The sequence below is a fragment of the Mesorhizobium sp. 1B3 genome, from assembly GCF_050958605.1.
Classification (GTDB): domain Bacteria; phylum Pseudomonadota; class Alphaproteobacteria; order Rhizobiales; family Rhizobiaceae.
Genome location: NZ_JBJHDO010000016.1, coordinates 1 through 56028 on the forward strand (window position 1 = coordinate 1; position 56028 = coordinate 56028).

General features: G+C 63.2%; 53 protein-coding genes, 1 tRNA gene, 5 pseudogenes and 1 riboswitch (1 of these 60 only partly in view). Of the genes and pseudogenes, 32 read left to right on the forward strand and 27 right to left on the reverse strand.

Going from position 1 to position 56028, the window contains the following annotated elements:
• Positions 1-47: 47 nt before the first annotated feature.
• Positions 48-896: an amidohydrolase family protein gene (locus tag ACCO56_RS29295; RefSeq protein WP_433644478.1), complete on the reverse strand. Its 849-nt coding sequence runs from the start codon at positions 894-896 to the stop codon at positions 48-50.
• A gap of 25 nt (positions 897-921) precedes the next feature.
• Positions 922-1284, reverse strand: a pseudogene (locus ACCO56_RS29300) (IclR family transcriptional regulator); the annotation flags it as partial.
• Positions 1285-1480: 196 nt separating this feature from the next.
• Here ACCO56_RS29300 and ACCO56_RS29305 point away from each other — a divergent pair.
• The 9 genes and pseudogenes from ACCO56_RS29305 to ACCO56_RS29345 form a co-directional block, all read left to right on the forward strand.
• A pseudogene (locus ACCO56_RS29305) lies at positions 1481-1978 on the forward strand (enolase C-terminal domain-like protein); the annotation flags it as partial.
• Positions 1979-2145: 167 nt separating this feature from the next.
• Positions 2146-2649: pseudogene (locus ACCO56_RS29310) on the forward strand (Gfo/Idh/MocA family protein); the annotation flags it as partial.
• Positions 2650-2682: 33 nt separating this feature from the next.
• Positions 2683-3132: a MaoC/PaaZ C-terminal domain-containing protein gene (locus tag ACCO56_RS29315; RefSeq protein WP_433644479.1), complete on the forward strand. Its 450-nt coding sequence runs from the start codon at positions 2683-2685 to the stop codon at positions 3130-3132.
• An 18-nt stretch (positions 3133-3150) separates the two neighbouring features.
• Entirely contained in the window at positions 3151-3882 is a 732-nt protein-coding gene (locus ACCO56_RS29320; protein WP_433644480.1) for an SDR family oxidoreductase, read from the forward strand.
• A 121-nt stretch (positions 3883-4003) separates the two neighbouring features.
• Positions 4004-4849 (forward strand): fumarylacetoacetate hydrolase family protein, encoded by an 846-nt coding sequence (locus ACCO56_RS29325; protein WP_433644481.1) that lies wholly within the window; start codon positions 4004-4006, stop codon positions 4847-4849.
• 229 nt (positions 4850-5078) lie between these two features.
• Positions 5079-5249 (forward strand): annotated as a pseudogene (locus ACCO56_RS29330) (fuconate dehydratase); the annotation flags it as partial.
• Positions 5250-5456: pseudogene (locus ACCO56_RS29335) on the forward strand (fuconate dehydratase); the annotation flags it as partial.
• A gap of 534 nt (positions 5457-5990) precedes the next feature.
• On the forward strand, positions 5991-7208 hold the full coding sequence (locus tag ACCO56_RS29340; protein ID WP_433644482.1) for a porin: 1218 nt from the start codon (positions 5991-5993) through the stop codon (positions 7206-7208).
• Positions 7209-7666: 458 nt separating this feature from the next.
• Positions 7667-8431 carry a GntR family transcriptional regulator gene (locus tag ACCO56_RS29345; protein WP_433644483.1) on the forward strand — a complete coding sequence of 255 codons (765 nt, stop codon included), beginning with the start codon at positions 7667-7669 and terminating at the stop codon, positions 8429-8431.
• Positions 8432-8464: 33 nt separating this feature from the next.
• Here the strand turns inward: ACCO56_RS29345 and ACCO56_RS29350 are convergent, their stop codons facing one another.
• The 8 genes from ACCO56_RS29350 to ACCO56_RS29385 all read right to left on the reverse strand — a co-directional run bounded on the left by ACCO56_RS29350 (position 8465) and on the right by ACCO56_RS29385 (position 20727).
• The gene (locus ACCO56_RS29350; RefSeq protein ID WP_433644484.1) at positions 8465-14158 is read right to left on the reverse strand and encodes a DUF4082 domain-containing protein; all 5694 of its coding nucleotides are present in this window, start codon (positions 14156-14158) and stop codon (positions 8465-8467) included.
• Positions 14159-14483: 325 nt separating this feature from the next.
• Positions 14484-15734, reverse strand: coding sequence for an arsenite efflux MFS transporter ArsK (gene arsK / locus ACCO56_RS29355; RefSeq protein ID WP_433644485.1), 1251 nt, complete (start codon positions 15732-15734; stop codon positions 14484-14486).
• A gap of 38 nt (positions 15735-15772) precedes the next feature.
• Positions 15773-16198 carry an arsenate reductase (glutaredoxin) gene (gene arsC / locus ACCO56_RS29360; protein ID WP_433644486.1) on the reverse strand — a complete coding sequence of 142 codons (426 nt, stop codon included), beginning with the start codon at positions 16196-16198 and terminating at the stop codon, positions 15773-15775.
• Positions 16195-17253, reverse strand: coding sequence for an ACR3 family arsenite efflux transporter (gene arsB, locus ACCO56_RS29365; protein WP_433644487.1), 1059 nt, complete (start codon positions 17251-17253; stop codon positions 16195-16197). The genes arsC and arsB overlap by 4 nt, the downstream gene beginning before the upstream one ends.
• 86 nt (positions 17254-17339) lie before the next feature.
• Positions 17340-17687 carry an ArsR/SmtB family transcription factor gene (locus ACCO56_RS29370; protein WP_433644488.1) on the reverse strand — a complete coding sequence of 116 codons (348 nt, stop codon included), beginning with the start codon at positions 17685-17687 and terminating at the stop codon, positions 17340-17342.
• A 130-nt stretch (positions 17688-17817) separates the two neighbouring features.
• On the reverse strand, positions 17818-19197 hold the full coding sequence (locus ACCO56_RS29375) for a GGDEF domain-containing protein (RefSeq protein ID WP_433644489.1): 1380 nt from the start codon (positions 19195-19197) through the stop codon (positions 17818-17820).
• Positions 19198-19369: 172 nt separating this feature from the next.
• Positions 19370-19446 (reverse strand) — tRNA-Arg (locus tag ACCO56_RS29380).
• A gap of 117 nt (positions 19447-19563) precedes the next feature.
• Positions 19564-20727 carry a M20 aminoacylase family protein gene (locus tag ACCO56_RS29385; protein ID WP_433644490.1) on the reverse strand — a complete coding sequence of 388 codons (1164 nt, stop codon included), beginning with the start codon at positions 20725-20727 and terminating at the stop codon, positions 19564-19566.
• Positions 20728-20936: 209 nt separating this feature from the next.
• On the opposite strand from ACCO56_RS29385, the gene ACCO56_RS29390 reads away from it, so the two are divergent.
• Together ACCO56_RS29390 and ACCO56_RS29395 are read left to right on the forward strand one after the other, a co-directional pair.
• Positions 20937-22073 carry a D-alanyl-D-alanine carboxypeptidase family protein gene (locus ACCO56_RS29390; RefSeq protein ID WP_433644491.1) on the forward strand — a complete coding sequence of 379 codons (1137 nt, stop codon included), beginning with the start codon at positions 20937-20939 and terminating at the stop codon, positions 22071-22073.
• Between the two features lie 20 nt (positions 22074-22093).
• A complete protein-coding gene (locus tag ACCO56_RS29395) occupies positions 22094-23182 on the forward strand; it encodes a CobW family GTP-binding protein (RefSeq protein WP_433644492.1) in 1089 nt (362 codons plus the stop codon).
• Positions 23183-23416: 234 nt separating this feature from the next.
• Here ACCO56_RS29395 and ACCO56_RS29400 read toward each other — a convergent pair whose 3' ends face one another.
• The 5 genes from ACCO56_RS29400 to ACCO56_RS29420 form a co-directional block, all read right to left on the reverse strand.
• A complete protein-coding gene (locus tag ACCO56_RS29400; protein WP_433644591.1) occupies positions 23417-23620 on the reverse strand; it encodes a sulfurtransferase TusA family protein in 204 nt (67 codons plus the stop codon).
• Between the two features lie 40 nt (positions 23621-23660).
• Complete coding sequence (locus ACCO56_RS29405) at positions 23661-24953, reverse strand: L,D-transpeptidase family protein (protein WP_433644493.1); 1293 nt, start codon at positions 24951-24953, stop codon at positions 23661-23663.
• A gap of 242 nt (positions 24954-25195) precedes the next feature.
• Positions 25196-26146 carry an acetyl-CoA carboxylase carboxyltransferase subunit alpha gene (locus ACCO56_RS29410; RefSeq protein ID WP_433644494.1) on the reverse strand — a complete coding sequence of 317 codons (951 nt, stop codon included), beginning with the start codon at positions 26144-26146 and terminating at the stop codon, positions 25196-25198.
• A 108-nt stretch (positions 26147-26254) separates the two neighbouring features.
• Complete coding sequence (locus ACCO56_RS29415; protein ID WP_433644495.1) at positions 26255-27178, reverse strand: site-specific tyrosine recombinase XerD; 924 nt, start codon at positions 27176-27178, stop codon at positions 26255-26257.
• Positions 27175-27327 carry a histidine kinase gene (locus ACCO56_RS29420; RefSeq protein WP_433644496.1) on the reverse strand — a complete coding sequence of 51 codons (153 nt, stop codon included), beginning with the start codon at positions 27325-27327 and terminating at the stop codon, positions 27175-27177. Before ACCO56_RS29420 ends, ACCO56_RS29415 begins: the two co-directional genes overlap by 4 nt.
• A gap of 139 nt (positions 27328-27466) precedes the next feature.
• Here ACCO56_RS29420 and ACCO56_RS29425 point away from each other — a divergent pair, with 139 nt between their 5' ends.
• From ACCO56_RS29425 to ACCO56_RS29445, 5 genes are all read left to right on the forward strand, one after another.
• Positions 27467-28075, forward strand: a complete 609-nt coding sequence (locus ACCO56_RS29425) for a shikimate kinase (protein ID WP_433644497.1) — start codon at positions 27467-27469, stop codon at positions 28073-28075.
• Positions 28072-29181: a 3-dehydroquinate synthase gene (gene aroB / locus ACCO56_RS29430; protein WP_433644498.1), complete on the forward strand. Its 1110-nt coding sequence runs from the start codon at positions 28072-28074 to the stop codon at positions 29179-29181. The genes ACCO56_RS29425 and aroB overlap by 4 nt, the downstream gene beginning before the upstream one ends.
• Positions 29178-30035: a transporter associated domain-containing protein gene (locus tag ACCO56_RS29435; protein WP_433644499.1), complete on the forward strand. Its 858-nt coding sequence runs from the start codon at positions 29178-29180 to the stop codon at positions 30033-30035. Before aroB ends, ACCO56_RS29435 begins: the two co-directional genes overlap by 4 nt.
• Before the next feature lie 97 nt (positions 30036-30132).
• On the forward strand, positions 30133-30366 hold the full coding sequence (locus ACCO56_RS29440) for a type II toxin-antitoxin system Phd/YefM family antitoxin (RefSeq protein WP_433644500.1): 234 nt from the start codon (positions 30133-30135) through the stop codon (positions 30364-30366).
• Positions 30363-30761, forward strand: a complete 399-nt coding sequence (locus tag ACCO56_RS29445; protein WP_433644501.1) for a type II toxin-antitoxin system VapC family toxin — start codon at positions 30363-30365, stop codon at positions 30759-30761. Before ACCO56_RS29440 ends, ACCO56_RS29445 begins: the two co-directional genes overlap by 4 nt.
• A 13-nt stretch (positions 30762-30774) precedes the next feature.
• Here the strand turns inward: ACCO56_RS29445 and ACCO56_RS29450 are convergent, their stop codons facing one another.
• Positions 30775-31077 (reverse strand): BolA family protein, encoded by a 303-nt coding sequence (locus tag ACCO56_RS29450; RefSeq protein ID WP_433644503.1) that lies wholly within the window; start codon positions 31075-31077, stop codon positions 30775-30777.
• Between the two features lie 136 nt (positions 31078-31213).
• Here ACCO56_RS29450 and ACCO56_RS29455 point away from each other — a divergent pair, with 136 nt between their 5' ends.
• The 4 genes from ACCO56_RS29455 (at position 31214) to ACCO56_RS29470 (ending at position 35905) form a co-directional block, all read left to right on the forward strand.
• Positions 31214-31837, forward strand: coding sequence for a J domain-containing protein (locus tag ACCO56_RS29455; protein WP_433644504.1), 624 nt, complete (start codon positions 31214-31216; stop codon positions 31835-31837).
• Between the two features lie 81 nt (positions 31838-31918).
• Positions 31919-32905 carry a cobaltochelatase subunit CobS gene (gene cobS, locus ACCO56_RS29460; RefSeq protein ID WP_433644505.1) on the forward strand — a complete coding sequence of 329 codons (987 nt, stop codon included), beginning with the start codon at positions 31919-31921 and terminating at the stop codon, positions 32903-32905.
• A gap of 67 nt (positions 32906-32972) precedes the next feature.
• Positions 32973-34871, forward strand: coding sequence for a cobaltochelatase subunit CobT (cobT, locus tag ACCO56_RS29465; protein ID WP_433644506.1), 1899 nt, complete (start codon positions 32973-32975; stop codon positions 34869-34871).
• Complete coding sequence (locus ACCO56_RS29470; RefSeq protein ID WP_433644507.1) at positions 34868-35905, forward strand: esterase-like activity of phytase family protein; 1038 nt, start codon at positions 34868-34870, stop codon at positions 35903-35905. The genes cobT and ACCO56_RS29470 overlap by 4 nt, the downstream gene beginning before the upstream one ends.
• 128 nt (positions 35906-36033) lie before the next feature.
• On the opposite strand, the gene ACCO56_RS29475 is transcribed toward ACCO56_RS29470, so the two are convergent.
• A complete protein-coding gene (locus ACCO56_RS29475) occupies positions 36034-37149 on the reverse strand; it encodes a saccharopine dehydrogenase C-terminal domain-containing protein (protein WP_433644508.1) in 1116 nt (371 codons plus the stop codon).
• 125 nt (positions 37150-37274) lie between these two features.
• Between ACCO56_RS29475 and ACCO56_RS29480 the strand changes: the two genes are divergently transcribed.
• Positions 37275-37703 carry an Lrp/AsnC family transcriptional regulator gene (locus ACCO56_RS29480; RefSeq protein ID WP_433644509.1) on the forward strand — a complete coding sequence of 143 codons (429 nt, stop codon included), beginning with the start codon at positions 37275-37277 and terminating at the stop codon, positions 37701-37703.
• 6 nt (positions 37704-37709) lie between these two features.
• On the opposite strand, the gene ACCO56_RS29485 is transcribed toward ACCO56_RS29480, so the two are convergent.
• Positions 37710-38393, reverse strand: a complete 684-nt coding sequence (locus ACCO56_RS29485; RefSeq protein WP_433644510.1) for a queuosine precursor transporter — start codon at positions 38391-38393, stop codon at positions 37710-37712.
• Positions 38394-38478: 85 nt separating this feature from the next.
• Positions 38479-38775: a 50S ribosomal protein L28 gene (rpmB, locus tag ACCO56_RS29490; protein ID WP_433644511.1), complete on the reverse strand. Its 297-nt coding sequence runs from the start codon at positions 38773-38775 to the stop codon at positions 38479-38481.
• A 329-nt stretch (positions 38776-39104) separates the two neighbouring features.
• On the opposite strand from rpmB, the gene ACCO56_RS29495 reads away from it, so the two are divergent.
• The 3 genes from ACCO56_RS29495 to ACCO56_RS29505 are packed head-to-tail and all read left to right on the forward strand — an operon-like array spanning position 39105 to position 41513.
• Complete coding sequence (locus ACCO56_RS29495) at positions 39105-39920, forward strand: DUF3108 domain-containing protein (RefSeq protein WP_433644512.1); 816 nt, start codon at positions 39105-39107, stop codon at positions 39918-39920.
• Between the two features lie 49 nt (positions 39921-39969).
• The gene (yddG, locus tag ACCO56_RS29500) at positions 39970-40851 is read left to right on the forward strand and encodes an aromatic amino acid exporter YddG (protein ID WP_433644513.1); all 882 of its coding nucleotides are present in this window, start codon (positions 39970-39972) and stop codon (positions 40849-40851) included.
• A complete protein-coding gene (locus tag ACCO56_RS29505) occupies positions 40848-41513 on the forward strand; it encodes a lysoplasmalogenase (RefSeq protein ID WP_433644514.1) in 666 nt (221 codons plus the stop codon). The genes yddG and ACCO56_RS29505 overlap by 4 nt, the downstream gene beginning before the upstream one ends.
• A gap of 64 nt (positions 41514-41577) precedes the next feature.
• Here the strand turns inward: ACCO56_RS29505 and gloB are convergent, their stop codons facing one another.
• Positions 41578-42345: a hydroxyacylglutathione hydrolase gene (gene gloB / locus ACCO56_RS29510; protein ID WP_433644516.1), complete on the reverse strand. Its 768-nt coding sequence runs from the start codon at positions 42343-42345 to the stop codon at positions 41578-41580.
• A gap of 114 nt (positions 42346-42459) precedes the next feature.
• Here gloB and ACCO56_RS29515 point away from each other — a divergent pair, with 114 nt between their 5' ends.
• A complete protein-coding gene (locus ACCO56_RS29515; protein WP_433644517.1) occupies positions 42460-43221 on the forward strand; it encodes a class I SAM-dependent methyltransferase in 762 nt (253 codons plus the stop codon).
• 14 nt (positions 43222-43235) lie between these two features.
• Positions 43236-45044, forward strand: a complete 1809-nt coding sequence (locus ACCO56_RS29520) for an ABC transporter ATP-binding protein/permease (protein WP_433644518.1) — start codon at positions 43236-43238, stop codon at positions 45042-45044.
• Between the two features lie 4 nt (positions 45045-45048).
• Here the strand turns inward: ACCO56_RS29520 and metW are convergent, their stop codons facing one another.
• Both metW and metX read right to left on the reverse strand, forming a co-directional pair.
• Positions 45049-45663 (reverse strand): methionine biosynthesis protein MetW, encoded by a 615-nt coding sequence (gene metW, locus ACCO56_RS29525; protein WP_433644519.1) that lies wholly within the window; start codon positions 45661-45663, stop codon positions 45049-45051.
• The gene (gene metX / locus ACCO56_RS29530) at positions 45660-46832 is read right to left on the reverse strand and encodes a homoserine O-acetyltransferase MetX (protein WP_433644520.1); all 1173 of its coding nucleotides are present in this window, start codon (positions 46830-46832) and stop codon (positions 45660-45662) included. Before metX ends, metW begins: the two co-directional genes overlap by 4 nt.
• Before the next feature lie 140 nt (positions 46833-46972).
• A riboswitch (SAM riboswitch) is annotated at positions 46973-47050 on the reverse strand.
• Between the two features lie 133 nt (positions 47051-47183).
• Between metX and hisC the strand changes: the two genes are divergently transcribed.
• Positions 47184-48287: a histidinol-phosphate transaminase gene (hisC, locus tag ACCO56_RS29535; protein WP_433644521.1), complete on the forward strand. Its 1104-nt coding sequence runs from the start codon at positions 47184-47186 to the stop codon at positions 48285-48287.
• A 7-nt stretch (positions 48288-48294) separates the two neighbouring features.
• Positions 48295-49233, forward strand: coding sequence for a prephenate/arogenate dehydrogenase family protein (locus ACCO56_RS29540; protein ID WP_433644522.1), 939 nt, complete (start codon positions 48295-48297; stop codon positions 49231-49233).
• Positions 49234-49422: 189 nt separating this feature from the next.
• Here the strand turns inward: ACCO56_RS29540 and ACCO56_RS29545 are convergent, their stop codons facing one another.
• Positions 49423-50418, reverse strand: a complete 996-nt coding sequence (locus tag ACCO56_RS29545) for a DUF2125 domain-containing protein (RefSeq protein WP_433644523.1) — start codon at positions 50416-50418, stop codon at positions 49423-49425.
• Positions 50419-50495: 77 nt separating this feature from the next.
• Between ACCO56_RS29545 and ACCO56_RS29550 the strand changes: the two genes are divergently transcribed.
• Positions 50496-51056 (forward strand): gamma-glutamylcyclotransferase, encoded by a 561-nt coding sequence (locus tag ACCO56_RS29550; protein WP_433644592.1) that lies wholly within the window; start codon positions 50496-50498, stop codon positions 51054-51056.
• Here the strand turns inward: ACCO56_RS29550 and ACCO56_RS29555 are convergent.
• The 4 genes from ACCO56_RS29555 to ftsE all read right to left on the reverse strand — a co-directional run bounded on the left by ACCO56_RS29555 (position 51022) and on the right by ftsE (position 54333).
• Entirely contained in the window at positions 51022-51810 is a 789-nt protein-coding gene (locus ACCO56_RS29555; RefSeq protein WP_433644524.1) for a lysophospholipid acyltransferase family protein, read from the reverse strand. The two genes, ACCO56_RS29550 and ACCO56_RS29555, sit on opposite strands and share 35 nt — an antisense overlap.
• Positions 51811-51859: 49 nt before the next feature.
• Positions 51860-52543 carry a YdcF family protein gene (locus tag ACCO56_RS29560; RefSeq protein ID WP_433644525.1) on the reverse strand — a complete coding sequence of 228 codons (684 nt, stop codon included), beginning with the start codon at positions 52541-52543 and terminating at the stop codon, positions 51860-51862.
• A gap of 142 nt (positions 52544-52685) precedes the next feature.
• Complete coding sequence (locus tag ACCO56_RS29565) at positions 52686-53681, reverse strand: cell division protein FtsX (protein ID WP_433644526.1); 996 nt, start codon at positions 53679-53681, stop codon at positions 52686-52688.
• Positions 53674-54333, reverse strand: coding sequence for a cell division ATP-binding protein FtsE (gene ftsE, locus ACCO56_RS29570; protein ID WP_433644527.1), 660 nt, complete (start codon positions 54331-54333; stop codon positions 53674-53676). Before ftsE ends, ACCO56_RS29565 begins: the two co-directional genes overlap by 8 nt.
• Positions 54334-54770: 437 nt before the next feature.
• Between ftsE and hpt the strand changes: the two genes are divergently transcribed.
• The 3 genes from hpt to ACCO56_RS29585 form a co-directional block, all read left to right on the forward strand.
• Positions 54771-55316: a hypoxanthine phosphoribosyltransferase gene (gene hpt, locus ACCO56_RS29575; RefSeq protein WP_433644528.1), complete on the forward strand. Its 546-nt coding sequence runs from the start codon at positions 54771-54773 to the stop codon at positions 55314-55316.
• Positions 55317-55373: 57 nt separating this feature from the next.
• The gene (locus ACCO56_RS29580) at positions 55374-55736 is read left to right on the forward strand and encodes a response regulator (RefSeq protein ID WP_433644529.1); all 363 of its coding nucleotides are present in this window, start codon (positions 55374-55376) and stop codon (positions 55734-55736) included.
• 190 nt (positions 55737-55926) lie between these two features.
• Positions 55927-56028, forward strand: the beginning of a protein-coding gene (locus tag ACCO56_RS29585) for a methyl-accepting chemotaxis protein (RefSeq protein WP_433644530.1). The gene runs 1830 nt beyond the window's last position; the window shows 102 of its 1932 coding nt (coding positions 1-102); its start codon is at positions 55927-55929; its stop codon lies beyond the right edge, outside the window.

The window sequence follows — 56028 nt, forward strand, 5'->3', positions numbered from 1 at the left end:
AAGCAGGGAGAAGGTGCCGGCAGGCGGATGAGGGGCAGGTCCAAAGGTCAATCCTTATTGCCCAGTCTCCAGATGCGCCGCGCATTGCCCGACAAGAGCTTCGTCCGCTCCTCCGCGCTTGCGCCGGAAAGCAATGCGTGCGTGGCGGCGACCCAGGTCGACAGCCCGCCGCCCAGCGTGCAGACGGGCCAGTCGCTGCCCCAGATCACGCGGTCCCAGCCGAAACTTTCGATCGTGTGCTCGACATAGGGCCCGAGCGTCTCGGCGGTCCAGCTCTCCGGATCGGCATAGGCGACCACGCCGGAGATCTTCACCACGACATTGTCGCGCCTGGCAACCTCGGCGATTCCGGCATGCCAGGGCTCGAAGCCGTCGCCCTTGATATCCGGCACGCCGCAATGGTCGAGCACGAACTGGACGTCAGACGCGAGATCGGCGAGTGCGGCGGCTCTCTGAAGCTGGCGAGGCAGCACGCAGAGGTCGAAGGTCAGGCCGGTGCCGCCGAGGCGCTTGAGATTCTCGCGGAACAGCGCGCCTTCCGACAGCTCGTCGGGCACGACATGCAGCACCCGGCGAAAACCCTTCACGAAGGGATTGGCCTTCTGGCGATCGAGATAGGCGGCAAAGCCCGGATCCTCGGGCCGGCAGGCGGCGATGGCGCCGCGGATCATGTTGTCCGCCCCAGTCCCCAGTCTTTGAACATGGGCGGTCTCGGCCTCGATGTCGGCCGGATCGACATCGACCTCCATGTGAAGGACGTGGCCGATCCCCGCCCGTCTGGCCTCCCGCGCGTATTCCTCGTAGCTGAAGTCCCGGTTGAGCGCGGGCACGCCGGCCAGCCATGGATAGCGTAGCGCCGATTGGTCGATCAGATGCAGATGCGTGTCGATGATCACAGCGGTTTCCTCCTCCCACTGAACGTCAGCTATTTTTTCCCTGTTCGACATCCGATCCCGCGAGCCGCGACAGCTTCTCGCGAGCCGCCAGCAGGAGCTCGATGGTACGGGCGATGTCGGGCGCGCCCGACACGTTTACCAGGGTGATATAGGGTACGGTTAGCGCGGCCAGAGCCTTGCCATCCGGCCCGAGCACGGGCGCGGACAAGTTGAAGACGCCGGCCGTCTGCATGCTCGCCATCATCTCGTAGCCGCGCTCGCACAACTGGTCGAGCCTGGCGAAGAATTCGCCGGGCGGTTCGACCTGATCGTTGTCGCGGCCATATTCGGCGATCATCATCTGCCGCTCCTCGGGTGAACGGAAGGCAAGCAGCACGTGGCCGGAACCGGGCTTATTCATATACGCATCGTTTGCCCCTACGGAAGCAGTGATCGCTTGACCTGTCTATAAAGATGTCCTTCGTATATGAATTATGCGCTGGTGAGAGTGTTCTGTAGCCGGCCGGGAGGGCCACGGCATTCATTCGGGAGAAGCGTCCGCCGTCCACACCCTGGAGTTGCCGGTTTCGATCACCGAGCCGCACGAGGCGATCCGCCGCGCCGAAAGGCTGCGCGAGCTCGACCTCGCCTGGATCGAGGAGCCGCTTCCGGCCGACGACATCGACGGACATGTCCGTCTGTCGGCTTCGACCGCAACGCCGGTGGCGATCGGCGAGTCGCTCTATTCAATCCGCCATTTCCGCGAATACATGCAGAAGGGCGCCTGCTCGATCGTCCAGGTCGACGTCGGGCGCATCGGCGGCATCACGCCCTGGCTGAGGGTCGCCCATGCGACCGAGGCCTTCGACATCCCCGTCTGCCCGCATTTCCTGATGGAGCTGCGTGTCAGCCTCGTCTGCGCGGTTCAAAACGGAAAATATGTCGAATACATTCCCCAGCTCGATGAGTTGACAGGTTCCAGGATGCGCATCGAGGACGGCATGGCGCTGGCGCCAAGCGAGCCGGGCATCGGCATCGACTGGGACTGGGATGCGGTTGCGGGAAAAAGCATCGCGGAATTCAACCGCGAGATTGCGGGATGATGAGCGCTCAAGGCCCCCTCATCCGAGGTCGGTTGAGGGGTGGCCGCGCGACCAGCACGCCGTCCATCCAACAGGGAGGTAACTAGTGCAACGCATGGGCATCGGCCTGGCACCCGACAAGGTCGCCGAATACAAGCGGCTCGCCATGATGGAGGAGGTTTTCCACCATGACTGAGCGCTTCGACCCGGCTTCCCTCGCCCAGTTCTGGCCGCTGCCCACGAAACCCCGGCCGATCGTGACTTTCGGCGCCGGCTCGATCGTCGGTGACGCGCATTTGCCCGCCTATCGCAAGGGCGGCTTTCCCATGGTGGGCGTCTACGATCCCGATCGCGCCAAGGCCGAGAAGCTGGCCGCCGTCTGGAACGCGACGGCTTTCCGCAGCGTCGAAGAAGCGGCGGCGGTGCCCGACGCGGTGTTCGATCTGGCCACGCCGCCGGCCCGTCACGCCGAGGTGCTGGAGGCCCTGCCGAACGGCGCGACCGTGCTCATTCAGAAGCCGATGGGCAGCGATTTCGACGGCGCGACCGAGATCCTGCGCATCTGCCGGCGCAAGAAACTGGTGGCGGCAGTGAACCTTCAGCTTCGTTTCGCCCCCATGATGCTTGCCCTCAAGGACGCTATCCGGCAGGGCTGGCTGGGCAAAGTGGTGGATTTCGACGCCTGGCTGGCGCCACTCGCCGAGAAACCAGGAGCGTGATCCGACATGGAACAGACGACCTATTTCGAAGACTGTGAAATCGGCTTTTCGCGCGTGACGACGGGCCGCACCATCACCGAGACCGATTTTGTGGTCCATGCCGGGCATACAGGCGACTTCTTCCCTTACAACATGAACGCCGAGTTCATGAAGAAGACGCCCTTCGGCCAGCGTATCGCCCATGGCATCATGGTCTTTTCGATCGGTGTCGGGCTGACCGCGAGCATCATCAACCCTGTCGCGTTTTCCTATGGCTATGATTGGCTGCGTTTCATAAGACCTGTGTTCATCGACGACACGACCCGTACGCGCGCGACCATCGTCGCGAAGGAAGACGATCCGAAACGGCACGACCCAGGGCGCGTCATCGAACGCTGCGAAGTGATCAACCGGCGAGACGAGGTCGTTCTCGCAACAGACCGTATCTATATCGTCGAGCGCCGCAAAACGGCGTGACGAAACCGGAGGAATTTCATGAGTTCATTGGAAGGCAAGACCGTCGTCGTGACGGCCGCCGCGCAAGGCATCGGCCGCGCCTCGGCGCTGGCTTTCGCCAAGGCCGGCGCAAAAGTGATCGCAACCGACATCAATCTCGTCCTGCTGCGCGAGCTGGAAGGCGAGTCCGGCATGACCACGACCAAGCTCGACGTGCTGAATGACTCCGAGGTGAAGGAATTCTTCGACACCGCCGGGCCGGTCGACGTGCTCTTCAACTGCGCGGGCTATGTCCATGCCGGCACCATCCTGGAGATGAAGGACAGCGATCTCGATTTCGCCTTCGACCTCAATGTGCGCTCGATGGTGCGCACCATCCGCGCTGTGTTGCCCGGCATGCTGGAGCGCGGCGGCGGTTCGATCATCAACATGTCGTCGCTGGCGAGCTCCATCAAGGGTGTGCCCAATCGCTTCGCCTATGGCGTGACCAAGGCCGCCGTGATCGGCCTCACCAAGTCGATCGCCGCCGATTATGTGGCCAAGGGCATTCGCTGCAACGCGATCTGCCCGGGAACGGTGGAGAGCCCCTCGCTGCAAGACCGCATGCGTGCCCAGGGCGATTACGACAAGGCCCGCGCCGCCTTCATCGCGCGTCAGCCGATGGGCAGGCTCGGCACCCCGGAGGAAATCGCCGAGCTCGCCGTCTATCTTGCGGGAGCCACCTACACGACGGGCCAGACCTACAATATCGATGGAGGCTGGTCGATCTGATCTACAACGCGCCGCGTGCAAAAGATCCACGCGACGCGCTGCAGGTTCTTGATGTGGTGCATGTCTTTGCCGAAACCGCTGCACTTCGGGAGACATGCTTTAGCTTAGGAAAGGGTATTTCATGAAACTGCTGCGCTATGGCAATCCGGGCAGCGAGCGTCCGGGCCTCATCGACGCCGACGGCGTGATTCGCGACCTGTCCGCCCATGTGCCCGACATCGCCGGCGCCGTGATCGATCCGGCCGCGCTGGCTAAGCTGGCGGCGATCGATCCGAGGTCGCTGCCGGTGGTCGATGGCAAGCCGCGCCTTGGCCCCTGCGTCGCCGGGACCGGCAAGATGATCTGCATCGGCCTCAACTATTCCGACCACGCAGCCGAGACCGGCGCGACCGTCCCGCCCGAGCCGATCATCTTCATGAAGGCGACCTCCGCGATCGTCGGACCCGACGACGATCTCGTCATCCCACGCGGCTCCGAGAAGACCGATTGGGAAGTCGAACTCGGCGTCGTCATCGGTAAGACGGCCAAATATGTGACCGAGGCCCAAGCCTTGGATCATGTCGCCGGCTATTGCGTACTGAACGACGTTTCCGAGCGTGCTTTCCAGGCGGAGCGTTCCGGCCAATGGACCAAGGGCAAGTCCTGCGACACGTTCGGCCCGACCGGACCGTGGCTGGTGACCAAGGACGAGGTCGCCGACCCGCAGGATCTGAAGATGTGGCTCAAGGTCAATGGGGAGACCATGCAGGACGGGTCGACCAAGACCATGGTCTATGGCGTCGCCTTCCTGGTCTCGTACCTGTCGCAGTTCATGAGCCTGCAACCCGGCGACATCATCTCTACCGGCACGCCACCCGGCGTCGGCCTGGGCATGAAGCCGCCGCGCTACCTCAAATCCGGCGACGTGGTCGAATTGGGCATCGAGGGCCTCGGCACCCAGAAGCAGAAGGTGCGGGCCGACGCCTGATATCACCGGCCAACGATTCAGGTTGCGCTGCCCCTCATCTGCCTGCCGGCATCTTCTCCCCGCACGCGCCGCACGCGGGGAGAAGACCGATATCACCTTGGCTTCCGCCAGTCGCCGGCATTTGCGATTGGCGAAAGCTAAGCGGCCGGCGTTTCTCGCTCCGCTTGCGGGGAGAGATGTCCGGCAGGACAGTGAGGGGCCCGCGCCTCGCACAAGAGAGGACACGCTCATGACCCGCATTACCGGCCTTCGCGTCTTCGACCTGCGTTTTCCGACCTCGCTGAGTCTCGACGGCTCCGACGCGATGAATCCCGATCCCGACTATTCCGCCGCCTACGTCGTCCTCGACACGGATCGCGAGGAGCTTACGGGTCACGGGCTGACCTTCACCATCGGCCGTGTCCAGCACCTGTCGATGATCGACTATGTCGCGGTTTCCGGCACCAAGGAGGGTCGCGTCATCGAATATGTCGACCATCTCCATGAGCATTTCGTCGACCCCTGCGTGATCGAGAGCGCCGCTTACATGCCGCCGAGCCGGCCTGGCTTTTCCATCGAGATGAAACCGCGGTCGATCGCTGACCACGTATTCAGGCAGAAGTCGTGATGCTTCGGCGAGTGACCGTCTACCCGAAAACCGCTGGAGTTACGTGCCCGCGGGCGTAGAGCATTTTGCAGCCAGGTAGAATGAAGCCGGGGAAATCACTCGGCGCCGCACAAACGCGTCTGAAACAAAGTGGTAGAGCGCCAACGTGTCCGAAAGGACGCAGTGCACTCATATCCGCGCCATCTCCTCGGTGAAATCGGAACAGATCTGGCAGTGCAAGCGGGGTGGCCATCTGCAGCCGGTCACCCCGCCCGTGCAGTTGGTCGACTGGAGGTCAACCTGAGGTTTTTGTATCATGAAGCCGGACGAATTCAATTCATATTCTATCTCTTCTGCATGAAATTTTGCTCCCCCGACGATCAAACGGTGTGCCAGTTATGCAACACAGGTGATGGATTCTGCCTCCTCGGCAGTCGAATCGGTTGAAACAAGATTGATGAAAACAACGACATGAGGAATGTCTGCTTCACGGCAGAATCAAAAATCAATGATCGAATCTGTCCGTTCAACGTATTGCATCTGGAGGGTTACTGAATGCAAATCAGAAGCTTGCTTCTCGCTTCGGCGGCGGGCCTTGTCGCCGTCAGCGGCGCACGCGCGGCTGACGCCGTCGTCATCGCCGAACCTGAGCCGGTCGAGTATGTGCGCGTTTGCGACACCTACGGTAGTGGCTGGTTCTATATCCCGGGCACCGAGACCTGCCTGTCGATCAGCGGTTACGTCTGGTACCAGGTCGGCGCCAACGGCTACGAAAACGATTTCCAGCAGGTCGGCACCAACCCCGTTACGGGCGACCCGATCATCAGGGACCTCAGCAACGACACGCCTGGCTACGTCGGCAAGCGTACCGGCGACGGCTGGATCAAGTCGACCCGTGCCCGTGTCAACATCGAGTCCCGTTCGGAAACCGAATGGGGTACGTTGCGCGGCATGGTCCGTTTCCAGGCCGACTGGGGTGGCGTGACCCGCTCGAACAGCACTGCGCTGGCCGGCAGCCCATTCTCTGACGGTCCCGTTTCGATCGACCAGGGCTGGCTCGCTCTCGGCGGCTTCTTCGCCGGTTACTCCGAATCGGCCTGGGCAGCTTCGTTCCGTGGCGGCGCGACCAACTTCGGTTCGCACTCCTGGGGCGGCATGTACTATGGCTACGCTCAGCGTCACCAGATGTCCTACACCTTCTTCGGCGGCAACGGCTTCTTCGCCACGCTGTCTCTCGAAGACGATGCGCTGGCCGGTGACGGCTACGTGCCGGACGTCGTGGCCAAGGTTGGTGTGAACCAGGGCTGGGGTTCGGTCTGGGCTCGCTTCGGTTACGAAAACGACATCACCGGCCTGCCGGATAGCGCTCCTGGCATCGACCACCAGAGCGGTTGGGGTGCATCGCTTGCGGCGCAGTTCAACGTGCCGAACTCGCCTGGTTCCTCGCTCCGTATCCTCGGCTACTACGCTGACAGCGACACCCGCTTCAGCTCCGGGTCTGCACTGGATGTCGCGCCCGAATGGTCGATCCTGGCGTCGTACAACCATCAGTTCAGCGAGACCCTCGGCGTTTCGGTTGCTGGTCAGTACTTCAACAATCTCTACCTGCCGGGCACCGACATCAGCACGGACGTGAATGCCTGGGGCGCCGAAATCTCGGCCGTATGGATGCCGGTCACGAACTTCGAAGTTCGTCCGGAAATCCACTACGACAAGGTGGACGATCTCGACGGAACGGTGTCGGGCTTCCTGCGCTTCACCCGCTACTTCTAATCGGCCTCAAAACCGATCTACTGAAACCCGGCGGGCAACCGCCGGGTTTTTTGCGATCATGCTTCATGCATCAGATCGTACCGGCTTTGCATTGCCAGAACCGCGATCCATATGGTTCAGGTCTTAACTGCTCATCTTATTCTGTACGTGCTGACAACGAGGAACGGTGCAGCCGACCTGCTACCACTAGTTGATTGATATTCCCGATATACATTCACCACCGCGAAACATTCTAATACTAAGAGTTTATAAGTAATTTGACATCCGCAATTGCATCGGAATGGCCCGCGGTGTTTTAATTCAGTATCTGCGTTACCTGATGGACGGGAACGGCAATTTCGATGCACGCAAACTCCGATTGCGATGGGCGGCGGCTCTTCGGTCTCGAATCGGCGGCGGCAGAGCGCTCATCTCAGAAGCAACTTCGTCATCCAGTCGGCAACTTATCGAGATAGCTCATGCAGGAACGCTACCTGTCTCCGGCATTGCATGACCAGGACGCGACATCCCGACTGATAGCGCCGCTCGCTGGTATCGAAGCCGAAATCTACAACGACCTCTGGAATGCGGTCATCGAGCGCAAGCTCAAACCCGGGGCCAAGATCGAAGAACTCGTCCTCAGCGAGATCTATGGCGTCAGCCGAACGGTGGTGCGCAAAGTACTCGTTATCATGGAGCAGGAAGGCGTCGTATCGCTGCCGCTCAATCGCGGCGCCTATGTCGCTTCGCCGAGTTTCCGCGATGCCCAGGAACTCCTGGAAGCAACGGCCGCGCTGCTTGCCGGCATCGTCAGCGAACTGGCGACGCATCCCGACCGGATCACGGCCGAGCACCGCCAGATGCTTTCCGACCACGCCAGGGCGCAGCGGAAGGCCGAGTCGGAGCAGGATGCATATTCAAGCCTGCGACTGCAGATGGAATATCTGATCCTGCTGGCGGTGATTCATGACAACCGCCTGATGGCCGGCAGCGTCGAACGAACAGGCAATCGTTTGGCTGTCGCGCTGTCGCTGTTCCAGGATACCCCGGCTCCCGGCGGCCGCGCCGAATTCGCTGAAACGCTGACGCGGCACATACTCGAAGGGACGCATGCCAAGGCATTGGCCCACCTGCAGACCTTTATCGAAGCCGTGCGCCGCACATTACGCCCTCAGGCGGTCGACACCGCAGTCGACCTCCGGGCAATTCTCGGCCGCCGCAAGGGCGAGGCGCCCGGCCATTGAAGCATGTCTCCGGTTCCGGGAAAACGACATGCTTCAGGCTGCCAGCTGCGGCTGGAACACGACATCGGCATAGTAGTTCGACGCGTTCCAGGTGCTGTTCGGGAAAATTCCCGTGCTGGCGTTGCCGCCGTAACGATAGACGCCGTTGCCGCCGCTCGATGAGCTCGAAGGCGCCGTCAGAACGCCCGACGTGACAGCGTTGGCAAAGAAGTTGTTCGTCGCCACATAAGCACCTGTCGTGTGATACGAAGTGACATAGGTGGTATTGGCGGTAATATTCACCGGCGTTGCCAATGGCACCGTCTGCCAGCCGCTCGCCGTCGTGTTGGTGAAGGTCGCGCTGGCGAGCCTGGTGCCGGTCGAGGTCCAAAGCCCCAGAATGTTCTGGCCCGTGTCGTTGGGACTGCGATAGAACTTCAGCGCGGTCACCTGGCCGGCCACCGACGATGTGAACTTCATGCCGACCTCAAGCTGCTGACCGTCGTTGAGATTGGTTTGCGCAGGGGTGGCCGACGCGCTGAACACGCTCACAGTAGTGGGAGTGGCGGGGGTAGTCGACACCGCGATATTGAACGCCTCGCTCGCTGCGAGGCTGCCGAGATCGGTGGCCGTAACCCTGACAGCGACCGTGCCGACGTTCCCGGCCGCAGGCGTGCCGCTGAAGGTGCGGGTCGTTCCGTTGAAGGTCAGCCAGGCGGGAAGCGCCGAGCCGTTCGATTGAGCCGCCGTGTAGGTCAGCGTGTCGCCAGTATCGACATCGGTGAATGTGCCGGCCGGCAGCGTGAGCGAAAACGGCGAGCCGACAACGGCGTTCTGGTTCGCCGTCTGGGCGGCGAGCACGGGCGCGTCGTTGGCGCCATGGATGGTGATCGTGAGGTTCGCCGTCGAGGTCGCGCCAGCCGCATCGCGCATCGTATAGCTGTAGACCTCGCTCAGCGTATTGGTCGACAGCCGCAGCGCCTGCACGGCGGAACTCGTTTCGTTGATCGTGTAGGTGTAGGTGCCGTTTGCGTTCAATACGAGACTGCCATAGGCACCGGCCAGCCCGGCCCCTAGCGTTCCGTTGGTGGTGCCGAACCGGATCGCGGTGACGCTCTTAGAGTCGCCGGCGTCGGGGTCGGTATCGTTGGTCAGCACGTTGCCGGTCGCGGAAGATCCGCCCGAGCCGTTTGCGGCTCCGCCCCTCTCGGTGGCGTCGCCCGTGTCGGCAACAGCTGTAGGCGGGGCGTTGCCGGAGCCTGCCGTCGCAACGAAGGCTACGTCGGCAAAATAGTTTGAAGCGTTCCAGGAGCTGTTCGGGAAGATGCCCGTGCTGGCGGTCCCGCCATAACGATAGACGCCGTTGCCGCCGCTCGAGGAACTCGATGGCGCCGTCAACACGCCGGAGGTGACGGCGCCGGTGAAGAAATTGCCGGTGGCCACATAGGCACCGGTCGTGTGGTAGGACGCCACATAGGTCGTATTGGGCGTGATGGTGACGGGGGCGGAGAACGTGACCGTCTGCCAGCCGCTCGCGGCCGTGTTGGTGAAGGTCGCCGTACCGAGGTTCGTCCCGGTCGAAGTCCAGAGATTGACGATATTCTGTCCGGTATCGCCGGCACTGCGGTAGAATTTGATTCCCGTGATCTGGCCGGCAACGCTGGATTGGAACTTGACGCCCAGTTCGATCTGGCTACCGTCGTTGAGATTGGTCTGCGCCGGCGTGCTGGAAGCACTGAACAGGCTGACCGCGGCCGGAGGCGGAGTTGCCGATACCACGATGTTGAAGGTCTCGCTGGCGGCAAGACCGCCTGCATCGGTCGCTGTTACCCTGACGGCGAGCGTGCCGCTATTGGCCGAGGTCGGCGTGCCGCTGAAGGTGCGTGTCGCGCTGTTGAAAGTCAGCCAGGAAGGAAGTGCCGTACCGGTTGCGGTCGTAGCCGCGTAGGTCAACGAGTCGCCCGTATCGACATCCGTGAACGTGCCCGCCGGCAGCGTGAGCGAGAAGGCCGAGCCTATGATTGCGTTCTGGCCGGGAGTCTGTTGCGCGAGCACAGGCGCGTCGTTGGCGCCATGGATCCTAATCGTAAGCGTTGCCGTCGACGTCGCGCCGGCCGAGTCCCGCATCGTGTAGCTGTAGACTTCCGACAGCGTGTTAGTCGCCAGTCGCAGAGCCTGAACCGCCGCGTTGTTCTCGTTTATCGTGTAGGTGAAACTGCCGTTGGCATTGAGCACGAGGCCGCCATAGGTGCCGGCAAGCGCCGTTCCGAGCGTCCCGTTCGTAGTGCCGAAGCGGATGGCGGTGACGGTCTTGGTGTCGCCGGGATCGGGATCCGTATCGTTCGTCAGCACATTGCCGGTGGCGAGCGAGCCGCCGGAGCCGTTGGCGATACCGCCTTTCTCCGTGGCGTCTCCGGTATCGGCGACGGCCGTCGGCCCGGTGCCCGAAGCAGCAGCGGGGGCGAACAGAACGTCGACCCAGAAATTCGTCGATTGGAACGTGCTGGTCGGGAATTGGCTGGTGCTGCCATAGGTAAAAACGCCGTTGCCGGCGGCAGGCGCCGTCAGTGGCCCGCTTGTGACATCGGAGGTGAAATAGTTGGCGGTGTTGGAATAGTGGCCGACATTGGTGTGGTAGGAAGCGGTATAGGTGACGCCCGGCGAGATCGCGACCGGCGAGGAGAAAGTCGCCATTTGCCAGCCGCTCGTCGTCTCGTTGGTGAAGGTGAGGCTCGCCAGTCTTGTGCCGGTGCTGGACCACAGCGAACCGGTATGGGTTCCGGTGTCCTGGCTGCCCTTGTAGTAGCGGATACCGTGGACGTTGCCCGCTACGGAGGATTGGAACCGGACGCCCAGTTCCACCGCGCTCGCATCCGTCGTATTCACGACGGCCGGTGTGGCCGTCGGTGCAAACAGCGTCGTATAGGTCGGACCTGCGACGGTCACCGTGCGTCCCAACGAGGGCGTCTCGAGATTGACGCTGTCGTCCGCGGCACGGGAACGGATCGTGTAGCTGCCGGCGACCTGTGGTCTCCAGCTATAGGTCCAGGTCTCGTCGCCGGTCGCGGGATGCCAGCTCGCGCCATTGTCGGTCGAGACTTCAACACCCGCGATAACGCCGCCGCCGGCATCGGTCGCCGTCCCGGAAATGGTGACGGTGCTTCCCAACGCAATGGTCCCCAGAGCGTTGATGGTAGAGGTCGGCCTCGTATTGTCCGTCGAAGCCACCCCGGCGATGAGCCCGGATTGGAGCGTCGCCGGCTGGATACCCATGTCCGCGAACAGGTTGATCATCGCCTGCTGCACGCGCGCATCGGTGGGCGTGACCTGCAGGTCATGATTATCGCTCAGGCCCCATGCCCAGTAGACGGTACCGGCGCCAAAGACGAGCGCGCCGCTCGGCGCACGGTAGAGCGTCAAATTGTGCGTCGACGTGCCCGGACCCGTAGTGTTGCCGTAGTCGAGAAGATACGTGCTGACCGGCAGCGTGGTGGATGAAAGGCGAATAAGGCCTGCGGGATCGAAGCCATTGTCGGAGGCCTCGTCCCATTCGTAGCCCAGATAGTTCTTGGTAAGGGTGGCCGTCTGGCCGGGTTGCAGATTGGCGACGCTGGTGTTGCGCCAGAAACGCAGATTGGCGTCATCAAACGGGATCGTGATGGCCTGCAAATTGTTGCCGACATCGTCGACCTGAAAGATTGTTCCGGTCAGCGCGTTTTCCGGGCTGCCGCCGCCGACTGCCGGCGGGCTGAAGCGCGGATCCCTGAAAGTTCCGGTCCATTCGTTGGAGGGGTCGATCGAGGACCCGGCCCATGTCTCCTTGTAGCAGATGAGTGTGCGGTAGGGGGTGCCGTCGGCGGAGAAGGCGGTGCCCCAGCGGGTGCGCCAATAGACCTCGTTGCCGCTCCAGAACGCGAGATTCACCCCCGCATCGCGCGCGGCTTCGACATTGGTGCGCTGCTGCCCCGACCAATATTCGTCATGCCCGACGCTGAGATAGAGATTGTGATTGAGAAGCAGGCTGCCACGGCGGTCGACGTCGACGCCGGCCATGTAGGAGACGTCGTAACCGTTCTCCTCGAGCCACGAGATCGCGGCGTATTCGGCGCCGAAAAGATAATCCTGCGGGCCGGCAAACGTACCGACCCCACCGCGCGTGGCGATCGGCCGGTTGTAGCTCACCGCGAAGGCGCGTCCGGCGCCCTGGCCGGTGGCCGGGCCGTTGCCTCCATATAAATTCGCGCCCCCCCAGCCATTATAGGCCTGCCAGGTCGTGTCCGCGGTCTGGAAGACGATGTCGCTCTGGCTGGAATCGTCGCGCACGATGAAGGGGATATGGTTCTGACCCGGCGTACCGTCCTGGCGGACGAGCTTGGCGATGTAGACGCCCGACACGGCGTCGGTGGGTACTGCCCAGGACGCGGAAACCGCCCAGTTGCCGGCATCCACGGCCCCGGTCGCGGCATCGCGCAATGGATTGGGCTGGTTCTGCAGGCCGGCGTGTTGGATGGTCGTGACCTTCCGGGCGCCCAGGCCACCATAATAGCCCAACCGATAGATATCGATCCTGTAGTTGTTGGAATTGGTATTGACCTTGAAATTGACGGTAGAACCGCGATTGACACTAATGTCTGTGGCAAAGCCCTCGATGTTGGAATCCCCCGCACCGTCGATGCCCCACTCGCTCTCAGGGTTCCCGGGCTTCTGGTTCTCAGCGACAATCGGGTTTGTGTCCGTGGCCGCTGCCAGCTGCGCGATGGCCTTTGCCCTAGCCTGGGGCATGGTTACGGTTTTCAACCGCCCCGAAAGGGTCGGTCTCACGGTGAACTTGGTTCCGGTGCCCGTCTCGCCGCCACCCGGCATCTGATTGACATCCGAGACCACAGGCTTGGCGTTTTCCCGCCAATTTGCGAAAGGCGCTACCCGATCCAGTGGCATGGCGGCGCTCACGGAGGCGCCGAAGCGCGCCCGTCCGGTGGACACATAGTCGCTGCCGTCGGGAAGGCCGCTGCCAGGTTTCTGGCCATTCAGTTGCGCCCCCGCCTGCTCGAGCAGACGGGTCGGGCAGTTGATGTAGCCGCAGCCGCCGCAGCAGAGCAGGATATCGGTCTGGCCCGCAGGGTCCGTGGGAGACGGCATGTAGCCTATGATATCCGCGACAGAGGGCGCGGTCGGCACCGTGCCCAAAATCAGGACGGGACCGGAACTGGAGACCGCTGATGCTTCTGTCTGCGATATCGAAGTCTGACCAGACGCGCCGGTGTCGGACGCGCCCTTCGCCGCGCTGGGGACGGCCGGTCCGGCATTGCCCGGTTCGGCGGCGCCCGTCAGGGCTCTCGCTGCCGTTCCGACTGCGGCGGCCATGCCACCTGTCGGGGTGCCGCGCGCTGAATGTCCATGCTGAGGCGAAATCGGCCACGTCCCTGCTTTCGGCACCGTCGGACCGATAGCGGCATCGGCTTCCGAGCCGAGCGGCGCGATCGTTACATGGTCGCTCTCAATCGGCGCGCCGAAGAGTTCTTCCACGATCCGTTCGTGGCTTCTTGGGTTCGCCGCGGCACCGTCGGCAAGGATCTCCGTCTCGTTTCCTGGCAGGCCAGATCGGACTGCAACGCGTTCCGGGCGTGCCGGAATGTCGGCCTGCTTCTTGGGTGCGGACGATTTCGCTTTGGCATCGCCGACCAGCCAGCTTGGCATCGAGGCGACCAGGAGAAGCGAACGGAAGCTCCATTGGCGATCATCATGCATGAGATGACTCTTTCGCGACCTGTGGAAAATCAAACTGAAGTTGACGCATCTATAGTTGTGCTTTACTGTATTATTTTGGTACAAATTAGAATATTTATTAAATTATTTACAATAGATACGATGCAGACCAGCCGATCTAGATCGATCGATGCTTGCTTTTCCGCTTCGCCTTAGTGACACTGGTGTTGACGCATCCGGGCGCCTCAGTCACCGGCGCGGCCCATCCGGGCCGCCTGACTTTCGATGCCCGTCTGCGTCCTTTGCACGCCCAAGGGATGCGCGGCGCTCGATGACGCAGCGCGCAGTCGCGCTCCCACGGTCAAGCTTATTGACCGTTGGTATGATCAGCTTCCCGGCGCCATTGCCATGGATCGGCGAGAGCCCACAGGATGCCGGCAAAGGCCGCCGCGGCCACCACGCCGAGCATGATGGCGGCGGACAGAGCCGACCATGTGCCGACCTGAGTCATCAGGTACGCGAAGATGAACGGAGCCAAAGCCGAGGCGAGAAGGCGCGCCGCGGAGATGCGCCCCAGCAAGGCGCCGTATCCGTCCGAACCGAACAGGTACAGCGGCAGCGAACCTTGGACGATGCTTGTCAGCCCTGAGCCGAAGCCGAAGAGGATTGCGAATGCCACGCCTCCCGCGATCGAAGGGGCGCTCGCCAGCAAGACCGTCAGCCCTGCCACCAGGAACATTGCGGAGACCACGGCCAGGAGCAACGGCGACACACCCTTTCCGAACAGCATGTTGATCAGCCGGCTGAGCACCTGGGAAGGCCCGAAAACCGTACCGACCAGCACGGCGCTCGCCCCCATTCCAACCGTCGTGAGCAGTGGCACCATGTGGATCAGGAGTGCGGAAAGCACGAATCCCTCCAGGGCGAATCCGGCCGCCACCAGGAGGAAAGCGCGTGCGCGATTTCCAGCGGTAATGCTGCCGGCGATCGTGGCAGAAGCGCCGCTGGGCACGCCAGCCTCTTGCACCTCTGCCGCCTTCATCAGGGAGGCCAGCCACAGATGGATGGGCAGGCAGACGAGCAGGTTGACGCACGCAAAGACCAGATAGACCTCGCGCCATGTGAGATGCTCGTGAAGCTGGGATGTGATCGGCCAGAACAGCGTCGAGGCGAAACCCGCGATCAGCGTCAGATGGGTGATGCTCCTCTGTGCGGTTCGGGGTGCGATCTGCACCAGCAGGGCGAATGCCGCATTGTAGAGGACGAAGGCTGAGGCCATTTCGATCGCGACCAGCCCCGCGATAAAGGTCACGCGCCCAGGTGCAAAGGCACATAAGACAAGGGCGAGCGCCGCGATCACGGATCCGAGCGACATCACGCGCCCAGCGCCGTAGCGATCCATCCAGCGGCCGGTGGATGGCGCGATGAGGCCACCGAAGATCAGGGATGCCGAGAATACGCCGAACACCCACTCGGTCGACCAGGCGAAATCCCCGGCCATCTCCGGCGCCAGGATCGCGAAGCTGTAATAGAGTGTTCCGTATCCGATGATCTGGGTCGCGCCGAGTCCCCAGATGGCGACCGCCCGACGACGCTCAAAGGATACGGCTAGCGTCATTCGGGAAGCCGCACGATTCCGTCCACGACATCGGCAGGTCAGGCAATGCGATTCCCCGAGGCGTCGATCACGATCTCCCCGTCTTCCTTGGCGAACGGACCTTTCTGGGGGAGCGGAAGAATGTCGAGAACGACCTCTGAAGGGCGGCTGAGCCGAACGCCCCAGGGCGTCACCACGAACGGACGATTGATCAGGGCGGGATGTTCGAGCATGGCATCGAGGAGCTCTTCGTCGGTCAGCTCCGGATTATCGAGGCCAAGCTCGTCATAGGGTGTTCCCTTTTGCCTGATCGCTTCGCGCACCGTCAGCCCGGCCTTTGCGATGAGGTCCTTGAGAAGGATCCGATTTGGCGGTGTCTTGAGATATTCGACGATCTTCGGCTCGACGCCTGCGTTTCGAATGAGCGCAAGCGTGTTGCGCGACGTGCCGCATTCGGGGTTGTGATAGATGGTGACGTCCGTCATGCGATCCTCCGGGCTTCTTCGGTGCGGACCGCGGGCCCGCGTTCGTACCAGTCCTTGCTCCGGTTCACGATCCATACGACCGACAGCATCACGGGGACTTCGACCAGCACCCCGACCACGGTAGCGAGCGCCGCGCCCGAACTGAAGCCGAACAGGCTGATGGCAGCCGCCACGGCGAGCTCGAAGAAATTCGACGCGCCGATCAAGGCAGAGGGGCCGGCCACACAGTGCTTCTCACCCGAAACCCGGTTGAGCAGGTAAGCAAGTCCCGCGTTGAAATAGACCTGGATCAGGATTGGAATTGCCAGCAGCGCGATGATTATCGGCTGGGAGACGATCTGTTCGCCTTGGAAACCGAACAGCAGGACGAGCGTCGCCAGGAGTGCGGCAAGGGACAGCGGCTGCAGCTTCCGCAGAAGGTCGCCGAGAGCGGCTTGCCCACCCGAAGCCAGAAGGTGGCGACGCAGGAGCTGCGCGATGGCCACGGGGATCACGATGTAGAGGACAACAGACAGGACGAGCGTGTCCCAGGGTACGACGATCGCGGAGAGGCCAAGCAGCAGGCCGACGATCGGCGCGAAGGCGACCACCATGATCGCGTCGTTGAGGGCGACCTGCGACAGGGTGAAATGCGGCTCGCCTTTGGTCAGGTTCGACCAGACGAAGACCATGGCCGTGCAAGGTGCGGCGGCCAGGATGATGAGCCCCGCTATGTAGGAATCGATTTGGTCCGCGGGCAGATAGGGCCGGAACAGCCAGCCGATGAAGAGCCAACCGAGCAGGGCCATCGAGAAAGGCTTGACCGCCCAGTTGATGAACAGCGTCACGCCGATGCCGCGCCAATGCTGGCCGACTTCACGCAGTGCCGCGAAATCGATCTTGAGCAGCATGGGAATGATCATGAGCCAGATCAGTACCGCCACGGGGATGTTGACCCTGGCGATCTCGGCGGCGCCGATGGCGTGGAACAGACCCGGCAGCGCGTGCCCGATAGCGACGCCTGCGACAATGCACAGAGCGACCCAAAGGGTCAGGTAGCGTTCGAAAGTCGACATGGTTCAGGCTACGTCCGTGCTCTTCGAAGTCGTTCCCGCCAGGCTGCCGATAGCCTTGAGATGGTGTTCCAGCGCCAGGGGATCGCTCATTGCGCGGCCTCCGCGGGTTCGCAGCATGACTGGTTGAGGAGAGGTTCGCAGATGGCCGGATTGCCCGCGCAGCAATCTTCCATGAGAAACCGGATCAAACCGCTCAGCGCCTCGTATTCCGCTGAATAGACGATCGACCTGGCTTCCCGGCGCGCGATAACGAGACCGCCCCGCTCGAGTTCCTTCAGATGGAATGAAACATTGGAGGCCGACACGCCTGCGGCCTCGGCGATGCTGCCGGCCGCCATGCCTTCGGGACCTGCCTTCACCAGCAGCCGGACTATGCGGAGCCTCGTCTCCTGAGACATCGCTCCGAATGCAATGAGTGCTTGACGTTCATCCATATTTCAACAATCCTAAAAATGTCGAAATGACGATTAACGCAAATCCTCACCCCTGACAATCACGGATTTGACCAGACTGGTCCCAGTCCGTTCCGCTGTCTCAAGGGCTGTGCTGAGGCTGCCTCTTGCCTTAAGAGTGTACTCCTATTGTGGTCCGGTTCCGTCCGGCTTCCTTCGAACTGTAGAGCGCCTTGTCGGCAGCGTTGACAAGGTAGGCGTAGTCTGGGTGTCCCTCGTAGGCCGCAAGTCCGATCGAGGTGGTGACGGTGAGCTCTGTGTCGTCGGAAAGGCGAAGCTCCTGCGCCGCGATCGCATGACGAATCCGCTCCGCCACCTGGAATCCTTGCTCTGCATCGGTCTCTACGAGGGCGACCAGAAACTCCTCGCCGCCATAACGAAACACAAAATCGCTCGGCCGCACCGCATCGAGGATCACCTCTGCGATCGCGCGCAGAACGAGGTCGCCGGCGGAGTGCCCCCACCGGTCGTTGATCTGCTTGAAGTAATCCACGTCTATCATCAGGATCGTGAACGGCTTGCCGCTTCTGCTCGCTATAGAAATTTCACGACCCAGAATCGACGGCAAGAAACGACGGTTGAGTGTTCGGGTTAGGACATCGCGTCCATTCTCCAGCCTTGCTGCCCCCTGAAAAAGCTCCGCCAGCAGCAGTTTGATTTTCTCGATCAAACCCTGCAGACGCTCGAGGAGCTCTGCCAATGCAGAGTGTCCTGTAGATCTTGCTTCGTCGATTTTCGGAAGCAGTATCCTGTCGATCTGCTCCATCGCAGCTTCGATGCTCTGCAGAGCGGGCACATCCTGGAACATGACCCCGGCCCGGTGGTGCAGCCATAAGCCGAATGGAGAGCTGGAGAGGGGCTTGAGCGCCGTTGCGGGCCCATTGCCGAATAGGGCGAATAGAGCTGTTTGGCTCCACTCCATCAGGGCCGCACGTTGGCTCTCTCGTTCGAGAGTGATGTCTTGACCGAGGGCAAAAAGCCGAAAGGATTCCTCGATCTGGGCGCGGCGCATGGTGCCGGAAACGTAGGCTTGACTCATCAGCCGCATAGCATGGTCGATCCGCTGGTCGAGCAGGATGAGAGCTTCGGCCAGCACCTCTCGGCTAAGGTCAAGGCCCAGGAGATGCGCGGCTACAGTGCGTTTGATCAGGGCCGCACCTTCCAGCACCAGATGGATCGGGATCTTGATGCGGGCATGGACCTCCCCGATGGTCCGTTGCCTGTTCTCGAATTCGGAATGTTGCCCGGACGCGTCAGCCTGCAGGAGATTCAATAGCCAGTCACGAAGTGACTGACTGAGCCGGCTATGCACGACTGAATGGCTCAGGAACTGGGAAGCTTCTTCGTCTTGAAGAAACGTATCGTAGAACAGACGAACAAGTTCGTCCGAGTTTTCCTCGACAACGGACGCCAGCACTTCCCACGCCGATGACGATGAAGCACCGCCCGCTTGGATCATATCATTGAGATCCGACCAGCCACCGTCCGCCACGATTGATTACCCCACATTACGAAATTGGGTCGGTAGCGGGACCATGGCTGGAAGGCAAGTGGCGGGACCGACTCGGCGGAATCCACTTCAGCCTCCGCGAAGGGGCTGCCCGCGAATAACCGCCTCGACTCATTCTTGCAGGGCGTGATCCGTTGAGGCGATTCACGGCGAATGGTGATCCCGACAGGAATCGAACCTGTGACCTACAGATTAGGAATCTGTCGCTCTATCCTACTGAGCTACGGGACCACGCGGATGCACTCTTAACCGCTTCGCCGCGCTTCGCCAACCTGTTTTGTGAGCCGCGCCGCGGCCACGACCTGCGGGACCGGAGCCGAGGCTCCGATCCCGCAGGTCGGAAATCGCTTACGCCGCAAGCGCGGTTTCCGCGACCTTCACCCAGTAGCTCACGCCATGGGGAATGGCCTCGTCGTTGAAATCGTAGCCCGGGTTGTGCAGCGTGGCGGTGTTGCCGTTGCCGAGGAAGACGAATGCACCCGGCCGGGCCTGCAGCATGTAGGAAAAATCCTCGCCGCCCATGGTCGGCGCGACGGCGCGCTGGACCTTGGCTTCGCCGGCGACCGAGGCCGCCATGTCGCCCGCGAAGACCGTCTCGTCGGCATGATTGAACGTGACGGGGTAGTTGGCGTCGTAGTCGATGACCACTTCCGTTCCCGTCGCGGCCGCGATGCCGGCGCAGATCTCGTGAATGCGCTCGCGCGCTATGGCCGCGACTTCGTTCTTCAACGTCCGCACCGTTCCGGCGATCTGCGCCTGTGCGGGGATGATATTGTAGGCGTCGCCGGCATGAAATTTCGTGACCGAAACGACCAGCGATTCGATCGGATCGGCCGAGCGCGACACGATGGTCTGAAAGGCCATGACGATCTGGCTGGCTGCCACGATGGGGTCGATGTTGCGATGGGGCATGGCGGCATGACCGCCCTTGCCCTTGATTGTGATGGTGAACTCCGCGGTTGCCGCCATGATCGGGCCGGGACGCAACGCGAACTCCCCGATGCCGAGACCGGGCATGTTGTGCATGCCGAACACCTTGCCGATGCCGAAACGCTCCATCATGCCTTCCCTCACCATGACGTTGCCACCCCCGCCACCCTCTTCGGCCGGCTGGAAGATGACGGCCACCGTTCCGGCGAAATTGCGTGTCTCCGCCAGATATTTCGCAGCGCCGAGAAGCATGGCGGTATGACCGTCATGGCCGCAGGCATGCATCGCGCCGGGATGCGTCGAGGCATGGGGCACGCCGCTCGCCTCCGCTATCGGCAAAGCGTCCATGTCGGCCCTGAGGCCGATCGTGGCGCCTGCCCCGAGATTGCCGCGGATGAGGCCCACGACGCCGGTCTTGGCGATGCCGGTGACGACCTCGTCGCAGCCGAAGGACCTGAGCTTGTCGGCGACGAAGGCCGAGGTCTTGAAGAGGTCGAAATTCAGTTCCGGGATCGTGTGGAGTTCGCGTCGCCAGCCGGCGATTTCTTCCTGCATTTCAGCGGCACGGTTCAGGATGGGCATGAATTTCGCCTTCTTTCAGGCGGACCGGGCGGCCCGCTGTTGAGATCGTGATCGGACGGACTTTGCCATTTTGGCGTCACATAGGCTAAATAGGCACCGGGAAAGCTTCCCCCTCGGAAGCCGATCATGGTTGCGACCATAGCCGATCCGCTCCGAACCTCAAGGACCGGGATGTGACTTCGAACCGAGCAGGGATTGTTCTGTAAGAGATGGCAGGATCGACTTTCTTCCGCCGGGCGCTGACCGGCCTACTGCTTGTCGCCGCGGCCCCCGCCGCTGCCGGTCCCTCGCTCCTGTTCGATTTCTCGACAGGCAAGGTGCTCGCCGACAAGGATGCTTTCATGCGCTGGCATCCGGCCTCGCTCACCAAGCTGATGACGGCCTACGTCACTTTCCGGGCGATCGATGCCGGCGAGTTGCAGCTCGATTCGCCGATCAAGATGACCAAGCATGCGGCCGGCGAGCCGCCCAGCAAAATGGGCTACAAGCCCGGCTCGGTGATGACCCTCGACAATGCGCTCAAGATGCTGATCATCAAGTCGGCGAACGACGTCGCCATGGCGATCGCCGAGAATGTGGGTGGTTCCGAGCAAATGTTCGTCGATCGCATGAACGCCGAAGCCCGCCGGCTCGGCATGACCGACACGCATTTCGTCAATCCCAACGGGCTTCACGACCCGGAACAGTATGTTTCGGCGCGCGACCTCGGCCTGCTGGCCGTGGCGATCCGCACCGAATATCCGCAATACGCCCCCTATTTCTCGATCCAGGGCTTGTCCGCCGGCGACAAGAAGCTGATGAATTTCAACATGCTGGTCGGCCGCTTTCCCGGCGCCGACGGCATGAAGACCGGTTTCATCTGCCCCTCCGGCTTCAACCTTATCGGCACGGCCACCCGCGACGGCAGGACGCTCGGCGTCGTGGTCCTCGGCCAGACCTCGGCGGTCGGCCGGACGGACATGGCCGCCGCCCTGCTCGAGCGCGGCTTCGAGATGGGCGACGTGCCGGCCAAGACGCTCGCCACCCTGCCCTATTATGGGTTACGCGGCGGACCTCCCGTCAACATGCGCGCGGAAGTCTGCGGCAAGAAACCGGCAGCCGCCCAATCGGAGGCGGCGGGCGATCACGAAGCCAAGACGGTGAAATCGCGCTGGCTGGAGAAGCTGCCCAATCCGAAGCTCGTCGCCGTCGGCCTGGGCGGCGCCGAAGGGCCGGTGCCGCTTGCCCGCCGCGATGCCGGAGAGGAGTATGCCGACGTGCCGATCCCGACACCGCGTCCAGCCGACTACGTGCCCGTCGAAACCAAGGCCGACGCGCGCGTCAAGGCCGCCGCCGGCCTGAACTGAAACTCGGCGCGGCAAGACAAGTGTTCGGTGAACCCATTCCCGTCTCCGTGCTGACCGGCTTCCTCGGTGCCGGCAAGACCACGCTGCTCAACCGGCTCCTCAAGGACCCGGCGATGGCCGACACGGCCGTCATCATCAACGAATTCGGCGACGTCGCGATCGATCACCTGTTGGTCGAGCAGGCGTCGGATGGCATCATCCAGCTTTCGGATGGCTGTCTCTGCTGCACCGTCCGCGGCGAACTGGTCGACACGCTGGCCGACCTCGTCGACCGCTTGCAGACCGGCCGCATCGCCAGGCTGAAGCGCATCGTGATCGAGACGACCGGGTTGGCGGATCCGGTGCCCGTCCTGCAGTCGATCATGGCCCATCCCGTGCTGCTGCAGGCATACAGGCTGGACGGCGTGGTGACGCTGGTCGACGCGGTGAACGGCGCAGCGACGCTCGATGCCCATCTGGAGGCTGTCAAGCAGGTTGCGGTCGCCGACCGCATCGTGATCACCAAGGCGGACCTGGAACCAGATACCGCCGCCTTGAAGGCCCGCCTTGCCGCCATCAATCCAGGCGCCGCCATCCTCGATGCAGGCACGGCCGATCCGGCCGGGCTTGTCGCATGCGGGCTCTACGACCCCGCTACCAAGACCGCCGATGTCAGGCGCTGGCTCGGCGAGGCGCAAGACCATGACCACCACCATGATCACGACGGCGATCACGACCATGATCACGCTCGCCATGATTCCAGGGTCCGCTCGCTTTCGCTTGCTCATGACGCACCGCTGCCCTTTGCGGCGGTCGAGACCTTCCTCGATCTCCTGGCCTCGACCCATGGCGACAGGCTGCTCCGGCTGAAGGGCATCGTCGAACTTGCCGAGGATCGCAGCCGCCCGCTGGTGGTGCACGGCGTGCAGAGGATCCTTCACCCACCAGCGCGCCTGCCTTCATGGCCGGACGAGAAACGTGGCACGCGTCTCGTCGTCATCATGGTCGACATGCCGGAAGATTATGTCCGCCGGCTCTTCTCCGCCGTAACCGGCCGCCCTTCGCCGGATACGCCGGACCGCGCGGCCTTGGAGAACAATCCGCTGGCGATCGGCGGGTTTCGGGGCTGATACCACCGGCTGAGGCGCCGCCCCTCACTGTCCTGCCGGACATCTCTCCCCGCAAAGCGGGGAGAGAGACGCTGGCCGCTCGACTTTCGACAATCGGAAATGCTGGTGGTTGGCGAAGGCGGAGGTGACATCGACTCTCTCCCCGTAAAGCGGGGAGAGATGTCCGGCAGGACAGTGAGGGGCCCGTATGAACGGTCAGCCATCGGCTCATCGCCACCGAAGGAGTCGATCAGATCAACGTCCCTGTCCACGCTCGATCAGAAGCCGGTGCCCGCCCTCGACCGCGACGGTCTCGACCAGCCTATGGCCGCTCTCGTTGCAGAAGGCGGGAATATCGATCGCCGCGAGAGGGTCGGTCGTCTCCAGCCAGAGCCGAGCACCCGAACGCATGCCGGAAAGCTTCTTGCTCGCCTTCAATACCGGCAAGGGGCAGTTCAGCCCCTTGAGATCCTAGACCTCTATCCCACCCAAGCCCGTTTCAGCTTCCAAAGATATTGCCGATGCGCTTGCGCACGCTGCTCAGCAGGCCGGACTTTTGTTCCTCGGCCGGGGGGGCGGCGACGGCATCCGTCGAAGCCGTGGCTTCCGGCTGCTGCGCCACGACGGAGGCCTGCGCGGCCGTCGCTTCTTTCCGCTCCTGGGCCGCGGCCAAGGCGGCGGCCTTCTCCTCTTCGGCGCGTTTCTTGGCTGCCAGCTTCTCTTCCTCGGCCTTCTTCTTCGCCTCGGCCTCGGCCTCGGCAGCGGCCATGCGACGGCCAGCCGGAGAATCGATGCGGCCCATGCGCGAGGTTGCAACCACCGTGCCGTCGTCCTCGAGGCTGGGCGGCTCTATGGAGATGCGCTCTCCGCGTGCCCTGCGATGTGTCCAGTCCTGGACGATCTTGGCTTCCTTGATGCCCTTGATCGAGGGCTTCGTCGCGGTTGCCTTGGCGTCGACGGCACTGGCGAAAGCGGCCTCGTAGGTTTTCTGGTAGGTTTGATAGGCCGAGACCAACGGCTCAGGCTGGGTCGATACTGGGCAGGCACCCGTCGGCGAGAAGGCAGCCGCTCCTTCGGGAATGCGGTTGAAGACGTAGCGCTTCTCGCAGACATCCACCTTGGGCGGCACCTTGGTGATCTCGAAGTGGTCGTATCCTTCCTTCAGGTTCTTCCAGAACTCGTAGTTGGGATCGTTGCGATAGCGCGCCATATTGGCCGCCGTCATGCGGAACGGAAACGCCTGGATCTGGAACTCGGTCTGGCCGCCGGCGAAGGAATCGCGCGCGAAGGCGTAGATCTGCTCGATCTGTTCGTCGGTCATCGAATAGCAGCCCGACGAGGAACATCCGCCATGAACCATCAGGTTCGTGCCGGTCCGCCCATGAGCACGATCATAGGTGTTGGGATAGCCGATGTTGAAGGACAGGTGATAGCTCGAATTCGGGTTCATATGAGCCGGTCGGACCGTGTAGAAGCCTTCCGGAGCCTGGCGGTCGCCTTCTATGAATTTCGGCCCGAGCTTTCCCGAATATTTGCAGATGTCATAGGAGGCGATGATGTCGTAGCGGCCGTTCGTCTTCTGCTTCCAGACCTCGAGCTTGCCCTCTTCCTTGAAGATGCGGGCGAGCACCGGAGAATTGCGTTTCATGCCCTTGGCGTTCATCTCGGCGATTACCTTGGGCGGCAGCGACTTGTTGGCCTTGGGAGCAAAATCGGTATAGGAACTTTCCGTGCAGCCGGCGGCGGCGAGCGCGGCCAGCAGCAATCCGGTGCGTGCGATACGGGCGATCATGACTTCTTCGTCTGTCTCTTTCGCCGGCACTTGAACGTCCCCGCCGGCGCATGGTCACTTCAGAACGCGCAACCTAGATCCGTTAACCCTAAGAAATCCATAACTGCAAGCCCCCCTCACAGCCTCTTGTCTACCGAAACGTGTCGATAACTTTGTGGCGAAATAGGGGCTTCCCCGGACCGCGCCGACACGAGGTCCGGCGACCTTCCGTCTCTTGGACCGTGACCAGGACGAGATCCGATTTAGAGGCTGCGCCCGATCGCCAGATATTTCTCGCGCCGCTGCTCGCGGAAGTCGATATTGGTGCCGGCAAATTCGCGCATGGTCTTGTCGATCTGCTCGCCGGTCGACGCGATCACCTTGTCCGGCCCGCGATGCGCGCCGCCCAGCGGCTCCCGAATGATGCCGTCGATGATCTTGAGTTCGAGCAGATCCTGGGCGGTTATCTTCATCGAGGTCGCGGCATCCTTCGCCCGTGTCGAATCATGCCACAGGATTGAGGCCGCGCCTTCCGGCGAGATCACCGAGTAGATCGAATGCTCGAGCATGTAGACTCGGTTTGCCGTGGCGATCGCGATTGCCCCGCCCGAGCCGCCCTCGCCGATCACCACCGAGAGCGACGGTACTTTGAGAGCGAGGCTCGCCGAGGTCGAGCGCGCGATCGCCTCCGCCTGGCCGCGCTCTTCGGCGCCGATGCCGGGATAAGCGCCGGCCGTGTCGACGAGCGTGATCAACGGCACGCCGTAACGGTCGGCCAGTTCCATGATGCGCACGGCCTTGCGATAGCCCTCGGGCTTGGCCATGCCGAAATTATGCTTCAGCCGGCTCTTGGTGTCGGATCCCTTTTCCTGGCCGATGACGGCGACAGGTTCGCCGCGGAAGCGGGCAAAGCCGCCGACGATGGCGTGATCGTCGCCGAAGCTGCGGTCGCCGGCGAGCGGCGTGAAGTCGGTGAACAGCTTGCCGACATAGTCGAGGCAGTGCGGCCGGTCGGGATGACGGGCGATCTGCGCCCTCTGCCAGGGCGTGAGCTGCTTGTAAATGTCGCGCAGAGCGTCGCGAGAGCGCTTCTCCAGCCGTGCGACTTCTTCGGCGACGTCCACCGCCTCGCCCGCCTCGGAGAGCTTCTTCAGCTCCATGATCTTGCCGTCGAGGTCGGCAACGGGCTTTTCGAAATCGAGGTAATTATACATTCGTGAGCGGACCGGAACGTATGGACTTTTGATGTGGAAACGGCGCCGAATGCGGCGAAACAAGCCCGCCGGCGCCCTGAATGCTGACCTCACATAACGATACGGCGCCTAATCGGCAAGCGGATGATGGTCCTGAACCAGCCGCACCAGCCTTTCCTCGAGAACATGCGTGTAGATCTGGGTCGTGGAAATGTCCGAGTGACCCAGCAATTGCTGGACGGCCCTCAAATCGGCGCCATTCTGCAGGAGATGGCTGGCGAAAGCGTGCCTGAGCACATGGGGAGAAATCTTGGCCGTCGCGATTCCCGTCCGGGCGGCGAGCCCCTTCAGTTCACGGGCGAAGACCTGGCGCGGCAGATGGCCGCTCTCCGAGGAAGCCGGGAAGAGCCAGGGGCTTTCGGCGAAGGCCGGCACGGAATTTCGGGCGGCGAGCCAGCTTCGCATGGCACGCCGGGCAGCGTCCGACAACGGCACCATGCGCTCCTTACCGCCCTTGCCCCGCACCACGAAAAAGCGTTCATCGCGCAGCGCCACGGCGACCGGCAGGCCGACCAGTTCGGAAACGCGCAGGCCCGTGGCGTAGAGCACCTCGACCAGAGCATGCAGCCGCTTGGCGGTCAGGCTCGCAATGCCTTCCGCCGCCTCCGCCTCTTCGGCCGCGCGGTCCAGCAGCCTGCCTGTGTCGGCCTCGCTCATGATCTTGGGCAAGGGCCTGCCCTTCTTCGGCGCGTCCAGCGTGCCTGTCGGGTCGTCCTGGCGCAGGCCTTCGGCATAGAGGAACTTGAAGAACTGCCTGAGCGCGGAGAGCTTGCGCGCCTGCGAAGTCGCCGCGAAGCCCCGCGTGGCCATGTCGTCGAGATAGGCGCGGATGTCCGATGAACCGGCACCCGCCAGTCCGCCCTGTCGCGCGGCCAGATAACCGGCGGCGTCTTCGAGGTCGCGACGGTAGGACGCAAGCGTGTTGTCGCTCGCGCCGCGTTCGACGCTCATCATCTCGAGGAAGGCCTCGATACGGGCGGCGCTCAGCGTCACAAGGCCGGCCGATTGAGCTTTTCCGGGGGAATGCGGACCGTCATCTCGCCCTTGTTCGGCTGCACATAGGTGGCGAGCGCGAACATCGCCCCATAAACAAGGCCGGCGAAGATGCCGAGCGTTATGAGTAGCCGGAAAAGTGTCGGCATCGATCGATTCGCTGGGTTCCCTAGCAGTCCGCTCCCTTATCGGCTGTGGCGTCGGCCATTTCAAGGCAGCGGGAAAGGAGCGGCGCTTGACGCAATCGGCCTTTTCATGTCGATACGCGAGCGAGGGACCGAGAAAACGATGGCGACCGAGCAAGTTCTGGCAGACAAGAAATCGAGCGAGGTGCTGCGGCATCTCGGCCGGCGTTCGGTCGTCTTCGTCGGTCTGATGGGGGCAGGCAAGACAGCGATCGGTCGGAAGGTCGCCGCTGCCCTCGGCCTTTCCTTCACCGACAGCGATCACGAGATCGAGGCCGTGTCGCGCATGACCGTGCCCGAACTGTTCGAGCGGTACGGGGAGGCGGAGTTCCGCGCTCTGGAGCAGCGCGTCATCGCTCGTATCCTCGAAAACGGACCGCAAGTGCTCTCGACCGGTGGCGGCGCCTACATGAACGAGCAGACCCGCCAAGCGATAGCCGATCGCGGTATTTCCGTCTGGCTGAAGGCCGATATCGACATATTGATGGAGCGCGTGGTCAAGAAGCAGAATCGGCCGCTTCTGAAGAATCCGGACCCGCGCGCCGTCATGTTGCGCCTCATGAACGAGCGCTACCCCCTCTACGCCAAGGCCGACGTGACGGTCGTCACCCGCGACGAGACGAAAGATGTCATCGCGGCGGAAGTGATCGCCGCCCTGGCGGAATCCCTCCGCCGGGACTGCGCCAGGATTCCGCGGAAGGACATGCAATGACCGAGACCGTGAGGGTAGGCCTCGGCGCGCGCGCCTACGACATATTGATCGGCGCGGGCCTCCTCGAGGCCGCCGGCGCCGAAATCGCGAAGCGGATGCCGGGCATTCGGACGGCGATCGTGACCGACGCCAATGTCGCGGCGGCGCATCTCGGACGGCTCGAAGCGAGCCTCGCGGAATCGGGCATAGGGTCCGTCGCGATCACGCTCGATCCCGGTGAGAAGACCAAGAATTTCTCGGCGCTTCAGGACGTGGTCGACCGTGTCCTCGCCGCGCGGCTGGAGCGGGGCGACGCCGTGATCGCGCTGGGCGGCGGCGTCATCGGCGACCTCGCCGGCTTCGTCGCCGGCATCGTGCGGCGCGGCATGAATTTCGTGCAGGTCCCGACGTCGCTTCTGGCGCAGGTCGATTCCTCCGTCGGCGGCAAGACGGGCATCAACAGCCCGCACGGCAAGAACCTTGTCGGCGTCTTCCATCAGCCCCGCCTGGTGCTGGCCGATACAGGCGTGCTCGACACGCTGCCACCGCGCGAGTTCCGGGCGGGCTACGCCGAGGTCGCCAAATACGGGCTGATTGACCGGCCCGACTTCTTCGCCTGGCTCGAAGCGAATTGGCGCGACGTCTTCGCCGGAGGCGCTGCTCGCACGAAAGCCATCGCCGTTTCCTGCCAGGCCAAGGCCGATGTGGTGGCCCGCGACGAATTCGAGACCGGCGACCGCGCGCTGCTCAATCTCGGCCACACTTTCGGCCATGCGCTGGAAGCCGCCACCGGCTACGACAGTGCCCGGCTGGTCCATGGCGAAGGTGTCGCCATCGGTATGGCGCTGGCGCACCGCTTCTCCGCCCGGCTGAACCTCGCGAGCCCGGACGACGCCCAACGCGTCGACACGCATCTCAAGGCGGTCGGCCTGCCGTGGCGTCTGACCGACGTGCCAGGCCACCTGCCCGATGCCGAAACGCTGCTCGGTTATATCCAGCAGGACAAGAAAGTATCGCGCGGCGCTCTCACCTTCATCCTCACACGCGGCATCGGCCAGTCCTTCATAGCCAAGGACGTGCCCGCATCGGAGGTTCTCGCCTTCTTGAGGGAGAACCATCCGGGATGACGAACGGAGGCTGGATCGCGCTGGCCGTCCTTTTTGTCGTCCTGGCACTCTCCGGGATTGTCTATCTGTCACGGGCCGGGCTCTTCCGCCCTGCCAAGGTGGAGGCATCCGGAAAGGACCAACGCGCGGGCCAAGTCGCGTCCGCGCAGGAGTCACGCCGTTCCGGCTGGCGCGACGAGATCGCCGATCTCGAAGTATCCGACGTCATGGTTCATCGAACCAACATGCGCTCGGTCAATCTCGACAATCCTCCGGAGACGATCGTGCGCGAGATCCTGCAGAGCTCGCATACCCGCATGCCGCTGTGGCGTGGCTCGCTCGACAACATCGTCGGTGTGGTCCATGCGAAGGATGTCTTGCGGGCGCTGCCCGACGTCGGGAACGACTTCGCAAGGGTCGACATCATGAAGGTCGCCTCGAAACCGTGGTTCGTGCCGGACACCACGCCGCTGCCCGAGCAGCTCAATGCTTTCCTTCGTCGTAAGGCGCACATCGCCATCGTCGTCGACGAATATGGCGAGGTGGAGGGTCTCGTGACCTTGGAAGACATCATCGAGGAGATCGTCGGCGAGATCGCCGACGAGCATGACGTCGACATGCAGGGCGTCAAGCAGGAGGCGGATGGGTCCGTGGTCGTCGATGGCTCCGTATCGATCCGCGACCTCAACCGCGCGCTCGACTGGTCGCTTCCCGACGACGAGGCGACCACGATCGCCGGACTTGTGATCCACGAGACGCAGACGATCCCGGAGGAGAAGCAGGCCTTCACATTCCACGGCAAGCGCTTCGTCGTGATGAAACGGGAAAGGAACAGGATTACGCGGCTCAGGATAAGGCCGGCTGAACAACCGTAAGGGCTGGAGTTCTGACCATGGTCATTGAAAAATGGTCAGAATGGAATTATTTACGGATGCATCTCAGGGCGGCTGTGAATGACTGGAGCATCGTGCGATGGCTGAACGGGTGTCGAAATCGCAGTTCAAGGCCAAGGCTTTGGAATTCTTCCGACAAGTGGAGGCCACTGGGGAATCGGTGGTGATAACCGATCATGGCCAGCCCAAGCTGGAAGTGCGCCGGTATTCAGCACCGAGGCGGGATCCATTGAAAGCGTTGCGCGGAACGGTGCTTCGCTATCAAGCGCCCATGGACCCGGTCGGCGAAGACGATTGGGACGCGGCGAATTGATCGTATTGGATACGCACGCGCTCATCTGGTGGGTCAGCGGCGAGACCTCCAAGCTGTCCAAGAAGGCTCATCAGTCAATAGATGACGAGCTGCGGGCCGGACAGATCATCGTCTCGTCTATCTCGGCCTGGGAGGTGGCCATGCTTGTCGCCAGAGACAGGTTGGCCCTTTCGGTGGACGTGCACCAATGGTTGGCGATGGTCGGCGAGATCGACAGAGTATCGTTTAAGCCGGTCGACAACACCATCGCGGCCAGGAGTTGCACGCTGCCTGGCGAATTTCACAAGGATCCGGCTGATCGAATGATTGTGGCGACCGCTCGCGAACTCGCGGCGCCTGTCGTAAGCGCCGACGCCAAGATCATCGCCTACCCTCATGTCGTGACGATCTGGTAGGTCCGCCTCTGCCCTACCAGCGCGTCTTTTCGCCGGGCGCGGCGGGCTCGACCGCCAGCGCGTGAAGGCCGGCGTCGAACTCCTCCGCAAGCTGTCCATTGACGGCGCGGTGGCGCTCGATCCGGCTCATGCCGGTAAACACGGAAGAGACGATGCGGATGCGGAAATGCGTTTCACCGGATCCGTCGAACACAGCCTCGTGTCCGCCATCGACGTGATGATGCCCTGCATGGAGGTGGCTCTCGTTGATGACGTCCAGTCTTTCCGGCCGAAAAGCCTTCGTGAGCTTGGCTTCTATGGTCGACTGTATGGACATGATCCCGTTCCTTCACCATATGTGCCGTGCCGCCCCGCAAATTCCATCGAGCCGACACCTTTTGCACGCGATTCAGCGGTTAGGGTGATCATCGGCGAAATGTCAATTCTTGTTTCGCGGCTGGAACTTCCCGTAAATGGAAACGATGAAGCCCTATTCCAAATATTTCGAGCGAATCCGCGTCCGGCCCGACCCCGAAGCGGAGCTGAAATCGCGCGCTCCGCGTTGCCAATGGGACGGCTGCAACGAAGCCGGTACCCATCGCGCGCCGGTCGGCCGCATGAAGGAGGGCGAGTATTTCCGCTTCTGCTTCGACCACGTGCGCGAATACAACAAAGGTTTCAACTACTTCTCGGGCCTGGCCGATTCCGAGATCGCGCGGTACCAGAAGGAGGCCCTGACGGGCCACCGGCCCACCTGGAAGATGGGCGCCAGCGGCGGTGCACGCTCGGCCCCAGACTTCGCGCAGCAGCGCTCGGGCAGGGCCGGCTATTACAACCGCATCCGTGATCCCTATAATTTGTTCGGCGGCGCCGGCGCTCCCCCGCCGCGCGAGCGCAAGGCGAAGCCGCTTGAGGCCAAGGCGCTGGAAACGCTTGGCCTTGATACAAAGGCGACTGGCGCCGACATCAAGTCCCGCTATAAGGAACTCGTGAAACGCCACCATCCCGATACGAATGGCGGCGACAGGGGCTCGGAAGAACGCTTCCGCGACGTGCTCCAGGCCTACCGCGTACTCAAACAAGCGGGTTTGTGTTGAGCGCCGGGTCTGATAAGACCGCCCCCGCGTTTGGGATAGATATTGCCGGCGAAGCCTAGGGGCTTCGGGCATGGAGATGTGATGAACAAGGTCGACCGCGATATCACGAACCTGCCTGACACCACCGTGTCGGTGAAGGAAGTCTTCGGTTTCGAATCCAATATGGTGGTGCCTGCTTATTCGGTGGCGACCGAGCACGTGCCCGATGTCGATCCCGATTACCTTTTCGACGAGATGACGACGCTCGCCATCCTGTCGGGTTTCGCGTTCAACCGCCGCGTGATGGTGTCGGGTTATCACGGCACCGGCAAATCGACCCATATCGAGCAGGTCGCCGCTCGCCTGAACTGGCCCTGCGTCCGCGTCAATCTCGACAGCCATGTGAGCCGCATCGATCTCGTCGGCAAGGATGCGATCGTCGTCAAGGAAGGCATGCAGGTCACCGAGTTCCGCGACGGCATCCTTCCCTGGGCTTACCAGCACAATATTGCCCTTTGCTTCGACGAGTACGACGCCGGGCGCCCGGACGTGATGTTCGTCATCCAGCGTGTGCTCGAGTCGTCGGGCCGCCTCACTCTGCTGGACCAGAGCCGCGTCATTCGCCCGCATCCGGCTTTCCGGCTCTTCGCCACTGCCAACACGGTCGGTCTCGGCGACACGACGGGCCTCTATCACGGCACGCAGCAGATCAACCAGGCGCAGATGGACCGCTGGTCGATCGTGACCACGCTGAACTACCTGCCGCACGATAACGAGGTCGCCATCGTTCTGGCCAAGGCCAAGCACTACCGGAACGACAAAGGCAAGGACATCGTCAACAAGATGGTGCGCGTCGCCGACATGACCCGTTCCGCTTTCATGAACGGCGACCTGTCGACCGTCATGAGCCCGCGAACCGTCATCACCTGGGCCGAGAATGCCGAGATCTTCGGCAATGTCGGCCTGGCGTTCCGGCTGACCTTCGTCAACAAGTGCGACGAGTTGGAGCGTACTGTCGTGGCCGAGTTCTACCAGCGGGCCTTCGGCGAGGAGCTGCCGGAATCGGCCGCCAATGTCGTGCTCGGTTAACCATCGGACCCGAAAGTGGAAGCCGGCTTCGGGATGAATCCGATACCAGAATAAAGAGACAGATCGGATGGCGGGGCCCGGAGACAATACGCGCAACAAGCCGAGGAACGGCACCGACATGGACGCTTTCAAGCGCGCCATGACGGTCTGTGTTCGCGCGATCGCCGGCGACAACGAGATGGAGGTCGCCTTCGCGAAGGATCGGCCCGCTCTCGCCGGCAACCGGGCCCGGCTTCCCGACCTGCCGAAGAAGCCGTCACGAGCCGACATCGCCGTCACCCGTGGTCTTGGCGATTCAATGGCGCTGAAGCGCGCGCTCCACGATATGCGCATCCATTCGCGGCTGGCGCCGCAGGGCAAGCAGGCCCGCGCCATTTTCGACGCGGTCGAGCAGGCCCGCTGCGAGGCGGTCGGCAGCCGCGCCATGCAGGGCGTCGCCGACAATATCGGCTCGATGCTGGAAGACAAATACGCCAAGGCCAACCTCGCCGATGTCAGCGAGCAGACGGAAGCCCCGATCGAGGAGGCGGTCGCGCTGATGGTGCGCGAGAAGCTGACCGGCCGCCCCATTCCGAAGAGCGGCGAGCGGATGGTCGATCTGTGGCGCAACTGGGTGGAGGAAAAGGCCGGCACCGATCTCGACGGGCTCGCCGACAAACTCGACGACCAGCAGGCCTTTGCCCGCGTCGTCCGCGATATGCTGGCCTCGATGGAAATGGCTGAGGAATTGGGCGACGACGAAGAGACCCAGGATTCCTCGGAAGAGGACGACGATCAGCCCCAGGGCGAGGAGAACAGCGAGGAAGGCGGCGAGCAGGATTCGGGCGCCGAGGAATCGGAATCCGACGACGCCGAAGCGTCGGCCGAGGATCAGGAGACCGGAGAGACGGAAGCTTCCGACGCCACGGCCGACGATATGTCGGACGACGAAGACGCCGATGCCGAGACCCCGGGCGAGACCAAGCGCCCCGACAATCCGTTCCTCGCCTTGTCCAAGGACATCGACTACAAGGTCTTCACTACGGCCTTCGACGAGACGGTCGGCGCCGAGGAGCTTTGCGACGAGGACGAACTCGACCGCCTGCGCGCTTTCCTCGATAAGCAGCTCGCCAATCTTCAGGGTGTCGTCGGGCGCCTGGCCAACCGGCTGCAGCGCCGCCTGATGGCGCAACAGAACCGTTCCTGGGATTTCGATCTCGAGGAGGGTTATCTCGATCCGGCCCGCCTTGTACGCGTGGTGATCGATCCCATGCAGCCGCTCTCCTTCAAGCAGGAGCGCGACACCAAGTTCCGCGATACGGTGGTGACACTGGTGCTCGACAATTCGGGCTCCATGCGCGGCCGGCCGATCACCGTGGCCGCGACCTGCGCGGACATCCTCGCGCGCACCCTCGAGCGCTGCGGCGTCTCGGTCGAGATTCTCGGCTTCACCACGCGCGCCTGGAAGGGCGGCCAAGCCCGCGAGAAATGGCTGAAAGAGGGCAAGCCCGCCAATCCCGGCCGGCTGAACGACCTGCGGCACATCATCTACAAGAGCGCCGACACGCCGTTGCGCCGCGCACGCCGCAATCTCGGCCTGATGATGCGCGAGGGCCTGCTCAAGGAGAATATCGACGGCGAGGCGCTGTTGTGGGCCCATAGTCGCCTGATCGCGCGGCCGGAGCAGCGCAAGATCCTGATGATGATCTCGGATGGCGCGCCGGTCGACGATTCCACGCTTTCGGTCAATCCCGGCAACTATCTCGAGCGGCATCTGCGCGCGGTGATCGAGCTGATCGAGACACGCTCGCCGGTCGAGCTGCTCGCCATCGGCATCGGGCACGACGTCACGCGTTATTATCGGCGCGCCGTCACCATCGTCGACGCGGAGGAACTCGCCGGCGCCATGACCGAGCAGCTCGCGGCGCTGTTCGAGGAGGAGACGGCGCGCGGAACCCGGCGCGGCCTCCTGCGGCGCGCCGGATGAACAAGCCCTCGCCGGCTGGTCGTTCGTCGCGGCTCATTGTCGGCTGGGCGGCGGCCGCTCTTCTTCTTCTGGCGATCCCGCTGCCGCCCGCATCCGGACAGGCGCCGGTCGAGCGGCTCGAAATTTCGGCCCGACCCATCACGCACTTCCGTATCGGCCACCAGACGAAGGATTTCGGCCCTTTGGAATTCGTCGGCGGATTGGAGATGGTGTCGCGCGGGCGCCATTTCGGCGCCATGTCGTCTTTCCGCTTCCTATCGCCCGGCGGCGATTTCGTCGGCGTCGCCGACACCGGCTTCTGGTTCTTCGGCAAGGTGGTCCGCGACGATGCCCATCGGCCCATGGCGATCACCGACTTCACGATGCAGTCCATGGTGGACGAAAAGGGCAATGTGATCGACGAGAAGTGGTACATCGACGCCGAAGGGCTCGACGTGAAGGACGGCGTGGCGACCGTCGGCTTCGAACGCAATCACCGCATCGCCCAGTTCCGCATCGCGCCCGAAGACATGAAGGCTCCGTTCCGCGAATTGGATTTCGTGGTTCCCAGAGAGGAGCTGCGCCAGAACAAGGGCTTCGAAACCGTCGTACACGCCCCCGCCGACGGGCCGCTCCAAGGCAGCCTGGTCCTTGTCTCCGAACGCAGCATCGACAAGGAAGGCAACATCTTCGCCGCTATATTCCAAGGGCCCGGCAAGGGCATCTTCACGGTAAAGCGCGACGACAATTTCGACATTACCGACGGCGCGTTCCTTCCCAATGGCGATCTTCTGCTGCTCGAACGGCGTTTCACCTTCGCCGATGGCGTCGCCATGCGGCTTCGTCGCATCGATGGAAAAACGATAGGCGCCGGCAAGGTCGCGGACGGGCAGGTGCTCCTTTCCGCCGACATGGGCTATCAGATCGACAATATGGAAGGTCTGGATGTCTGGCGCCGCGCCGACGGCGCGCTGATGGTTTCGCTGATGTCGGACGACAACCACTCGATGCTTCAGCGCAACCTCTATCTGGAATTCCGCCTCCACGAGGATTGAGGACCTACCCGACCGTCGAGTACCCCTCATCCGGCCCTTCGGGCCACCTTCTCCCACAAGGGGAGAAGGTGGCCTCGCGAAGCGAGGTCGGATGAGGGGTTCCCCCAGGGCCGAATAGACGTTTTGGATTACGCCGCCAGATCCCCTCTTTCACCGGCTCCATCATGCCGCGCATAGGCTCGGCCGAAACGGTTGGCAAGGAAGGTCTCGAGCGGGATATCTTCCTGGCGGATGAAGCCCTTCGCCGGCAGCTTGCCGCTCGCCAGCATGTCCAGCACCGCGCAGATCCCCGAAGCCGTGGTGATCTGTATTGCGCTGCGCACAACCTGGCCGACACGTTTGCTGTAGACCTTGTTGGCATAGGTCTCCTGCATGAGGCGCCCGTTCTTCATGCCGCTCACCGTGACGAAGATCACCACCACGTCCTGCATGGTGGCGGGCAGCGCGTTTTCCAGGATGTCCTTCAGCACCTCGCGGCGATGGCGCAGGCCGAGATCGTTGAGCAGCGCCTTCATGATGGCCGCGTGGCCGGGATAGCGGATGGTGCGGTAGTTCAGCGTGCGCACCTTGCCCTTCAGCGTCTCGGCGAGCGTGCCCAGCCCGCCCGACGTGTTGAAGGCTTCGTAGGTGATGCCGTCCAGCGAGAACTCCTCGCGTTCCTCGAGTGGCGGCACTTCGACCAGCTCGCCTTCGACGATCGCCTCGCAGGGCTCGCAATATTCGTTGATGACCCCGTCGGTGCTCCAGGTCAGATTGTAATTGAGCGCGTTGGACGGGTATTGCGGCAGCGCCCCCACGCGCATGCGTACGCTTTCCAGGCTGTCGAAGCGGCTCGCGAGGTCATTGGCGACGATCGAGATGAAGCCGGGCGCCAGGCCGCATTGCGGGATGAAGGCGCTCTTGGCCGCGCGCGCCAGTTCCTTCACGCGACGCGTGGAGGCGACGTCCTCGGTCAGGTCGAGATAGTGCGTCCCGGTCTTTGCGGCCGCCTCGGCAATCCGCGTGGTGAGATGAAAAGGAGCCGCGCTCAACACCGCGAACTTGCCGGCGAGAGCCTTCCCGAGCGCCGCGCCGTCTTCGATGTCGAGCCGCTCAACGAGTACGGCATTGGGCGTTTCGAGCGCCTTGAGCTGCTCGGCCGAACGGTCGACGACCGTCACCTTGTAGTCTCCGGTCCCGGCCAGCATGTCGGCGATCGTCGCCCCGATCTTGCCCGCGCCCACTACAAGGATTTCTTTTTTCATGCTGCTTCCCTTCCCGCTGCAAAACGATGCTGACTGAAGGATCGCAGGTTGCCCGTCGAAAAGAAGCCTATATAAAGACCTTATAAAGCTAGCTTCTGATCATTATGCCGAACATATCCTCCAGAATGACGACCGAGGCCGATCGCGCCCTCATCGCCCTTTTGCGCGAGAACGCCCGCATGTCGATCGTCGAGTTGGCGCGAAAGCTCGGCGTGTCGCGCACGACGGCCCAGAGCCGCCTCGAAAGGCTGGAGCGGCGGGGCATCATAGAGGGCTATAGCGTGCGCCTGTCGCCGGACTACGAGCAGGAATTGGTCAAGGCGCATGTCCTGGTGACGGCCGTCCCCAAACATGCCGCGTCGGTCGAGGCGGCGCTGCGGCGGATGCCGGCGGTCCGCACGCTACACTCCGTCAGCGGCAATTTCGACATGATCGTGATCGTCGAATCGCCGTCGATCCGCGATCTCGACCTCGTGATCGACAATATCGGCGCATTGGACGGGGTCGAGCGCACCGCTTCCTCGATCATCCTGTCGACGCGGATCGACCGGTAAACCTTCCTATTCGGCGGGGAGGACGACCGGCTGGTTCCACCGGGCGGCGATCAGCCGGTACGGGATGAGCGCAAAGACGGCGATGGCGAACTTCACGCAGAAATCACCAAGCGCCCAGGACATCCAGCGCGCCGTTTCAATGCCGAAAAGACCAAGCAACGGGGCCTTCTCCAGCGCGAATGCATCGTCCGGGCCGACAAAAGCGAAGACGGCGGAGAAGGCAATGGTGAAGAACACCGCCGTGTCGATCACCGAGCCGGCCAGCGAGGCAAAGACCGGAGCGCGCCACCAGCTCTGACGGCGCAGCCAATTGAACACAGTCACGTCGAGCAGCTGACCGATCAGGAATGCCGACCCGGAGGCGATGGCGATTCGCACCAGCCGACCCGCGGCGGTCTCGAATTCGATCAGCCCATATCGGTAGAGCAGCGGCGGAATGACGATCGAGCATGCGACCGCGATCATGAATCCGACGAAGACGATCCGGCGCGCCATCACCGGTCCATAGCGGCGATTGGCGAGGTCCGTCACCAGGAAAGCGAAGGGATAGGTGAAAGCGCCCCAGGTCAGGATATCGGCAAGCGAAAGCGAGCCGATCTGGCCGTCGACCGGAAACTGAACGAGAACGTTGGAGGCCACGACCACAAGGGCCATGGCGGTCACGAAAGGTAGATATCTGGAGAGCGACATTTTTTTATCCTGGGTGATGGAACCAGTGGGGCGCCGCCGTCACCGGCAGCGCCCCAGAAAAGGCGGTCGTCCCCCGCCTGGAAACTCAGGCGGCGGACTGCTCGGCCAACTTCTTCGCGACCTGCTTCTTGAGCAGGCGGGCGCGCTGCGACAGTTCCTTGGCGTCGGCCTTCACGAGGAAAGCGTCGAGGCCGCCGCGATGCTCGACCGAACGGAGCGCGTTGGCCGAGATACGCAGCCGGACGTTCTGGTTCAGCGCCTCCGAGATCAGCGTCACATTGACGAGATTCGGCAGGAAGCGGCGCCTCGTCTTGTTGTTGGCATGGCTCACATTGTTGCCGGTCTGGACAGCCTTGCCGGTCAGTTCACAAGCGCGGGACATTGTCGTACCTTCAGTTCGTACCGGGCCAAGTCTCCAAGCCGCACCAGAAAGATCGGCGCGCGGCCTTGTCAGGCGGCCTCATGGGAAAAGTTGGCGTTCCATAGTGGGATTTCGACGAGGCGTCAAGCACGAGCTGCCGGTTTCGCCCTTATGCAGGCCTTCGAGGGCTCCACATTGCCGTCGGAATCCGACGCTAGGCACCTGTGCTTGAAAGTCTGGCGCAGAGCATCGCGGGGCAATCGGCCCCCTTGGCAGCGCACAGAATCAAACTAAATCAACAGCACCCGGTGCGTTTGGAAGAACGCAAACGCGGGCAAAGGGAGCGGTTCGTGCCGTTGTGGAAGCGTCTTGATCGTCCGATTGCGTGCGGGCTCGCCGTGCTCGTCGGCCTCTCGGGTATCGCGCCGGTGGATGCGGCCGTGAGCGATGCTCCGCAATCCTTCAGCGCCGATTACGCGGTATCGATCTTCGGCCTCACAGTGGCCCGGTCGCGCTTCACCAGCCATATCTCCGATCGCGGCTTCCAACTCGAAGGTTCGATCTCCAGCGCCGGTATTGCCACCTTCTTCGACGACACCAAGGCGACGACCGCCGCCTCCGGCCGCTTCCGCAGGGACGCCACCGTGCCCGACGCCTATTCGGTCTCCTATACTTACGGCAAGAAGGCGAAGAAGACGACGCTCGACTTCGCCAGGGGCAATGTCGCGAAGGTCACCAATGTCCCGCCCCTCGAAAAGCGCGGCGCGGATTGGGTGCCGGTAACGGCGAAGGATCTGGTCGCGGTGACCGATCCGATATCCGCGGTGCTGGTGCGGGCCCCTTCGCTCGACCAGGTTTGCCGCCGCACGATCAAGGTCTTCGATGGCGAGATACGCGCCGATCTCAAACTGTCGCCGGTCGGCACCGGCCCGGTCGACCTCGGCGCCTATCGCGGCGACGCCGCCGTGTGCAGCGGCAGATTCGTTCCCATCGCGGGCTACCGCCCCGGCAACAAATCCATCCGCTACCTCAAGGACCGCAGCCAGATCCGCATCACATTTGCGCAGCTCGGCCAAACCGGGGTATATGCGCCCGTCCACGCCACGGTGAGCACGCGGATCGGCACGGTCACGTTCCGTGCGCGGCGCCTGGAAGGGGCACGATAGAGCGCCGCGCGTCCATCCGGATGCGCAAAGACATATGCGCGGGGGGAAAATGGGACGCGCCACTCTGATCGGTTTTTCCGCCGTGGCGATGTGGGCGTTGCTCGCGCTCCTCACCGATGCATCAGGCGACGTCCCTCCCTTCCTGCTTTCGGCCATCACCTTCGCCATCGGCACGACTGTCGGGCTCGTCGCAAGGGTCGTTGCGCCTCCGGCGGAAACGGTCAAGATCCCTCCCCAGGTATGGATCATCGGCATTGCAGGCCTTTTCGGATACCACTTCTTCTACTTCACCGCGCTGCGCAACGCGCCTGCAGTGGAAGCCAGCCTGATCGCCTATCTCTGGCCGCTCTTCATCGTGCTCGGCTCTGCGCTGATGCCGGGCGAGCGGCTGCAATGGCACCACGTGGCAGGCGCGGCGCTCGGCCTTGCCGGCACGTTCCTGATCGTCACCAGGGGAAGCGGGCTCTCCTTCGACAGCCGCTACGCCTTCGGCTACGCGATGGCCGGCGTCTGCGCTTTCGTCTGGTCGGCCTATTCGCTTCTTTCCCGCCGTTTCCCGGCGGTGCCGACAAGCGTGGTCACGTGGTTCTGCGCTGCGACCTCGCTGCTTTCGCTGATCTGCCACTTCATGCTCGAAGAAACCGTCCTGCCCGCGACCGCGGGCGAATGGCTGGCTGTGGCCGGCCTCGGCCTGATGCCGGTAGGGCTCGCCTTCTATGCCTGGGACATAGGCGTAAAGCGCGGCAACATACAGGTGCTGGGTGCGGCGAGTTATGCCGCGCCACTGCTCTCGACGCTGGTGCTCATCGCGACGGGATTCGCCGAGCCCACGCCGGCAATCCTGCTCGCCTGTGTGCTGATCACCTCCGGTGCAGTGCTGGCGGCCAAGTCTTTGCTTTTCTCCCGCAAGCCGGCGGCGGCTAAGGCATGATGCCCTTTCCCGGCGGCATCGAGGACACGTCGAATGCGGCGCTCGTCCTGTCGGTGGCCGCAGCCCTCCTGAGCCTCTATCTTGCCAACCTACCGTACAGTCTGGTGCGCAGCGTCGTGAAGACCCTCGCGGTGGCGCTCCTTGCCGTGCTCGCCTTTGTGCAGCAGGCGCCGCTGCTGCTCGTCGGCGCTCTGGCGCTATCCGCGGCGGGAGACGCCTTCCTGTCCCGCCCGGGCGGGAGCGCGTTCCTGGCCGGCCTTGCAAGCTTCCTGGCAGCGCATGTGCTTTACATCCTGCTCTTCGCCTCGTCCGGCGGGGGGATCGAAACCTTGCTTTCTCCGCGCGCCCTGTTGGCCGTCGCAATACTGCTCGCGGTCTTCTTCGTCTTGCGGCGGCTGTTGCCAAATGTCGGCGCCGATCTCAAGCTTCCGGTGTCGGTCTACGGGGCAGCGATCGCGGTAATGGGCATTGCCGCGCTAACCCTGGACAATTGGGCGATCATCGCCGGCGCTATCCTGTTCATGGTCTCCGATGGCATTCTCGCCTGGGAGAAGTTCCTGCTGTCCGTCGGCTCGCTGGCGAGTGCCCCGATGCGTTACGCCGTCTGGATCACCTATTACGCCGCCCAGCTCCTGATCGCGCTCGGTTTCTTGCTGGGCTGACGGAGCATACCCCTCATCCGACGGAGCTTCGCTCGGTCGGATGAGGGGTCCGGCAAGGCTCCTATCAGAACATATCCTTGCGCTTGCGGATCTCGGCGAAGACCTCCACGTCGCTCGCCTGTTCCATCCCGAGATTGCGCCGGATCACCGGATCGTGCCAGCGCAGGAACGGATTGGTGGCAAGCTCGAGGCCGATGGTCGTGGGCAAGGTCGGCTTATCCGCGGCCCTCAGCTTGTCGATGTCGCCGGCACGCTCCTTCAGCGCTGAATTGGTCGGATCGACCGTCAGGGCGAACCGGGCATTGGCCTGCGTATATTCATGCCCGCAATAAACTTCCGTATCGAGTGGCACTGCCGCCAGCTTCTTCAGCGATTCGTACATGACCGGCGGCTTGGCCTCGAACAGCCGGCCGCACCCCAGCGCAAAGAGCGTGTCGCCGGTGAAAGCGAACTTGGAGCGGGGCAAGTGATAGGAGACGTGGCCGGCCGTATGGCCCGGAGTGGCGATCACATGAACGGGTTCGCCGCCGAAGGTCAGCGTGTCTCCCTCGCCGACCGTCTCGTCGATACCGGGGATCTTGGCTGCTTCCGCCGCGGGGCCGACAATCCTCAGCCCGAAACGCTGCTTCAGCGTCAGATTGGCCTCGACATGATCGGCATGATGATGCGTCGTCAGGATGACCGTCGGCCGCCAGCCGGTTCTTTCGACCGCTTCCAGGATCGACCGCTCCTCCGGTGCATCGATGAGTGCCGTCTCGCCGCTTTCGGGGGCGTGCAGCAGGACGCCGAAATTGTCGCTGCGGCACATGAATTGTTCGATGCGAAGGGCCATGTCCGTCTCCTTTTTCGGTGACGATGATAGAACCGGGGCGGCAGGGAATCCAACCCCTGGGATCGGTTACCCCTTCCTTGAAACGCAACGCAGGGGCCGCTACCGTCGCAACCGATGAATTCCGATATCGTCGACCTCCGATCCTTCTACGCTTCCGTTCTCGGCAAGCTCGCCGAGCGGTCGATCACTGCCGCGCTCTCCTCCGTGTGGGACAACCTGCCCAACGAGCGTCTGGTCGGACTGGGGTATGCGTTGCCGTGGCTCGATCGATTCGGAGCCGATGCGGAGCGCGTCTTTGCCTTCATGCCGGCGACGCAGGGCGCAGTGATGTGGCCGCCTGCCGGCCCGTCGACGACGGCTCTGGTCTTCGACGAAGAGCTCCCGTTGATGGATGCTTCCATCGATCGCATGCTGCTGGTGCATTCCCTCGAACATGCCGAAAACCCGCGCGAAACGCTCAAGGAAATCTGGCGGGTCTTGTCGCCGGCCGGCCGGGTGGTCATCGTCGTCCCCAACCGGCGCGGCGTCTGGGCTCGTTTCGAGCATACGCCCTTCGGCACGGGCCGCCCCTTCTCGCGCACCCAGCTCAACGATCTCCTGCGCGAAACCAACTTCACCCCCGCGGCTTGGTCCGACGCGCTGCATTTCCCGCCGTCGCTGCGTCGCTTCGTCCTGCGCTCGCACAATGTGCTGGAGCGAACCGGGCGCCGTTTCTGGCCGATGTTCTCCGGGGTGATCGTGGTGGAAGCGCAGAAGCGCCTATACCAGGGCCTGCCGGTGGCCCAGCGCGCCTCGCGACGGGTGTTCGTTCCGGTGCTGACGCCGCAGGGAGCCGGCCGCCTGGCTCGCAACAGCAACAATCGCTCTCGTCCTTAGAAAGGATCGTCGAGATGGCTCTGACAAACGGCGAAGCCGCAGCAAAGGCGGCTGGTCCCGTCGGGCTTCGCCGGCAGCTCGACGTCATGCTGCCGGCGTTCCTCGCCTCGCCCACGCGCAACACCATCATCTATGTCGCCATCGCCGCGCTTCTCGTCATTTCGGCCACGGCGGCAGGCCAGGTCATCTTGAACCGCTGGTACCAGCCGTTCTACGACGCGATCGAGCGGCGCAACCTGCCCGGCTTCTTCGACCAGTTGATGACATTCGCCGTCATCGCCAGCGGACTGCTGGCGCTCAACATCAGCCAGACCTGGATCAATCAGCGCATGCGGCTGAAACTGCGCGAAGGGCTGACGCTCGATCTGATCGGCGAATGGCTCCGGCCGCGGCGGGCCTTCCGTATCGCCAAGGCCGGCGACATCGGCGTCAATCCGGACCAGCGCATGCAGCAGGATGCCGGTCACCTGGCCGACCTCACGACCGATCTCGGCTTTGGCCTGCTGCAGGCCTCGGTGATGCTCGCTTCCTTCGTCGGAGTGCTCTGGTCGCTCTCCTCCGGCTTCGTCTTCCATATCGGAGACCGATCGTTCGAGGTTCCAGGATACATGGTCTGGGCAGCCCTGATCTACACAGGCACGGCGTCGTGCCTGAGCTGGCTGGTCGGGCGGCCGCTGATCGGGCTCAACAGCGAGCGTTACGCCCGCGAGGCCGACCTGCGCTTCTCCATGATGCGCGTCAACGAGAACATAGACGCCATCACTCTGGCCGGCGGGGAAGCCGGCGAAAGGCGGCGGCTCCACCTCGATCTCGCCACCCTGCTCGAGGCGATCCGCGGCATCTTCCGCGCCCAGATCAACCTTGCCTGGGTCACGAGCAGTTACGGCTGGGTTACGGTCGTCGCGCCAATCCTTGTCGCCTCGCCGGTCTATTTCGCCGGCGACCTGACCTTCGGTGGTCTCATGATGGCCGTCGGGGCCTTCAACCAGGTCCACACCTCGCTGCGCTGGTTCATCGACAATATCGGCGTCATCGCCGATTGGCGCGCCACCTTGATGCGCGTGGCGGTGTTCCGCATGGCTCTCGTCGAGACGGACGTGCTGCACGACAGCGAAAAGCGCATCGATTTCGCCGTGAACGACGCAGAGACGCTGACCTTCGACAACCTCGATATCGCGTCGCCTGGCGGCTGCTCGAAGCTGGCCGAACCGCGTGTCGAGATCGCAGCCGGCGAGCGTGTCATGGTGACCGGTGATCCCGATTCGGGCAAGACCCTGTTCTTTCGGATGTTGGCTGGGCTCTGGCCCTGGGGAAGCGGGCGGGTCGGGATGCCGGCAAGCGAAAGCGTGTTCTTCGTGCCGCGCATTCCCTATTTCCCGCCGGGCAAGCTGCGCGACGTGCTTTCCTACCCGCAGCCCGACAGTGCCTTTGCCGATGCGGATCTCGCGGCCGCATTGACGCGCGTCGGCCTCAGCCGGCTCGCCGGCTCGCTCGACCACGGGGCCCGCTGGGATCGCGAGCTCAGCGAGGACGAACAGCGCCTTCTGGCGCTCGCCCGGATCCGGCTCCATCGTCCGCGCTGGGTGATCGTCGATGAAGTGTTCGACGCGTTGGGAAGCGAAGCTTCGCAGCGGGCATTGTCGATCTTCGAGGAAGAATTGCGCGACACCGCCGTCGTCGGGATCGGCCGCGTCGGCAGGAGTAGCCACTTTTTCACGCGCGTGTTGCACATCGAAAAGGACACGCATGGTCGCACCCTCAAGCCGATCCGCCTGCCGAACGGAAGCACGCGAACGCCTGTTGCCGTAGCTCAAGGAGGATGAGGTTCTATCGCCGCAGCAGAAACACCGCCTGCTGGCCGAAGAAGTTCCAGAACCACCAAGGCAGCGACACGCCGATCTTCTTGCCGTTTCCGTCGAGCGCGGTCGCCCGCTCGACCTTGACCCCCATCTCCTCGCACAGGTTCACGAAATCCCGGATCGTGCAGAAGTGGATATTGGGCGTGTCGTACCAGGAATAAGGCAGATCCTTCGTGACCGGCATGCGCCCGCGCAGGAGCAGCGACAGCCGCACGCGCCAATGGCCGAAATTCGGGAACGAGACGATCGCCCGCTCGCCGATGCGCACCAGATGCGTCAGCACGTCCCTGGGGTTGCGCGTGGCCTGCAGCGTCTGCGACAGCACGACGAAATCGAAGCCCTTGTCAGGGTAGAAGCCGAGATCCTTGTCGGCGTCGCCCTGGATGACGAACAGGCCGCGCGCGACGCATTCATTGACGCCACGCTGCGAGATCTCGACGCCCCGCCCGTCGACCTGCTTGTCGTTCTGCAGAAACTCCAACAATTCGCCGTCGCCGCAGCCGACGTCCAGCACCTTGGCGCGCGGGGGAATCAGATCGGCGACGACCTCGAGATCGACGCGCTGGGCCGTATTGACGCTCATGCCGGTTCAAACCCCCGTGCCCGGGCCGCCGATGCGATGAAGCCGCGAATGGCGGCGAACAGTTCGGGCTCGTCGAGCAGGAAGGCGTCATGGCCGCGATCGGTTTCGATCTCGACGAAGGACACCGGCGCGCCCGCCGCATTGAGGGCATGCACGATCGAGCGGCTCTCCTCGGTGGGGAACAGCCAGTCGCTTGTGAAGGAGACCACGCAGAAACGTGTCTGCGCGCCCCTGAAGGCCTCGGCCAGCAGCCCGCCGTGATCGGCGGCGAGGTCGAAATAATCCATCGCCCGGGTCATGTAGAGATAGGAGTTGGCGTCGAAACGGTCGACGAAAGTCATGCCCTGGTGGCGCAGATAGGATTCGATCTGGAAGTCGGCATCGAAGCCGAAGGTGAGTGCCTCGCGGTCCTGCAGGTTGCGGCCGAACTTGCGATGGAGCGCGGCTTCCGAAAGGTATGTGACATGCGCGGCCATGCGCGCCACGGCCAACCCCTTTTCCGGCCGCACTCCTGCTTCGATATATTTGCCGCCGCGCCAATCGGGATCCGCCATGACAGCCTGACGCCCGACCTCGTGGAAGGCGATGTTCTGCGATGAATGGCGCGCACCCGTGGCGATCGGCAGAGCCGAGAACACCCGTTCGGGATAGCTCGCCGCCCATTCCAGGACCTGCATGCCGCCCATCGAGCCGCCCATGACGCAGAACAGCCGGTCTATGCCGAAATGATCGATGAGCATCACCTGCGCCCGCACCATGTCGCGAATGGTGATGACCGGCAGATCGAGACCGTAGGGCTCGCCCGTTGCCGGATTGATCGAGGCAGGGCCCGTGGAGCCGAGACAGCCGCCGACGACGTTGGAACAGATGACGAAGAAGCGGTCGGTGTCGATGATCTTGCCGGGGCCGATCAGCACGTCCCACCATCCCGGCTTGCCGGTCACCGGATTGGCGTTGGCGACATGCTGGTCGCCGGTCAGCGCGTGACAGACGAGAATGGCGTTCGAACGCGCATCGTTGAGCGTGCCGTAGGTCTGGTAGGCGATCTGGAAGGGTGAGAGCTGGATGCCGGCGTCAAGTCGCAACGGCTTGTCGGCGCCGAAGCGCAGGACGGGGCTCGAAGGATCGTTCGCCTCGTTTCGGTTCTTTGCGGGGCGCAATGCCTCCATGACCTTTCACCTCGACGACTCGTCCCCGAAACCGCTTTCGGGTTTGGTGCTTCCGAGCGGCTCCGCCGCTCTCGGTTCGCTGCCGCATCGGATGCTCCCGGCCTGCGGACGCAAAAAAACCGGCGTTGCGACAGCAAGGCCGGTTACTCGCGACGGCCCTTTAGCGACTTGTTTAACGTGGCTGCAAGCCGACCGGCCAAATCACCACGGAGTAGGTTGCGCTTGTAGGACGCCGCGCCTTCTGCGTCAACGGGAAAGCTTCGCCCGACGATTTCCCGCCGGGAAATCGGTTCAAATCGAGCCAGAAATGGTCTAGACGCGTCAGGCATTTCTCTGACGGAAAGTTCTCCCATGGAAAAGACGCTGCGCCCGGAGCCCCGCAAAGGCGTAATGGATATCGCCGCCTATGTGCCCGGCAAGAGCACGGCCGCCGCCGGCGTGGAAAAAATCCATAAGCTGTCCTCCAACGAAAATCCGCTCGGCGCCTCTCCCGCCGCGAAAGAAGCGGTGCGCCGGATTACGGAAACGATGGAGTTCTATCCCGACGGCGCCGCCACGAGGCTGCGCACCGCGATCGCCGAGCGGCATGGCCTCAACCCGGCGAACATCATCTGCTCCAATGGTTCGGACGAGGTCATCGGCCTGCTCACCCAGACCTATCTCAATCCCGGCGACGAAGGCATTTTCACCGAGCACGGCTTCCTGGTCTACAAGATCTATATCCAGGCGGCCGGCGGCGTGCCCATCGTCGCCAGGGAAAGCCGTGAAACGGCCGATGTCGACGCGATCCTGGCCGCTGTCACGCCGCGCACGAAAATCGTCTTCATCGCCAACCCCAACAACCCAACGGGCACCTATCTGCCCCTCGAGGAAGTCCGGCGCCTCCATGCGGGTCTTCCCGGCAATGTGCTGCTCGTCATCGACGCGGCCTATGCCGAATATGTGCGCAGAAACGATTACGAGGCCGGAATCGAGCTCGTCTCTTCGGCCGAAAACGTCGTGATGACGCGCACCTTCTCGAAGATCCACGGCCTCGGCGGCATGCGCATCGGCTGGGCCTATGGGCCCGCCCAGGTCGTCGACGCGCTGAACCGGGTGCGCGCGCCCTTCAACGTCAACGCCGCCGCCATCGAGGCAGGCGTGGCGGCCATGGGCGACCGTGGTCATGTCGAGCGCACCGTGCTGCACAATGAGAAATGGCTGAGCTGGCTTTCCGAAGAGTTTCGGAAGCTTGGCCTTCGCGTGACGCCCAGCGTCGCCAATTTCCTGCTGATCCATTTCCCCGAGGATATCAAGCATTCGGCCGCCGCCGCCGACGACTATCTCCTGGCGCGCGGTTATATCCTGCGCCGCGTGGGCGCCTATGGCTTCCCGAACGCGCTGCGCATGACGGTGGGCAGCGAGGAGGCCAATCGCGGTGTCGTCGCCGCGCTGACCGAATTCCTGAAAGATTGAAAAGCAAATGTCCGCACCGCTGTTTGAAAAGATCGCCTTGATCGGCATCGGCCTGATCGGGTCGTCGCTTGCCCGCGTCATCCGGCGCGAGAATCTCGCCGGCCATATCGCCATCACCACGCGCAGCGCCGACACGCTGGCGCGCGCTGAGGAACTCAGACTCGGCGATTCCTACACGACCGACCTCGCTTCAGCCGTGGAGGACGCCGACCTCGTGATCGTCTCTGTGCCGGTCGGCTCGTCGGGTGCGGTCGCCGAGGCGATTGCGCCGGCGCTGAAGCCCGGGGCGATCCTCACCGATGTCGGCTCGACCAAGGCCTCGGTGATTGCCCAGATGGAGCCGCATGTGCCGGCGGGCGTCCATTTCATCCCCGGCCATCCGCTCGCCGGTACCGAAAAATCGGGTCCCGATGCCGGCTTCGCCGACCTCTTCGACAATCGCTGGTGCATCTTCACCCCGCTCCCCGGCACCGATCCGGAAGCGCTGGAGAAGCTCTCGCAATTCTGGCGACGCTGCGGCTCCAACATCGACACGATGGACCCGGGCCATCATGACATGACGCTCGCCATCGTCTCGCACCTGCCGCACATCATCGCCTACAATATCGTCGGCACGGCCGACGACCTCGAGGCTGTGACCAAGACCGAAGTCATCAAATATTCGGCTTCGGGTTTTCGCGATTTCACCCGCCTCGCCGCCTCCGACCCGACCATGTGGCGCGACGTCTGCCTGCACAATCGCGACGCCATACTGGAAATGCTGGCACGCTTCTCCGAAGATCTCGCCTCGCTGCAACGAGCGATCCGGTGGGGCGACGGCGAGAAGCTGTTCGACCTCTTCACCCGCACCCGCGCTGTCCGCCGTTCGATCATCGAGGCGGGGCAAGAGATCGACGCCCCCGACTTCGGCCGCCAGGCGATAGAGCATCCCGCTGCGGAGAAGTGAGACGAGGATTGGTCTTCGTCCGGTCGCGCGTTGCCCCTCACTGTCCTGCCGGCTTGGGTTTCGCCAGTCGCAAATGCCGATGATGGCGAAAGTCGTGATGATAGCGTCCTTCTCCCCGTATTACGGGGAGAAGATGCCGGCAGGCAGATGAGGGGCTTGCCCGAACGGTCAATCTTTATCCCGCCGGTATCACTCCACGGGCGGGATTTCTCCGAGCGGGATGAAGCCCAGCATGGCCCGCCCCTTGGTCACGACAAGTGGAAGCGCCGGTTCGCTGCCCAGCAAGGCAAGGCCGGCGAAACTGGAGTCTATCTGGCGTTTTGCTTCAGGAAAAACGCCGGAAAGCACCGCGGCCACGGCTGGCGGGTTGCGTAGCTTGATCATCAACCGCGCATCGATAAGCCCGTCGGCGGCAACCGAGACAGGGCCGCTCACCACCACGCCGCCTTCACCGGACGAAAGATCGAGACTGCGGATCTCGACCGAACGACCCCGCAGGCTTTCCTGTCCTGTAAGCAGCATCTGGATGCCGTCCTTCAGGCCGACGTCGCCGGCACCGTTCATGACCGGCAAGACCCGTCCCCCGGCGACCGCCGGATCGACCGCGAGCTCCTCGAAACTCAGCGCCCAATCGAGATCGGCACCATTCGGCCGGAAGTGGGTCGCGGCCTTGGTGGCGCTGAACAGCGGAATCGGGTCGGCATCCTCGGGATCGGTCATGCCCGACACGCCTTCGGCTTCCACCGAGATCCGTTCCGGCAGCGGCCTTGCGATCCGGGTGCTCCATCGCAGCTTGTCCCAGTCGATCCAAAGCGGCAGCAGGCCGGGAACCGCGACCCGCAGCGGGCCGTCGAGTTCGCCCACGGTCTTCGCCGGCTGGTAGACCTGCGCGGCCGAGCGGAAGCTGCCCGCGGCGGCGAAAATGGCGCGCGCTTCGTCCTCATAGCCGAGGCTGTCGCAGAAGATGCCGAGGCGGAACGGGAAGCCGCGAACGGTCAGATTCCCACATTCGGCCCTCACGCCATCCCTGTTCAGTCCGGCGATCGCGGCGCTGGCCTGCGCCGTCAGCCTGTCCGCGACATAGAACCAGCCCACGGTGTAGCCGCCGAACAGCAGGACGATGAAGGCTGCCAGCCACAGGAAGCGCCGGCTGAAATTCGTTGGCTTTGCGTCGCTTGACGTCATGCTGCGGCTCTCGCTAACCGTCGGGTCCCGCGGCCGGTGTTTCTCGAATGGCCGCTGCTTCGATGTGGCTTGGCGATATGGGCGATTTTTGGGTTTTTGGCTATGGCTCGCTGATCTGGCGGCCGGGCTTTGCTCATGTCGAGACGCGACGCGCCCGGTTGCACGGCTTTCGCCGCTCGCTCTGCGTCTATTCCTGGGTTCATCGCGGCACCCCCGAGCGCCCCGGCCTCGTGCTCGGGCTCGACCGCGGCGGCTCGTGCGTCGGGCTGGCCTTTCGCGTGCCGGACGAACTGCGCGACGAGGTGGTCGGTTATCTGCGCGAGCGCGAGCTCGTCACCAACGTCTATCTGGAGCGGATGCTTGCCGTGCGTCTCGACGGCGGCGAGACGGTGAACGCCATCTGCTACGTCGTCGACCGCAACCATGAGCAATATGCCGGCAACCTCACCACGGCCGACGCCGTGACGGTGGTCAAGGGCGCGGCCGGCCAGTCCGGCATCAACGAGGACTATGTGCTGAGCACCCTCACGCATCTCGAAGCTCTCGGCATTCGGGATCACTGGCTTGAGGAGGTGGGCAGGATGATCGGCTGGCAGCGGATCCCTACACCCGGGCGCCGAGCTCCCGGAGGCGCCTGACGGCCGATTCCGGCAGGGCTGGCGCGTTCTGCCCGCAGGCGACCGCCACCAGCAACTCGTCGCAGGCGGTTTCCGTCTCGCGGATCAACCGCTCCATGAACTCCTCCTTGCCGAGACCGGGCGGGATAGGCGGCAGGAAGCGTGCCTCGATCGTGCCAGGGTAGCGCAGGAACTTGCGTCGCGGCCAGTAGAGCCCGGCGACATGGGCGACCGGCACCACCGGCACGCCCAGGCGATGGTAGATCTCCGCAATGCCCCATTTGTAGGCGGGTTCGGCTCCCGGAGGGCGGCGCGTGCCTTCGGGATAGATGATGAGCTGGCGATCGTTGCGGGCCAACTCCGCTCGCGTCGCCGCCACAACAGCCTTGAGCGCCTTGGAGCGCGTGCCGCGATTGACCGGAATCATCCGCATCTTGAGGATGTACCAGCCGAAGAACGGAATCCAAGTGAGCTCTCGCTTCAGGATATAGAGCGCGTCCGGAATATAGGGCAGGAAGGCTATCGTATCGAGGAAGGACTGGTGCTTCGGCGCGAGTATATACGAGCCCTGCGGCAGGTTCTCCAAGCCGGTGACCGAAACCCGGGCGCCGGCGATCTTGTCGTAAAGCCAGAGGCTGCTCTTCACCCAGAATTTCGGCACGAGCCAGACCTGCCTGCGCTCCGCCAGGAAATAGTAAGGCGTCCAGAAGATCATCTGGACGATCAGGTTGAGATAGAAGGCGAAGTTGAACGCCAGTGAACGGAGATAGAGCATCGCCGGCTGGTTACACCAAGCCTGCGAAAAGGAAAACTGTTTGAACGTGCTATTGGCTGACGCTGACGGAAGAAGCGTTGACGACGGTCACCGGCTCCGGAGTGCCGCGGATCGGGATGACACCTAGCGCCAGCGCTGCCAGATATTTTGTGTATTCGGTGAAGAGCACGCGCACGGCGTCCGGCTTGGTCATCCACCCGCCATCGTCGGGTCGGCTGTTGACCACAGGATAAGGCAGCAGGTCGGTCGTGCCGATGTAACGCCGCATTTCCAGCAGGCTACGCGGCATGTGGTAGTTGTTCGTGACCAGGATGACCCGGTTATAGGCATGGCTGGTGACCCATTTGGCGCTTTCCCAGGCATTGCCGACCGTGTCGAGGGCGGCATGATCGATATCGACGCAGCAGGAGAAAAGCGCCTTGTCGCCGCCGGTCACCGCCTGCAGGTCGCGCAGGCGGGCGGCCGGATGGACGCCGCTGATCAGGAGCCTCTTTCCCTTGCCCGATTTCAGCAGGCTGACGGCGGCATCGATGCGCGACTGTCCGCCGGTCAAGACGATGATGGCATCGGCCTTGCCGGGATCTTCCGGCGTGGCGAGCCGGCTGACATAGGTCGCGAACAGGCCGAAGCCGACGGCAAAGGCCGTCACGGTCAGGAGGACGATCAATGCCGAGAGTTTGAGAGCGGAGGCGAATCTTTCCCTGCCCCGGGCCGACTTGGTCGGGGCGGGCATTCCCTCTCCTCCGGACATGGCCAATTCGGACACGTCATTCCCCTTCATGCGTTCATCGTTAAACTTGAAATGCGGCGGCGGATAGGATGTTTTTCATAATCTGCCCAAATCGCGTTACAGCCGGTCGTCATTCGTGATGCCCTCAGTGGTCCGGGTGCCGGCTTTCCATCTCCGCCAAATAGGCGACGACCGTGAAATGCGACGTGGCGGCCGTGAGAGCCGCGATGACCAGGACGATGAGCACCACCCCGGCGTAGCCCGCCGAGCCGATGGCGAAGTTGCCGAACAGCGCCGTCGCCTGATCCGCTTCGGGAGTAGCGAGATTCATCGACGACCAGAAAGAGAAAGCGATGAACACCACCACGGCGACAAACCCGCCCGCGGCGGCTCCCTTCATTCCGGTCAGCAGGAAATGGCGCCGGAATTCGGTGGCGATGAAGCGCGCCTCCGCACCCACGAAATGCAGGACCTCGATGATGTGGCCGTTGCCGGCCATGGCGCCGCGGGTCGCGAACACCACGCAGAGCACGGTCGCAGAAAGCATGAGGATCAGGACCGCCACGCCGATCGTGACGGTGGTGCGCGCCATCGCCACCAGGCGGTCGATCCAGGCGCGATGATCGTCGAGGGAAGCGGTCGGCAGCTCCGATGCCAGCAGCGACCGCATCGCCGCGAAGTCGGGCGGACTGGCAACGTCGATCTCGACGATGACCAGGCGCGGCACCGGCAGTTCGTCGATATCGAGATTGGACCCGAGCCAAGGTTCGAGAAGGCGCGACGTCGCCGCCCTGTCGACGATCCGGGTGCTCTTAACGCCCTGGAAGCCGGAAGCGATTCGCGCCGCCGCTTCGAGTGCCGCCTCCATGTCGAGGCCGTCGGCCGGCTTGATCTGGATCGTGGCGCCGCGCGCGATCTGATTCTCCCAGACGGAGGCCGAATCGCGCACCAGGGTGACCGCACCGAGCGTCAGGCAGGACAGGAAGGTCATGATGGCGATGACCAGCACGAGCGCCCGCCCCGCGATGTTCTGCTCGGGAACGATGGGCGCCATCTTGCGGCGCGGCGGCGACGGCATGTTGGCCACGGCAGGAGCCGGCCTGGCTCCGGGTGAAAGTGGCCGCTCGGTCGCATCAGTCATAGATCTCGAGCCTCCCGCCGGAGAGGATCATGCGGCGCGCATCGACCTGTTCCATCAGCCCGACATCGTGGGTAGCGATGACCACGGCCGTGCCCAGCCGGTTGAGTTCCAGGAAAAGGCGAAGCAGGCGTCTTGCCAGCGGCGGGTCGACATTGCCGGTCGGCTCGTCCGCCAGCAGTATCTCGGGCTGCTCGATCAGCGCCCGGGCGATCGCCGCGCGCTGCTTCTCGCCGCCCGACAGGACCGGCGGCAGAACATGCATGCGCTCGCCGAGGCCCACCCATTTGAGGAGCTCGATGACGTCGTTGCGGTAACTTACCTCCTCGCGCCCGCGCACGCGCAGCGGCAACGCCACATTCTCATAGGTGGTCATGTGGTCGAGCAGGCGGAAATCCTGGAACACCACGCCGATGCGGCGCCTGATCAGCGGCAGTTCGTCGCGCGAGATGCGCGACCGGTCCTTGTCGAAGACGGTGATCAGCCCGCGCGTCGGCTTCAGCGCCAGGAACAGGAGCCTGAGCAACGTCGTCTTGCCGGCGCCCGAGGGTCCGCTCAGGAACTGGAACGAGCGGTCCGGAATATGGAAGGAGATGTCCCGGAGGATTTCCGGGCCCATTCCATATCGCAGGCCGACATTCTCGAAGCGTATCACGTTTGCGTGGCCTTGAAGCTCTCGTGTGGTGGACGCGAAGTTCCTGTTTTTTTCATGGCGTCGGCGTCCGAAACCACATGTCGCCGCGTTTCCTGCCTTGCGCCGACACCAAACCGGAAGCGAGTTGCTCTGTCCGAAGTGATCTTCGCCATAGGCGGGGCCGGCCGCGGGCCCGGGCCTGCGCATTCCGACCATCGGCCGACATGGTTAATGATAGGTTAATCTGCTGGTGCGAAGCTGGACCAGCTCGAGTATGTCGCTCCGGCCGCGCTTGGCCGACGGGCCGATCCTTGTTACCGCCGGTGTCATTCTGCTCGACGCAATTTGAATATATCTGGAACAGCTCATCGCCGCCGGGAGAAGAATCGACTTTCCCCTTTGGCTCGAAGCCCCTAGAAGCGGGCCAATCCCCTTTCCGCACTTCAAGGAGAACGGCAATGCCGGTGGTACGAGGCAAGGATATCGAGGTTCTGTTCAGCGCCTCGGCGATCGCGCGCCGCAATCTGGAACTGGCCAAGGAGATCGGCAAGCGCGACTACCGGGATCTGCTGGTGATCGCCATCCTGAAGGGTTCCTTCATCTTCGCGGCGGACCTCATTCGCGCCATGCACGACACCGGGCTCTCTCCCGAAGTCGAGTTCATCTTCATCTCGAGCTACGGGACCGGCACGACCAGCGGCGAAGTGAAGGTGCTGCGCGACATCGACAACGAAGTTGCCGGGCGCGACGTTCTGTTGATCGACGACATCCTGGAGTCCGGCAAGACGCTTAAATTCACCCGCGAGCTCATGCTGCAGCGCGGCGCCAGGAGCGTCTCCATCGCCGTCCTGCTCGATAAGCACAGCCGGCGCCAGACTGCGCTCGAGGCGGATTTCACCGGCTTCGACTGCCCCGACGAATTCGTCGTCGGCTACGGCATGGACGTCGCCCACGCCTTCCGCGAACTGCCCTTCGTCGGTGTGGTCAAGGGCGACGCAGCGTAGCCTCCTGGTCGCGTCCGCTTTCAGGATTCGTCAAGACTTCCCGGCAATGATCGGGCCATGGCAAACATCCTGATCGTCGAGGACGATGAGTCCGTCCGTTCCTTCACGGCCCGCGCGCTTGCTGCGGCGGGCCATAGCGTCGAAACCGCCGAGGACGGCGAGGACGGGCTGGAGCGCATAGCCGGCCGTTCCGGCGGATACGACCTGGTGCTTTCCGACATCCGCATGCCCGTCATGGACGGAATCGAGATGGCCAAGAAGGCGGCCGGCGCCTATCCCGGCCTGAAGATCCTGCTGATGACCGGTTATGCCGAGCAGCGCGAGCGCGCCGCCGAACTTTCCGCGATCGTCGTGGATGTCGTCCAGAAACCCTTCACGCTCGCCCAGATCAGGCAGGGCGTCGCCCGCGCCATCGCATAGGCGTAGCGGCGGTTCAAACGCTGTCGTGCGAACGCAGGCGCTTCGCGCGTTTTAAGCAAAACTTTACCATACCTGCGCAACGTGCCGAGGAAGAGGAGTTGCGTGCCGGATCGGCAACACCGGCGACGCAGCACTTATGGGCACGGCTGCTCGGCCGTGGCTTTGTTTGGGCATCTTTGGGGGACGAAACTTGCTCATCACCAATCTGAGAATATCGAGAAAGCTGACGCTGGCATTTCTCGCCGTCGTCACCACGATCGTGGTGATGAGCGGGGCCGCCCTGTGGAACCTG

Bases quoted from the DNA above. Each gene is read 5' to 3' on its own strand.
- ACCO56_RS29315 (WP_433644479.1), top strand. From the start codon at position 2,683: ATGGAACAGACGACCTATTTCGAAGACTGTGAAATCGGCTTTTCGCGC.
- ACCO56_RS29320 (WP_433644480.1), top strand. From the start codon at position 3,151: ATGAGTTCATTGGAAGGCAAGACCGTCGTCGTGACGGCCGCCGCGCAA.
- ACCO56_RS29325 (WP_433644481.1), top strand. From the start codon at position 4,004: ATGAAACTGCTGCGCTATGGCAATCCGGGCAGCGAGCGTCCGGGCCTC.
- ACCO56_RS29340 (WP_433644482.1), top strand. From the start codon at position 5,991: ATGCAAATCAGAAGCTTGCTTCTCGCTTCGGCGGCGGGCCTTGTCGCC.
- ACCO56_RS29345 (WP_433644483.1), top strand. From the start codon at position 7,667: ATGCAGGAACGCTACCTGTCTCCGGCATTGCATGACCAGGACGCGACA.
- ACCO56_RS29350 (WP_433644484.1), bottom strand. From the start codon at position 14,158: ATGCATGATGATCGCCAATGGAGCTTCCGTTCGCTTCTCCTGGTCGCC.
- arsK (WP_433644485.1), bottom strand. From the start codon at position 15,734: ATGACGCTAGCCGTATCCTTTGAGCGTCGTCGGGCGGTCGCCATCTGG.
- arsC (WP_433644486.1), bottom strand. From the start codon at position 16,198: ATGACGGACGTCACCATCTATCACAACCCCGAATGCGGCACGTCGCGC.
- arsB (WP_433644487.1), bottom strand. From the start codon at position 17,253: ATGTCGACTTTCGAACGCTACCTGACCCTTTGGGTCGCTCTGTGCATT.
- ACCO56_RS29370 (WP_433644488.1), bottom strand. From the start codon at position 17,687: ATGGATGAACGTCAAGCACTCATTGCATTCGGAGCGATGTCTCAGGAG.
- ACCO56_RS29385 (WP_433644490.1), bottom strand. From the start codon at position 20,727: ATGCCCATCCTGAACCGTGCCGCTGAAATGCAGGAAGAAATCGCCGGC.
- ACCO56_RS29390 (WP_433644491.1), top strand. From the start codon at position 20,937: ATGGCAGGATCGACTTTCTTCCGCCGGGCGCTGACCGGCCTACTGCTT.
- ACCO56_RS29405 (WP_433644493.1), bottom strand. From the start codon at position 24,953: ATGATCGCCCGTATCGCACGCACCGGATTGCTGCTGGCCGCGCTCGCC.
- ACCO56_RS29410 (WP_433644494.1), bottom strand. From the start codon at position 26,146: ATGTATAATTACCTCGATTTCGAAAAGCCCGTTGCCGACCTCGACGGC.
- ACCO56_RS29420 (WP_433644496.1), bottom strand. From the start codon at position 27,327: ATGCCGACACTTTTCCGGCTACTCATAACGCTCGGCATCTTCGCCGGC.
- ACCO56_RS29425 (WP_433644497.1), top strand. From the start codon at position 27,467: ATGGCGACCGAGCAAGTTCTGGCAGACAAGAAATCGAGCGAGGTGCTG.
- aroB (WP_433644498.1), top strand. From the start codon at position 28,072: ATGACCGAGACCGTGAGGGTAGGCCTCGGCGCGCGCGCCTACGACATA.
- ACCO56_RS29435 (WP_433644499.1), top strand. From the start codon at position 29,178: ATGACGAACGGAGGCTGGATCGCGCTGGCCGTCCTTTTTGTCGTCCTG.
- ACCO56_RS29440 (WP_433644500.1), top strand. From the start codon at position 30,133: ATGGCTGAACGGGTGTCGAAATCGCAGTTCAAGGCCAAGGCTTTGGAA.
- ACCO56_RS29450 (WP_433644503.1), bottom strand. From the start codon at position 31,077: ATGTCCATACAGTCGACCATAGAAGCCAAGCTCACGAAGGCTTTTCGG.
- ACCO56_RS29455 (WP_433644504.1), top strand. From the start codon at position 31,214: ATGGAAACGATGAAGCCCTATTCCAAATATTTCGAGCGAATCCGCGTC.
- cobS (WP_433644505.1), top strand. From the start codon at position 31,919: ATGAACAAGGTCGACCGCGATATCACGAACCTGCCTGACACCACCGTG.
- cobT (WP_433644506.1), top strand. From the start codon at position 32,973: ATGGCGGGGCCCGGAGACAATACGCGCAACAAGCCGAGGAACGGCACC.
- ACCO56_RS29470 (WP_433644507.1), top strand. From the start codon at position 34,868: ATGAACAAGCCCTCGCCGGCTGGTCGTTCGTCGCGGCTCATTGTCGGC.
- ACCO56_RS29475 (WP_433644508.1), bottom strand. From the start codon at position 37,149: ATGAAAAAAGAAATCCTTGTAGTGGGCGCGGGCAAGATCGGGGCGACG.
- ACCO56_RS29480 (WP_433644509.1), top strand. From the start codon at position 37,275: ATGACGACCGAGGCCGATCGCGCCCTCATCGCCCTTTTGCGCGAGAAC.
- ACCO56_RS29485 (WP_433644510.1), bottom strand. From the start codon at position 38,393: ATGTCGCTCTCCAGATATCTACCTTTCGTGACCGCCATGGCCCTTGTG.
- rpmB (WP_433644511.1), bottom strand. From the start codon at position 38,775: ATGTCCCGCGCTTGTGAACTGACCGGCAAGGCTGTCCAGACCGGCAAC.
- yddG (WP_433644513.1), top strand. From the start codon at position 39,970: ATGGGACGCGCCACTCTGATCGGTTTTTCCGCCGTGGCGATGTGGGCG.
- ACCO56_RS29505 (WP_433644514.1), top strand. From the start codon at position 40,848: ATGATGCCCTTTCCCGGCGGCATCGAGGACACGTCGAATGCGGCGCTC.
- gloB (WP_433644516.1), bottom strand. From the start codon at position 42,345: ATGGCCCTTCGCATCGAACAATTCATGTGCCGCAGCGACAATTTCGGC.
- ACCO56_RS29515 (WP_433644517.1), top strand. From the start codon at position 42,460: ATGAATTCCGATATCGTCGACCTCCGATCCTTCTACGCTTCCGTTCTC.
- ACCO56_RS29520 (WP_433644518.1), top strand. From the start codon at position 43,236: ATGGCTCTGACAAACGGCGAAGCCGCAGCAAAGGCGGCTGGTCCCGTC.
- metW (WP_433644519.1), bottom strand. From the start codon at position 45,663: ATGAGCGTCAATACGGCCCAGCGCGTCGATCTCGAGGTCGTCGCCGAT.
- metX (WP_433644520.1), bottom strand. From the start codon at position 46,832: ATGGAGGCATTGCGCCCCGCAAAGAACCGAAACGAGGCGAACGATCCT.
- hisC (WP_433644521.1), top strand. From the start codon at position 47,184: ATGGAAAAGACGCTGCGCCCGGAGCCCCGCAAAGGCGTAATGGATATC.
- ACCO56_RS29540 (WP_433644522.1), top strand. From the start codon at position 48,295: ATGTCCGCACCGCTGTTTGAAAAGATCGCCTTGATCGGCATCGGCCTG.
- ACCO56_RS29545 (WP_433644523.1), bottom strand. From the start codon at position 50,418: ATGACGTCAAGCGACGCAAAGCCAACGAATTTCAGCCGGCGCTTCCTG.
- ACCO56_RS29550 (WP_433644592.1), top strand. From the start codon at position 50,496: ATGGGCGATTTTTGGGTTTTTGGCTATGGCTCGCTGATCTGGCGGCCG.
- ACCO56_RS29555 (WP_433644524.1), bottom strand. From the start codon at position 51,810: ATGCTCTATCTCCGTTCACTGGCGTTCAACTTCGCCTTCTATCTCAAC.
- ACCO56_RS29560 (WP_433644525.1), bottom strand. From the start codon at position 52,543: ATGCCCGCCCCGACCAAGTCGGCCCGGGGCAGGGAAAGATTCGCCTCC.
- ACCO56_RS29565 (WP_433644526.1), bottom strand. From the start codon at position 53,681: ATGACTGATGCGACCGAGCGGCCACTTTCACCCGGAGCCAGGCCGGCT.
- hpt (WP_433644528.1), top strand. From the start codon at position 54,771: ATGCCGGTGGTACGAGGCAAGGATATCGAGGTTCTGTTCAGCGCCTCG.
- ACCO56_RS29580 (WP_433644529.1), top strand. From the start codon at position 55,374: ATGGCAAACATCCTGATCGTCGAGGACGATGAGTCCGTCCGTTCCTTC.